This is a genomic window from Neorhizobium sp. SHOUNA12A, from assembly GCF_023006505.1.
In the GTDB taxonomy this organism is placed as follows: domain Bacteria; phylum Pseudomonadota; class Alphaproteobacteria; order Rhizobiales; family Rhizobiaceae; genus Neorhizobium.
Genome location: NZ_JALBGV010000037.1, coordinates 1 through 55,631, shown reverse-complemented (window position 1 = coordinate 55,631; position 55,631 = coordinate 1). Strand labels below are relative to the sequence as shown.

The 55,631-nt window shown below is 61.8% G+C and carries 54 protein-coding genes and 2 pseudogenes (1 of these 56 running past the window's edge); 33 read left to right on the top strand and 23 right to left on the bottom strand.

The features are described from left to right. The 15 genes from nuoH to dnaE form a co-directional block, all read left to right on the top strand. Positions 1-320: the final stretch of an NADH-quinone oxidoreductase subunit NuoH gene (gene nuoH / locus MOV63_RS17670; RefSeq protein WP_247035267.1), read on the top strand. Its footprint begins 724 nt before the window's first position; the window shows 320 of its 1,044 coding nt (coding positions 725-1,044); its start codon lies off the left edge, out of view; it ends in the stop codon at positions 318-320. Positions 321-372: 52 nt separating this feature from the next. Next, the gene (gene nuoI / locus MOV63_RS17665) at positions 373-864 is read left to right on the top strand and encodes an NADH-quinone oxidoreductase subunit NuoI (protein ID WP_037080524.1); all 492 of its coding nucleotides are present in this window, start codon (positions 373-375) and stop codon (positions 862-864) included. 143 nt (positions 865-1,007) lie between these two features. Then, complete coding sequence (locus MOV63_RS17660; protein ID WP_038541992.1) at positions 1,008-1,622, top strand: NADH-quinone oxidoreductase subunit J; 615 nt, start codon at positions 1,008-1,010, stop codon at positions 1,620-1,622. A 23-nt stretch (positions 1,623-1,645) separates the two neighbouring features. Continuing rightward, positions 1,646-1,954 carry an NADH-quinone oxidoreductase subunit NuoK gene (nuoK, locus tag MOV63_RS17655; protein ID WP_007772674.1) on the top strand — a complete coding sequence of 103 codons (309 nt, stop codon included), beginning with the start codon at positions 1,646-1,648 and terminating at the stop codon, positions 1,952-1,954. 7 nt (positions 1,955-1,961) lie between these two features. Further along, complete coding sequence (nuoL, locus tag MOV63_RS17650; protein ID WP_247035265.1) at positions 1,962-3,962, top strand: NADH-quinone oxidoreductase subunit L; 2,001 nt, start codon at positions 1,962-1,964, stop codon at positions 3,960-3,962. After that, on the top strand, positions 3,962-5,473 hold the full coding sequence (locus MOV63_RS17645; protein WP_247035256.1) for an NADH-quinone oxidoreductase subunit M: 1,512 nt from the start codon (positions 3,962-3,964) through the stop codon (positions 5,471-5,473). The genes nuoL and MOV63_RS17645 overlap by 1 nt, the downstream gene beginning before the upstream one ends. A gap of 18 nt (positions 5,474-5,491) precedes the next feature. Then, entirely contained in the window at positions 5,492-6,934 is a 1,443-nt protein-coding gene (gene nuoN, locus MOV63_RS17640) for an NADH-quinone oxidoreductase subunit NuoN (RefSeq protein ID WP_046600129.1), read from the top strand. Between the two features lie 2 nt (positions 6,935-6,936). Next, positions 6,937-7,707: a biotin--[acetyl-CoA-carboxylase] ligase gene (locus tag MOV63_RS17635; RefSeq protein ID WP_247035255.1), complete on the top strand. Its 771-nt coding sequence runs from the start codon at positions 6,937-6,939 to the stop codon at positions 7,705-7,707. Between the two features lie 9 nt (positions 7,708-7,716). Further along, entirely contained in the window at positions 7,717-9,384 is a 1,668-nt protein-coding gene (locus tag MOV63_RS17630) for a ribonuclease J (protein WP_038542004.1), read from the top strand. A gap of 154 nt (positions 9,385-9,538) precedes the next feature. Continuing rightward, positions 9,539-9,943, top strand: a complete 405-nt coding sequence (mce, locus tag MOV63_RS17625) for a methylmalonyl-CoA epimerase (protein ID WP_038542006.1) — start codon at positions 9,539-9,541, stop codon at positions 9,941-9,943. A 102-nt stretch (positions 9,944-10,045) separates the two neighbouring features. Then, positions 10,046-10,315: a DUF1467 family protein gene (locus MOV63_RS17620; RefSeq protein WP_247035254.1), complete on the top strand. Its 270-nt coding sequence runs from the start codon at positions 10,046-10,048 to the stop codon at positions 10,313-10,315. Positions 10,316-10,870: 555 nt separating this feature from the next. Continuing rightward, positions 10,871-12,196: a proline--tRNA ligase gene (gene proS / locus MOV63_RS17615; protein WP_247035253.1), complete on the top strand. Its 1,326-nt coding sequence runs from the start codon at positions 10,871-10,873 to the stop codon at positions 12,194-12,196. A gap of 84 nt (positions 12,197-12,280) precedes the next feature. After that, positions 12,281-13,588, top strand: coding sequence for a lipoprotein-releasing ABC transporter permease subunit (locus MOV63_RS17610; RefSeq protein ID WP_038542012.1), 1,308 nt, complete (start codon positions 12,281-12,283; stop codon positions 13,586-13,588). Between the two features lie 14 nt (positions 13,589-13,602). After that, positions 13,603-14,286 (top strand): ABC transporter ATP-binding protein, encoded by a 684-nt coding sequence (locus tag MOV63_RS17605; protein WP_038542014.1) that lies wholly within the window; start codon positions 13,603-13,605, stop codon positions 14,284-14,286. A 614-nt stretch (positions 14,287-14,900) separates the two neighbouring features. Next, positions 14,901-18,398: a DNA polymerase III subunit alpha gene (gene dnaE / locus MOV63_RS17600; protein WP_038542016.1), complete on the top strand. Its 3,498-nt coding sequence runs from the start codon at positions 14,901-14,903 to the stop codon at positions 18,396-18,398. Positions 18,399-18,404: 6 nt separating this feature from the next. Here the strand turns inward: dnaE and MOV63_RS17595 are convergent, their stop codons facing one another. Then, positions 18,405-19,781 carry a L,D-transpeptidase gene (locus tag MOV63_RS17595; protein WP_247035252.1) on the bottom strand — a complete coding sequence of 459 codons (1,377 nt, stop codon included), beginning with the start codon at positions 19,779-19,781 and terminating at the stop codon, positions 18,405-18,407. 108 nt (positions 19,782-19,889) lie between these two features. Next, positions 19,890-21,182 (bottom strand): DNA polymerase IV, encoded by a 1,293-nt coding sequence (locus MOV63_RS17590; RefSeq protein ID WP_038542019.1) that lies wholly within the window; start codon positions 21,180-21,182, stop codon positions 19,890-19,892. Between the two features lie 77 nt (positions 21,183-21,259). Here MOV63_RS17590 and MOV63_RS17585 point away from each other — a divergent pair, with 77 nt between their 5' ends. Beyond that, entirely contained in the window at positions 21,260-21,841 is a 582-nt protein-coding gene (locus MOV63_RS17585) for a GNAT family N-acetyltransferase (protein WP_038542020.1), read from the top strand. Here the strand turns inward: MOV63_RS17585 and MOV63_RS17580 are convergent. Further along, positions 21,825-22,495, bottom strand: a pseudogene (locus MOV63_RS17580) (hypothetical protein); the annotation flags it as partial. The gene MOV63_RS17585 and the pseudogene MOV63_RS17580 sit on opposite strands and share 17 nt — an antisense overlap. 1 nt (position 22,496) lies before the next feature. Beyond that, positions 22,497-22,805 carry a DUF3572 domain-containing protein gene (locus tag MOV63_RS17575; RefSeq protein ID WP_247035248.1) on the bottom strand — a complete coding sequence of 103 codons (309 nt, stop codon included), beginning with the start codon at positions 22,803-22,805 and terminating at the stop codon, positions 22,497-22,499. Positions 22,806-22,937: 132 nt separating this feature from the next. Between MOV63_RS17575 and MOV63_RS17570 the strand changes: the two genes are divergently transcribed. Then, positions 22,938-23,309, top strand: coding sequence for a response regulator (locus tag MOV63_RS17570; protein ID WP_038542024.1), 372 nt, complete (start codon positions 22,938-22,940; stop codon positions 23,307-23,309). A 16-nt stretch (positions 23,310-23,325) separates the two neighbouring features. Next, positions 23,326-24,696, top strand: coding sequence for a PleD family two-component system response regulator (locus tag MOV63_RS17565; RefSeq protein WP_247035247.1), 1,371 nt, complete (start codon positions 23,326-23,328; stop codon positions 24,694-24,696). A gap of 875 nt (positions 24,697-25,571) precedes the next feature. Here MOV63_RS17565 and rpmG read toward each other — a convergent pair. The 6 genes from rpmG to topA form a co-directional block, all read right to left on the bottom strand. Next, complete coding sequence (gene rpmG / locus MOV63_RS17560) at positions 25,572-25,739, bottom strand: 50S ribosomal protein L33 (RefSeq protein ID WP_003547442.1); 168 nt, start codon at positions 25,737-25,739, stop codon at positions 25,572-25,574. 91 nt (positions 25,740-25,830) lie between these two features. Continuing rightward, complete coding sequence (locus tag MOV63_RS17555) at positions 25,831-27,015, bottom strand: MFS transporter (protein ID WP_038542029.1); 1,185 nt, start codon at positions 27,013-27,015, stop codon at positions 25,831-25,833. A 10-nt stretch (positions 27,016-27,025) separates the two neighbouring features. Then, complete coding sequence (locus MOV63_RS17550; protein WP_247035246.1) at positions 27,026-27,712, bottom strand: NUDIX hydrolase; 687 nt, start codon at positions 27,710-27,712, stop codon at positions 27,026-27,028. Next, positions 27,709-28,161 (bottom strand): DUF983 domain-containing protein, encoded by a 453-nt coding sequence (locus MOV63_RS17545; RefSeq protein ID WP_247035245.1) that lies wholly within the window; start codon positions 28,159-28,161, stop codon positions 27,709-27,711. The genes MOV63_RS17550 and MOV63_RS17545 overlap by 4 nt, the downstream gene beginning before the upstream one ends. A 2-nt stretch (positions 28,162-28,163) precedes the next feature. Further along, positions 28,164-30,518 (bottom strand): ribonuclease R, encoded by a 2,355-nt coding sequence (rnr, locus tag MOV63_RS17540; RefSeq protein ID WP_405029346.1) that lies wholly within the window; start codon positions 30,516-30,518, stop codon positions 28,164-28,166. Next, positions 30,515-33,196 carry a type I DNA topoisomerase gene (gene topA, locus MOV63_RS17535; protein WP_247035244.1) on the bottom strand — a complete coding sequence of 894 codons (2,682 nt, stop codon included), beginning with the start codon at positions 33,194-33,196 and terminating at the stop codon, positions 30,515-30,517. The genes rnr and topA overlap by 4 nt, the downstream gene beginning before the upstream one ends. 246 nt (positions 33,197-33,442) lie before the next feature. Here topA and MOV63_RS17530 point away from each other — a divergent pair, with 246 nt between their 5' ends. Then, positions 33,443-33,649, top strand: coding sequence for a hypothetical protein (locus MOV63_RS17530; RefSeq protein WP_038593145.1), 207 nt, complete (start codon positions 33,443-33,445; stop codon positions 33,647-33,649). Here MOV63_RS17530 and dprA read toward each other — a convergent pair. From dprA to MOV63_RS17510, 4 genes are read right to left on the bottom strand one after another with little or no spacing between them, the layout of a single operon-like run. Next, positions 33,629-34,771, bottom strand: a complete 1,143-nt coding sequence (gene dprA / locus MOV63_RS17525; RefSeq protein WP_038585746.1) for a DNA-processing protein DprA — start codon at positions 34,769-34,771, stop codon at positions 33,629-33,631. The two genes, MOV63_RS17530 and dprA, sit on opposite strands and share 21 nt — an antisense overlap. A 13-nt stretch (positions 34,772-34,784) precedes the next feature. Next, positions 34,785-35,447 carry a glycerol-3-phosphate 1-O-acyltransferase PlsY gene (gene plsY, locus MOV63_RS17520; RefSeq protein WP_046600124.1) on the bottom strand — a complete coding sequence of 221 codons (663 nt, stop codon included), beginning with the start codon at positions 35,445-35,447 and terminating at the stop codon, positions 34,785-34,787. After that, positions 35,416-36,702, bottom strand: coding sequence for a dihydroorotase (locus MOV63_RS17515; protein WP_038585748.1), 1,287 nt, complete (start codon positions 36,700-36,702; stop codon positions 35,416-35,418). Before MOV63_RS17515 ends, plsY begins: the two co-directional genes overlap by 32 nt. Continuing rightward, positions 36,699-37,640: an aspartate carbamoyltransferase catalytic subunit gene (locus tag MOV63_RS17510; protein ID WP_247035242.1), complete on the bottom strand. Its 942-nt coding sequence runs from the start codon at positions 37,638-37,640 to the stop codon at positions 36,699-36,701. The genes MOV63_RS17515 and MOV63_RS17510 overlap by 4 nt, the downstream gene beginning before the upstream one ends. A 202-nt stretch (positions 37,641-37,842) precedes the next feature. Between MOV63_RS17510 and MOV63_RS17505 the strand changes: the two genes are divergently transcribed. Continuing rightward, positions 37,843-39,495, top strand: coding sequence for an acyl-CoA dehydrogenase family protein (locus tag MOV63_RS17505; protein ID WP_046609962.1), 1,653 nt, complete (start codon positions 37,843-37,845; stop codon positions 39,493-39,495). On the opposite strand, the gene MOV63_RS17500 is transcribed toward MOV63_RS17505, so the two are convergent. After that, positions 39,477-40,412, bottom strand: coding sequence for an AEC family transporter (locus MOV63_RS17500; RefSeq protein ID WP_247035240.1), 936 nt, complete (start codon positions 40,410-40,412; stop codon positions 39,477-39,479). The genes MOV63_RS17505 and MOV63_RS17500 overlap by 19 nt on opposite strands. Before the next feature lie 184 nt (positions 40,413-40,596). On the opposite strand from MOV63_RS17500, the gene MOV63_RS17495 reads away from it, so the two are divergent. The 3 genes from MOV63_RS17495 (at position 40,597) to MOV63_RS17485 (ending at position 42,413) form a co-directional block, all read left to right on the top strand. Next, positions 40,597-41,241 (top strand): TetR/AcrR family transcriptional regulator, encoded by a 645-nt coding sequence (locus tag MOV63_RS17495; protein ID WP_038542049.1) that lies wholly within the window; start codon positions 40,597-40,599, stop codon positions 41,239-41,241. 65 nt (positions 41,242-41,306) lie between these two features. Continuing rightward, on the top strand, positions 41,307-41,792 hold the full coding sequence (locus tag MOV63_RS17490) for a group II truncated hemoglobin (RefSeq protein ID WP_247035238.1): 486 nt from the start codon (positions 41,307-41,309) through the stop codon (positions 41,790-41,792). A 294-nt stretch (positions 41,793-42,086) separates the two neighbouring features. Continuing rightward, entirely contained in the window at positions 42,087-42,413 is a 327-nt protein-coding gene (locus MOV63_RS17485) for a DUF6105 family protein (RefSeq protein ID WP_247035235.1), read from the top strand. On the opposite strand, the gene ruvX is transcribed toward MOV63_RS17485, so the two are convergent. After that, on the bottom strand, positions 42,356-42,844 hold the full coding sequence (gene ruvX / locus MOV63_RS17480) for a Holliday junction resolvase RuvX (RefSeq protein ID WP_247035233.1): 489 nt from the start codon (positions 42,842-42,844) through the stop codon (positions 42,356-42,358). The two genes, MOV63_RS17485 and ruvX, sit on opposite strands and share 58 nt — an antisense overlap. Positions 42,845-42,975: 131 nt before the next feature. On the opposite strand from ruvX, the gene MOV63_RS17475 reads away from it, so the two are divergent. The 4 genes from MOV63_RS17475 (at position 42,976) to MOV63_RS17460 (ending at position 45,944) form a co-directional block, all read left to right on the top strand. Further along, positions 42,976-43,677: a metal-dependent hydrolase gene (locus MOV63_RS17475; protein WP_247035225.1), complete on the top strand. Its 702-nt coding sequence runs from the start codon at positions 42,976-42,978 to the stop codon at positions 43,675-43,677. Positions 43,678-43,787: 110 nt separating this feature from the next. After that, entirely contained in the window at positions 43,788-44,075 is a 288-nt protein-coding gene (gatC, locus tag MOV63_RS17470; protein ID WP_247035223.1) for an Asp-tRNA(Asn)/Glu-tRNA(Gln) amidotransferase subunit GatC, read from the top strand. A 57-nt stretch (positions 44,076-44,132) separates the two neighbouring features. Further along, a complete protein-coding gene (gene gatA, locus MOV63_RS17465; protein WP_247035222.1) occupies positions 44,133-45,614 on the top strand; it encodes an Asp-tRNA(Asn)/Glu-tRNA(Gln) amidotransferase subunit GatA in 1,482 nt (493 codons plus the stop codon). Positions 45,615-45,677: 63 nt separating this feature from the next. After that, on the top strand, positions 45,678-45,944 hold the full coding sequence (locus MOV63_RS17460) for a hypothetical protein (protein ID WP_247035220.1): 267 nt from the start codon (positions 45,678-45,680) through the stop codon (positions 45,942-45,944). A 91-nt stretch (positions 45,945-46,035) separates the two neighbouring features. Here the strand turns inward: MOV63_RS17460 and MOV63_RS17455 are convergent, their stop codons facing one another. Beyond that, the gene (locus MOV63_RS17455) at positions 46,036-46,293 is read right to left on the bottom strand and encodes a YjhX family toxin (RefSeq protein WP_007775772.1); all 258 of its coding nucleotides are present in this window, start codon (positions 46,291-46,293) and stop codon (positions 46,036-46,038) included. A 281-nt stretch (positions 46,294-46,574) separates the two neighbouring features. Between MOV63_RS17455 and MOV63_RS17450 the strand changes: the two genes are divergently transcribed. The 6 genes from MOV63_RS17450 to MOV63_RS17425 all read left to right on the top strand — a co-directional run bounded on the left by MOV63_RS17450 (position 46,575) and on the right by MOV63_RS17425 (position 50,743). Next, complete coding sequence (locus tag MOV63_RS17450) at positions 46,575-47,084, top strand: GNAT family N-acetyltransferase (protein WP_038542067.1); 510 nt, start codon at positions 46,575-46,577, stop codon at positions 47,082-47,084. Positions 47,085-47,182: 98 nt separating this feature from the next. Next, entirely contained in the window at positions 47,183-48,748 is a 1,566-nt protein-coding gene (gatB, locus tag MOV63_RS17445; protein WP_247035218.1) for an Asp-tRNA(Asn)/Glu-tRNA(Gln) amidotransferase subunit GatB, read from the top strand. A gap of 5 nt (positions 48,749-48,753) precedes the next feature. Continuing rightward, positions 48,754-49,260, top strand: a complete 507-nt coding sequence (locus MOV63_RS17440; protein WP_038542070.1) for a GNAT family N-acetyltransferase — start codon at positions 48,754-48,756, stop codon at positions 49,258-49,260. Positions 49,261-49,283: 23 nt separating this feature from the next. After that, positions 49,284-49,745 carry a GNAT family N-acetyltransferase gene (locus MOV63_RS17435; RefSeq protein ID WP_247035216.1) on the top strand — a complete coding sequence of 154 codons (462 nt, stop codon included), beginning with the start codon at positions 49,284-49,286 and terminating at the stop codon, positions 49,743-49,745. A gap of 103 nt (positions 49,746-49,848) precedes the next feature. Further along, complete coding sequence (locus MOV63_RS17430) at positions 49,849-50,247, top strand: NADH:ubiquinone oxidoreductase subunit NDUFA12 (RefSeq protein ID WP_247035214.1); 399 nt, start codon at positions 49,849-49,851, stop codon at positions 50,245-50,247. A gap of 76 nt (positions 50,248-50,323) precedes the next feature. After that, on the top strand, positions 50,324-50,743 hold the full coding sequence (locus MOV63_RS17425; protein ID WP_037081092.1) for a DUF2155 domain-containing protein: 420 nt from the start codon (positions 50,324-50,326) through the stop codon (positions 50,741-50,743). Between the two features lie 7 nt (positions 50,744-50,750). Here MOV63_RS17425 and aat read toward each other — a convergent pair whose 3' ends face one another. The 6 genes and pseudogenes from aat to MOV63_RS17395 form a co-directional block, all read right to left on the bottom strand. Then, on the bottom strand, positions 50,751-51,368 hold the full coding sequence (gene aat, locus MOV63_RS17420) for a leucyl/phenylalanyl-tRNA--protein transferase (RefSeq protein WP_247035212.1): 618 nt from the start codon (positions 51,366-51,368) through the stop codon (positions 50,751-50,753). 8 nt (positions 51,369-51,376) lie between these two features. Next, complete coding sequence (gene accC, locus MOV63_RS17415; protein WP_038542079.1) at positions 51,377-52,723, bottom strand: acetyl-CoA carboxylase biotin carboxylase subunit; 1,347 nt, start codon at positions 52,721-52,723, stop codon at positions 51,377-51,379. Positions 52,724-52,731: 8 nt separating this feature from the next. Continuing rightward, positions 52,732-53,190, bottom strand: coding sequence for an acetyl-CoA carboxylase biotin carboxyl carrier protein (gene accB / locus MOV63_RS17410; protein WP_038542081.1), 459 nt, complete (start codon positions 53,188-53,190; stop codon positions 52,732-52,734). Positions 53,191-53,218: 28 nt separating this feature from the next. Then, the gene (gene aroQ, locus MOV63_RS17405; RefSeq protein ID WP_247035207.1) at positions 53,219-53,656 is read right to left on the bottom strand and encodes a type II 3-dehydroquinate dehydratase; all 438 of its coding nucleotides are present in this window, start codon (positions 53,654-53,656) and stop codon (positions 53,219-53,221) included. 134 nt (positions 53,657-53,790) lie between these two features. Next, the gene (locus tag MOV63_RS17400; RefSeq protein ID WP_247035206.1) at positions 53,791-54,567 is read right to left on the bottom strand and encodes a DsbA family protein; all 777 of its coding nucleotides are present in this window, start codon (positions 54,565-54,567) and stop codon (positions 53,791-53,793) included. Positions 54,568-54,861: 294 nt separating this feature from the next. Beyond that, positions 54,862-55,631: pseudogene (locus MOV63_RS17395) on the bottom strand (ribonuclease E/G); the annotation flags it as partial.

Below are 55,631 nucleotides of genomic sequence, written 5' to 3'. Positions count from 1 at the left end.
AGTACGGCTCCTCGCCATACATGATGTTCATGCTCGGCGAATACGCAGCGGTCTGCCTGATGTGCGCGCTGACGACCATCCTGTTCCTCGGGGGCTGGCTGCCGCCGGTCGACATCTGGATCCTCAACTGGGTGCCGGGCATCGTCTGGTTCATGCTGAAGTCGATGCTCGTCTTCTTCATGTTCGCCATGGTGAAGGCCTTCGTACCGCGTTACCGCTACGACCAGCTCATGCGCCTCGGCTGGAAGATCTTCCTGCCGCTATCGCTCGCCATGGTCGTCATTACCGCATTCGTGCTGAAGCTGACGGGATGGGCATGATCATGACCGTGAACATGTCCGTCCAAGCTTTTAGCATCATTGGAGAATAAAGATGGCAAGTCTCGGCCAGGCCGTGAATTCGCTGTTCCTGAAGGAGTTCGTCGGGGCGTTCTTCCTGTCGATGCGCTACTTCTTCAAGCAGAAGGCGACGATCAACTATCCGTTCGAAAAGGGCCCGGTCTCCCCGCGTTTCCGCGGCGAGCATGCGCTGCGCCGTTATCCGAACGGCGAGGAACGCTGCATCGCCTGCAAGCTCTGCGAGGCGATCTGTCCTGCCCAGGCGATCACCATCGAGGCCGGCCCGCGCCGCAACGACGGCACCCGCCGCACGGTGCGTTACGATATCGACATGGTGAAGTGCATCTATTGCGGTTTCTGCCAGGAGGCCTGCCCGGTTGATGCGATCGTCGAGGGTCCGAACTTCGAATTCTCGACCGAGACGCGCGAAGAACTCTATTTCGACAAGGCGCGTCTCCTGGAAAACGGCGATCGCTGGGAGCGCGAAATCGCTCGCAACATGGCAATCGATGCGCCCTACCGCTAAGGCGGGGTGATTTGTCCGGCGCCCCCAATCAGCGGGCGGTGCCGGTGACATCTGGATGAAATACCCGGCGCATATCACAAGGCCGGGTTTCGACGGGTAGGGGCATTCGTCCCGATCCCGGTGAGGGACGAAAAGGCACCACGATGGGTCTGCAGGCAATCTTCTTCTATCTCTTCGCGTTCATCGCGGTGGCGTCGGCGTTCATGGTCATTTCGGCCAAGAACCCGGTGCACTCGGTGCTGTTCCTCATCCTGGTCTTCTTCAACGCCGCCGGTCTCTTCCTGCTGACGGGCGCCGAATTCCTGGCGATGATCCTGCTGGTCGTCTATATCGGCGCGGTCGCGGTTCTCTTCCTCTTCGTCGTCATGATGCTCGACATCGACTTTGCGGAACTGCGCTCCGGCGTGCTGCAATATGCGCCGATCGGCATATTGATCGGCCTTATCGTGGCTGCGGAACTGGTGGTCGTTGTCGGTGGCAGCGTGCTCACCCCGGAAGCGGCGAAATCGATCACCATGCCGATCCCGAACCCGGCGACCCGCACCAACACGGCGGCGCTCGGCGACGTGCTCTATACGAATTACGTCTACTTCTTCCAGATCGCCGGCCTGGTGCTTCTGGTGGCGATGATCGGCGCGATCGTGCTGACCCTGCGACACCGCACCAACATCAAGCGTCAGGACATATCACAGCAGGTGGCCCGCACGCCCGCGACCGCTGTCGAAGTGGTCAAGGTCAAGCCGGGCCAGGGCGTCTGAGGCGGGAACAAGGAACAAGAAAAATGGAAATCGGACTTTCCCATTACCTCACGGTCAGCGCCATCCTCTTCACGCTCGGCGTCTTCGGCATCTTCCTGAACCGCAAGAACGTCATCATCATCCTGATGTCGGTGGAGCTCATCCTGCTCTCGGTCAACCTGAACATGGTGGCCTTCTCCTCCTTCCTGAACGACATCGTCGGCCAGGTCTTCGCATTGTTCATTCTGACCGTGGCGGCCGCCGAAGCGGCCATCGGTCTTGCAATTCTCGTCGTCTTCTACCGCAATCGCGGTTCGATCGCCGTCGAAGACGTCAATATGATGAAGGGCTGATCGGGTCATGATCTACAAGGCAATCGTCTTTCTTCCCCTGATCGGCTTCCTGATCGCCGGCCTGTTCGGCCGTTCGATCGGTGCAAAGGCGTCCGAATACGTCACCAGCGGCCTGATGATCATAGCTGGCGTGCTCTCCTGGATCGTCTTCTTCAACGTCGCGCTCGCCCATGGCGAAGCAGGCGAAGTGATCAAGGTTCCGGTGATGCGCTGGATCCAGTCCGGCGGCATCGACGTCGAATGGGCCTTCCGCGTGGATACGCTGACGGCGGTGATGTTCGTCGTCGTCAACACCGTCTCGACGCTCGTGCATGTCTATTCGATCGGCTACATGCACCACGATCCGCATCGCCCGCGCTTCTTCGCCTATCTGTCGCTGTTCACCTTCGCGATGCTGATGCTGGTTACGGCCGACAACCTCGCCCAGATGTTCTTCGGCTGGGAAGGTGTCGGTCTGGCGTCCTACCTGCTCATCGGCTTCTGGTTCAAGAAGCCGTCGGCATCCGCCGCCGCCATGAAGGCCTTCATCGTCAACCGCGTCGGCGACTTCGGTTTCGTGCTCGGCATTGCCGGTGTCTTCGTGTTGTTCGGCTCGATCAGCTTCGAGACGATCTTTGCGGCTGCTGCCACCTATCTGCCGGCCGCAGGCGCTCCGGAGGCGTCTCAGGTCATCGCCAACATCTTCGGCATGGAGGTGACCAAGAGCGGTGCGATCACCATCGTCTGCCTGCTGCTGTTCATGGGCGCGATGGGCAAGTCGGCGCAGTTCCTGCTGCACACTTGGCTGCCGGACGCCATGGAAGGCCCGACCCCGGTCTCGGCGCTCATCCATGCTGCGACCATGGTCACTGCCGGCGTCTTCCTCGTCGCCCGCATGTCGCCGATCTTCGAATTGTCACCCAATGCTCTGCTGGTCGTCACCGTCATCGGCGCGATCACCGCTTTCTTCGCGGCGACCGTCGGCCTCGTCCAGAACGACATCAAGCGCGTCATCGCCTATTCGACCTGCTCGCAGCTCGGCTACATGTTCGTGGCGCTCGGCCTCGGCGCTTATGGCGCGGCGATCTTCCACCTGTTCACGCATGCCTTCTTCAAGGCGCTGCTGTTCCTTGGTGCCGGCTCGGTCATTCATGCCGTCGATGGCGAACAGGACATGCGCTACATGGGCGGCCTTCGTAAGCACATTCCGGTCACCTTCTGGATGATGACGATCGGCACGTTGGCGCTGACCGGCGTCGGTATCCCCGGAACGATGCTCGGTTTCGCCGGCTTCTTCTCCAAGGACGTGATCATCGAAAGCGCCTATTCGTCGCATTCGCCGGTGGCGGGCTTCGCCTTCACGCTTCTGGTCATCGCCGCGCTGTTCACCAGCTTCTATTCCTGGCGCCTCGCGTTCATGACCTTCTTCGGCAAGCCGCGCGCGTCGGCCGACGTCATGCATCATGTGCATGAATCGCCGATGGTCATGCTGGCGCCGCTCTATATCCTTGCTGCTGGTGCGGTTGTCGCCGGCGTGCTGTTCGAAGGTTATTTCTTCGGCCACGAATATCTGGAATTCTGGAAGGGCGCGCTGTTCACGCTTCCGGAAAACAAGATCCTCGAAGAGTTCCATCACGTGCCGGTCCTGGTCGCCTGGAGCCCGTTCATCGCCATGGCGGTCGGCTTCGTCACCGCCTGGTATTTCTACATCAAGTCGCCGTCGACCCCCCGTCGTCTCGCCGCTTCGCAGAAGGTCCTCTACGAGTTCCTGCTCAACAAGTGGTATTTCGACGAACTCTACGACTTCCTCTTCGTCCGTTCCGCCAAGGCGCTCGGCCGGTTCCTGTGGAAGAAGGGTGACATCGGCGTCATCGATACCTACGGCCCGAACGGCGTTGCCGCCCGCGTGGTCGACGTCACCAACCGGGTGGTCAAGCTGCAGTCCGGTTACCTTTATCACTATGCGTTCGCGATGCTGATCGGCATCGCCGCCCTCGTCACCTGGATGATGCTCGGGAGCTCGATCTAATGACCGACTGGCCAATTCTCTCGACGGTCACCTTCCTGCCGCTGGTCGGCGTACTGTTGCTGCTTCTGACACGGGAAGACGGCCCCTTTGGGCGCCGTAATATCCTCAACGTCTCGCTGTTCACGACGGTCTTCACCTTCATCGTCTCGCTGTTCGTCTGGATCGGTTTCGACAATTCGAATTCCGGCTTTCAGATGGTCGAGAAGCACAACTGGCTCGGCACCGGCATCTCCTATCATCTCGGCGTCGACGGCATCTCCATGCTGTTCGTCATCCTGACGACCTTCCTGATGCCGTTCTGCGTGCTCGCAAGCTGGAATACGATCGAAAAGCGCCTCAAGGAATACATGATCGCCTTCCTGCTTCTGGAAGTGGTCATGACCGGCGTCTTCGTTTCGCTCGACGTCGTGCTCTTCTACGTCTTCTTCGAAGCGACCCTCATTCCGATGTTCGTCATCATCGGCGTCTGGGGCGGCAAGGACCGCGTCTACGCGTCCTACAAGTTCTTTCTCTATACGCTGCTCGGCTCTGTCCTGATGATGCTCGCCATCATGGCGATGTACTGGCAGGCCGGCACCACCGACATTACCGAACTCTTGAAATACGGTTTCCCGGCCGGCATGCAGACCTGGCTCTGGCTTGCCTGTTTTGCGGCCTTCTCGGTCAAGATGCCGATGTGGCCGGTGCATACCTGGCTTCCGGATGCGCACGTCCAGGCGCCGACCGCGGGCTCGGTGATCCTTGCCGGCGTCATGCTGAAGCTCGGCGGTTACGGGATGATCCGTTTTTCGCTCGCCATGTTGCCGATCGCGTCGGAACATTTCGCGCCGCTGGTCTTCTCGCTGTCGGTGATCGCCATCATCTACACCTCGCTGGTGGCGATGATGCAGGACGACATCAAGAAGCTGATCGCCTATTCCTCGGTCGCCCACATGGGCTACGTGACCATGGGTATCTTTGCGGCGAACGTTCAGGGCGTGCAAGGCGCGCTCTTCCAGATGCTGTCGCACGGCGTCGTCTCGGGCGCGCTCTTCCTCTGCGTCGGCGTTGTCTATGACCGGCTCCACACCCGCGAGATCTCCGCTTATGGCGGCCTCGTCAACAACATGCCGAAATATGCCGTCGCCTTCATGATCTTCACGATGGCAAACGTCGGCCTGCCGGGCACGTCCGGCTTCATCGGCGAATTCCTGACGATCATCGGTGTCTTCCGGGTCAACACCTGGGTGGCGCTGTTCGCGGCGACCGGCGTCATTCTCTCGGCCTCCTATGCGCTCTGGCTCTATCGCCGGGTCATCTTCGGGGCACTCGAGAAGGAAAGCCTCAAGGCATTGCTCGACCTTTCCGGCCGCGAGAAGCTGATCCTCTATCCGCTGATCGCCGTCACCATCTTCTACGGCTTCTATCCGGCGCCGATCTTCGATGCGACGGCAGCATCGGTGGACATGCTGGTGAACAATTATTCCGCAGCCCTGGCAGCGGCGAAAGATCTTGCACTCAACGTGCACTGAGACGGGACAAGACTGGACATGACCGCTGAAATTCTCTCCCTAAGCCTGCAGCTCTCGATGCCGGAGATCATCCTGGCCGTGGGCGCGCTCGCTCTTCTGATGATCGGCGTCTTCTCCGGCGACAAGTCCGCGCCGACGGTGACGGGGCTGGCGGTGGCGCTGCTGGCGGTTGCCGGCCTGTGGCTGATCTTCATGCCCGGCGAGGGCGTTGCCTACGGCGGCGCCTTCAAGCTGGATGCCTTCGGCCGCTTCATGAAGGTCTTGGCGCTCATCGGCTCGATCACCGCCATGGTCATGTCCGTCGGCCATGCGAAGTCGGATCAGCTCAACCGCTTCGAGTTCCCGGTGCTTCTGGTTCTGTCGACGCTCGGTATGCTGCTGCTGATCTCGGCGAACGACCTGATCGCCTTCTATCTCGCCCTCGAACTGATGTCGCTGGCGCTCTACGTCATCGCCGCCTTCAACCGGGACAGCCTGCGCTCGACCGAAGCCGGCCTGAAATATTTCGTCCTCGGTGCGCTCTCCTCCGGCATGATGCTTTACGGCATGTCGCTGGTCTACGGTTTCACCGGCAATACCGGCTTCGAAGGCATCGCCAAGGTTCTCTCCGCCGAGACCCGCGGCCTGGGCTTGATCTTCGGCATGGTCTTCGTGCTCGCCGGCGCCTGCTTCAAGATTTCCGCCGTGCCGTTCCACATGTGGACGCCGGATGTCTATGAAGGCGCACCGACCCCGGTCACTGCCTTCTTCGCCGCTGGTCCGAAGGTCGCCGCCATGGCGATCCTCGTCCGCATCGCTTCGGATGCCTTCCTGCCGATCATCGCCGACTGGCGCCAGATCATCGTTTTCGTATCGATCGCTTCGATGCTGCTCGGCTCGTTCGCGGCGATCGGCCAGCGCAACATCAAGCGACTGATGGCCTATTCCTCGATCGGCCACATGGGCTACGCGCTTGTCGGCCTTGCCGCCGGCTCCGAGACGGGTGTCTCGGGCGTCGTCCTTTACATGACCATCTACATGGTCATGACCTTGGGCACCTTCGCCTGCATTATGGCGATGCGCCGCAAGGAAGGCGGCAATGTCGAGAATGTCGACGATCTCGCCGGCCTGTCGTCCACCAAGCCGTTCATGGCGGTGGTGCTGACCGCGCTGATGTTCTCGATGGCCGGCATTCCGCCGCTCGCAGGCTTCTTCGCCAAGTATTTCGTGTTCGTCGCGGCGATCGAAGCCAAGCTTTATGCGCTGGCGGTCATCGGCGTGCTCTCCTCGGTCGTCGGCGCCTATTATTACCTGCGCATCGTCAAGCTGATGTGGTTCGATGAAGCCAAGGGCGAGTTTGCCCGCATCTCCGGCGAACTGCGCCTGGTCTTCGGCCTTTCCGGTCTCTTCGTCACGGCCTATGTGCTGATCGGCGGACCGATCGGCACGGCGGCAAGTGCCGCCGCGAAGTCCTTCTTCTGAGAATGCCGGGAGCAAGGGACCGTTTCTCGCTCGATGCGTTCCGCCACGAGGCGCTCGACGAAGTCGGATCCACCAATAGCGAATGTCTCGCCCGCGCTCGCGCGGGCGATTCCGGTTTGTTGTGGCTGACCGCTACGCGCCAGCTCGCCGGCCGTGGCCGCCGTGGTCGGGCCTGGACATCGGAACCCGGCAATCTCTATGCCTCGCTGCTGCTGATCGATCCTGCGCCGCCGGAGAGCGTGGGCTCTTTGCCGCTCGCGGTCGCCGTCGCGGTCCATGCCGCGGTCAGGTCGGTTCTGCCGCCGGGCGGCGAGCCACTCGACGTCAAATGGCCGAACGATATCCTGATCGGCCGCAAGAAGACCTGTGGTATTCTGCTGGAAGGCGAGGGGTTGCCGGATGGCCGCCGCGCGCTCGTCATCGGCATCGGCATCAACATCCGCCATATGCCCGACAGTGCGGCCTACGCGGTGACACGGCTTGCCGATCACGGCGCCAACATTTCGCCTGAAGAGCTTTTCGCCCATCTCTTCAGGGAGATGGCGCAGGTTCTGGGTGTTTGGGATGAGGGCCGGGGCACGCCCGAAATCAGCCGGCGCTGGCGCGAGGTCGCCTGCGGCATCGGCGAAAAAATCACCGTGAACCTGCCGGATCGCTCGCTTGTTGGCACATTCGCAGGTATCGATGACAAAGGTTTTTTGCTGCTCGATACCGGATTGGGCGCGCTGACGTCGATCGCCGCTGGTGATGTATTTTTTCAAGGAATGGAATAGACAAAGAAAATGGCAAACCAAGAAGAACTGGTGTTTCTGCCGCTTGGCGGCGTCGGCGAGATCGGCATGAACCTCGCCCTCTACGGCTATGGAACGCCGGAGAAGCGCCAGTGGATCATGGTCGATTGCGGCGTGACATTTCCGGGACCGGATCTGCCGGGCGTTGATCTCGTGCTGCCGGATATCCGTTTCCTCGCCAGCCAGCGCAGCCATCTCAAGGCGATGATCATCACTCATGCGCATGAGGATCACTACGGCGCCATGAACGATCTGTGGCCGGGCCTCAATGTGCCCGTCTATGCCTCGCCGTTTACCGCCGGCATGCTGGAGGCGAAACGCAACTACGAAGGTTCGCGCGCCGAAATCCCGGTGACGATCTTCAAGGCCGGCGACCGTATCAATATCGGTCCGTTCGAGATCGAGGCGGTCGGCGTCAACCATTCGATCCCCGAGCCGATGTCGCTGGTCATCCGCACGCCGCTCGGCAATGTCGTCCATACCGGCGACTGGAAGATCGACCATGCACCGTCGCTCGGACCGTTCACCGACGAGGCGCGCTTCCGTAAGATCGGCGACGAAGGCGTGCTGGCGCTGATGTGCGACAGCACCAACTCCATGCGCGAAGGCGTTTCGCCTTCCGAGGAGGAGGTCTCCGAAGGCCTGCGCCAGATCATCGAGGCGGCCGAGGGCAGGGTAGCGATCACCACCTTCTCGTCGAATGTCGGCCGCATCCGCTCGATCGCCCAGGCCGCAGACGCAGCCGGCCGCGAAGTCCTTTTGCTCGGCTCCTCGCTGAAACGCGTCGTCGGCGTCGCCCGCGATATCGGCATCATGGAAGGCCTGAAGCCCTTCATCGCCGAGGACGAATACGGTTATATCCCGCGTGACAAGATCGTGGTGATCCTGACCGGCAGCCAGGGCGAACCGCGCGCGGCCCTTGCCAAGATCGCCCGCGACGAGATGCGCCATGTGGCGCTGACGTCAGGCGATACGGTGGTCTTTTCCTCGCGCACCATTCCCGGCAACGAAAAGGCGATCATCGAAATCAAGAACGGCTTGATCGAGCAAGGTATCAAGATCGTCACCGACAGCGACGCGCTCGTCCACGTCTCCGGCCACCCACGCCGCAGCGAACTGGTGCAGATGTACCAATGGACACGCCCGCAGATCCTCGTGCCCGTCCACGGCGAGGCCGCGCATCTGACGGCCCAGGCCGAGCTCGGCGCATCCGCCGGCATCAAGACCATTCCGCGGGTCCGCAACGGCAATATCCTGCGCCTTGCGCCCGGCCCGGCCGAGGTCATCGGCGATGCACCGCATGGCCGCATCTTCAAGGACGGCAAGCTGATCGGCGATTTCGAGGAAATGGGCATCGGCGACCGCCGAAAGCTCTCTTTCGTCGGCCATGTCTCCGTCAACGTCCTGCTCGACACCCGTTATGACTTCGTAACCGATCCCGATCTCATCGCCTTCGGTCTGCCGGAATTCGACGACGAGGGCGAGGACATGGAGGATACGCTTTATGACGCCGTGCTCGGCGCCGTCGAAAGCATCCCGCGCGCGCGCCGCAAGGATCTCGACATGGTCCGCGAGGCGATCCGCCGCGCCGTCCGCTCCACCGCCAACGAGGCCTGGGGCAAGAAACCGATCGTGACGGTGTTCGTTACGCGTCTTTGAGGGGACGGAGAGGTCGCGGCGACTTTGGAATAGCGACAGGGCCGCGGGTCGATCTTCCCCCTTGAGGGGGAGATGCCCGGCAGGGCAGAGGGGGGTATTGCCGGGGTCGGCAGCCTTTTCCCTTTGCTGCAGCCCACACTCGGGAGGACAAGACATGCTCGGACGCGTCAATCACATCGCCATTGCCGTGCCGGATCTTGGCATCGCGACCACGATGTATCGCGATACGCTCGGCGCCCGCGTCTCGCAGGCCCAGGCCTTGCCGGAGCATGGCGTCACCGTGGTCTTCGTCGAGCTCCCCAACACCAAGGTGGAACTGCTCGAACCGCTCGGCCCCGAGTCGCCGATTGCGGCTTTCCTGGAGAAAAATCCCTCCGGCGGCATGCACCATATCTGCTACGAGGTGGACGATATCGTCGCTGCGCGTGACACGTTGAAGGCGGCCGGCGCGCGGGTGCTCGGAGACGGCAATCCGAAGACCGGAGCCCATGGAAAACCTGTGCTTTTCCTGCATCCGAAGGACTTCAACGGCACCTTGATCGAGCTCGAACAGGTATGATTCCCACAGCTGTGACATCACGCCGGGGTCTCTCGGTTTGAGCTTGCCCGCCTTTCAGCCTATAAGGGCGCCAATTCTTCGAACCGGAATCGAGTCGAAATCATGCCTCTTTTGACGGTCGCGGCCATCTATTTCATCATCTGGTGGACCGTGCTCTTCATCGTCCTTCCGCTTGGTTATCGCACCCAGCAGGAAGACGGTGAGGTGACCATAGGGACTGTGGAAAGCGCTCCCGCCCGGTTTCGCGGCGGCCGCGTCGTGCTGCTGACGACGGTGATCTCGACACTGCTCTATGTGGGCTACTACGTCGCATCCGCCTATTTCGGCGTCGGCATCGGCGACATTCCGGTGATCGTCCCGACCTTCGAATAGGTGGACGAGTAGGCGGCAGAATAAGGCGGGTCGTCGGGAGCCCGTCATTTCCCTGTCATGATTTGCAGGCATAGGAAGCGGCGACGAAGGCATTCGCGCTTTATTCGTTCCGGGTGACGAGAAAGCAAAAAAAAACAAGGCGGTTAAGCCTTGTTTTCAAGTTTCGCGTGATCCTTAACCGTTACCGGGGCTGCGACAAGCGCGCCTAAGATCTGATCCTCCCAAGACTTGACCGCGAAATGACAAGAATTTGAACTCCTTGCCTCTTTTGTGAGCTGAACCTAGCTCAAAGGATGTGCTTTGTCATCCGCTTTTTTGTATTTTTGCTACACTTCGATAAAATTTTTTAGTTGACAAAAATGTCGCGCGCTTGCCACGAAATTTCCGCTTTTGCCGGGTCTGGAAGTGTCGGCGCAGATTCGTGAACAACGTGCGATTCATGCTGGGGCGGGTTCCCTTGGAGCCTCGGAACGGCTATGTACCCTCCCAATATTGTTGAAGAAAACGGCCGATTCCTCGCGTGATGAGGATAGGCCGGCAACCTCGGAAATCGCGATGCGCCTGTCCCGCTATTTTATGCCCATCCTGAAGGAAAACCCCAAGGAAGCGGAAATCGCGTCCCACCGGCTGATGCTGCGTGCCGGCATGATCCGCCAGCAGAGCCAGGGCATCTATTCCTGGCTGCCGCTCGGCAAGCGCGTGCTCGACAAGGTCAATGCCATCATCCGCGAGGAGCAGAATCGCGCCGGCGCCATCGAGGTGCTGATGCCGACGCTGCAATCCGCCGAACTCTGGCAGGAAAGCGGCCGCTACGACGCCTATGGCAAGGAAATGCTGCGCATCAAGGACCGCCAGGAGCGGCCGATGCTCTACGGCCCCACCAACGAGGAAATGATCACGGATATCTTCCGGTCCTACGTCAAATCCTACAAGAACCTGCCGCTCAACCTTTATCACATCCAGCTGAAGTTCCGTGACGAGATCCGTCCGCGCTTCGGCACCATGCGCTCGCGCGAATTCCTGATGAAGGACGCCTATTCCTTCGATCTGACCAAGGAAGACGCCGAGCATTCCTATCGCAAGATGTTCACCGCCTATCTGCGCACCTTCTCGAGACTGGGCCTGCGTGCCATTCCGATGCGCGCCGATACTGGCCCGATTGGCGGCAACCTGTCCCACGAATTCATCATCCTTGCCGATACCGGCGAGTCGGAAGTGTTTTCGCACAAGGATTTCGTCAATTTCGACATCCCCGGCACGGACACCAATTTCGACAATGTCGAGGCCATGCAGGCGGTCTTCGACAAGTGGACGTCGGTTTACGCCGCGACCTCGGAAATGCACGACGAGGAGGCGTTCAATGCCATCCCCGAGACCGATCGTCTTTCCGCCCGCGGCATCGAGGTCGGCCATATCTTCTATTTCGGCACCAAATATTCCGAGCCGATGGGCGCCAAGGTGCAGGGGCCGGACGGCAAGGAACACCCTGTCCACATGGGTTCCTACGGCATCGGCCCGACACGCCTTGTTCCCGCCATCATCGAAGCATCGCATGACGACAACGGAATCATTTGGCCGGCATCGGTCGCGCCGTTCGACGTCGTGGTCATCAACATGAAGCCCGGCGACGAGGCCTGCGACCGAATCTGCGAAACGCTCTATGGCGGTCTCGCAACGGTCGGCAAGGACGTGCTCTACGACGATACGGACGAGCGCGCCGGCACCAAGTTCGCGACCGCCGACCTGATCGGCGTGCCGGTCCAGGTGATTGTCGGACCCCGCTCCGCCGCGTCAGGCGAAGTGGAGGTCAAGGACCGCAAGACCGGTGAGCGCGAAACGCTGACCGTCGAAGCGGCCATGAACAGGCTCGCCGGCCGATAAGCCGGCAGGCGGCCGGAGCAATTCCAGGAAAAGTGTGAAGCGGTTTTCCGTCCGGAATTGCGACCACCAGATTGAGGAAATGGCATGGCGAGTGTCGCGGCGAATGGTGAAGCGGTAAAGGCGGGTGGTTCGCCCGCGGCCGGTCCTTTCTCGGCCTTCGAGCGGATGGTCGCCTGGCGTTACCTGCGCTCGCGCCGCCGCGAGGCCTTCATCTCGGTGATCGCCGGCTTCTCCTTCATCGGCATCATGCTCGGCGTCGCGACGCTGATCATCGTCATGGCTGTCATGAACGGGTTCCGCACCGAGCTCATCTCGCGCATCCTCGGTATCAACGGCCACATGATCGTCCAGCCGATCGACGGACCGCTCACCGACTACGCCGAGCTCACCCAGAAATTCGCGGCCGTGCCGGGCGTCCGCATGGCGCTGCCCCTGGTCGAGGGCCAGACGCTGGCATCGGGCCGCGGTGGTGCGGGTTCCGGGGCGCTGGTGCGCGGCGTTCGCCCGGAAGATCTCGAAAAACTGTCCGAAGTCGCCGGCAACGTCAAATCGGGCAACATGGTCGGCTTTGCTTCGGGGCAGGGCGTACTGGTCGGCTCCAGGCTCGCCGCCCAGCTCGGCCTCTCCGCCGGTGACCAGATCACGCTGATCTCGCCGGAAGGCGACGTGACGCCGATGGGCGTCAATCCGCGCGTCAAATCCTATCCGGTCTCCGGCATTTTCGAGATCGGCATGTCGGAATACGACGCGACGATCATCTATATGCCGCTCGAGGAATCGCAGCTCTATTTCAATGCCGAAGGCCTCGTCCAGTCGATCGAGCTGTTCGTCGACAATCCGGATAATATCGACGACCTGCGCCCGAAGATCGAGGCGGCGGCGGGCCGCCAGATCTTCATCACCGACTGGCGCCAGCGCAACCAGACCTTCTTCTCCGCGCTTCAGGTGGAGCGCAACGTCATGTTCATGATCCTGACCCTGATCGTGCTGGTGGCGGCGCTCAACATCATCTCCGGCCTGATCATGCTGGTGAAGGACAAGGGCAGCGATATCGCCATCCTGCGCACCATGGGCGCGGGTGCGGGGGCGATCATGCGCATCTTCTTCATGACCGGGGCGGCGATCGGCATCGTCGGAACGTTTGCCGGCGTCCTGCTCGGCGTGCTCGTCTGTCTCAACGTCGAATCCATCCGCCAGTTCTTCTCCTGGGTCTCGGGCACTATTCTCTTTGACCCGCAACTTTATTTCCTCAGCCAGCTGCCGGCGGAGATGAGCTTTGGCGAGACCTTCTCGGTGGTCATGATGGCGCTCGTCCTCTCCTTCATCGCGACCATCCTTCCGGCCTGGCGAGCCTCCCGGCTCGATCCTGTCCAGGCCCTCCGATACGAATAGGACCCACATCCTTCATGGCACCCAAAACCGTCTTGCAGCTCTCGGGCGTCGAACGTCACTATGGCCAGGGCGAGACCACGCTTTCGATCCTGAAGGGGGCTGATTTCGACCTGAAGACCGGCGAGATCGTCGCGCTGGTCGCCCCGTCCGGCACGGGCAAGTCGACGCTTCTGCATCTCGCCGGCCTGCTCGAACATCCCGACGCCGGCGAAGTCTTTCTCGCCGGGCATGCCTGCAACGGACTTCCCGATGCGGAGCGGACCGCGATGCGCCGCAACCAGATCGGTTTCGTCTATCAGTTCCACCATCTCCTGCCGGAATTTTCCGCGGTTGAGAACATCATGATGCCGCAGCTGATCGCCGGCCTCTCCAAGGCCGAGGCAAAGGAGCGGGCGGCTCAGCTTCTGGACTACATGCGCATCGGCCACCGCGCCGAGCATCGCCCCTCCGAACTGTCCGGCGGCGAACAGCAGCGCGTGGCGATCGCCCGTGCCGTCGCCAACGCCCCGCGCGTGCTTCTCGCCGACGAACCGACCGGCAATCTCGACCCGAAGACCGCATCCTATGTCTTCGACGCGCTGGAGGCGCTGGTGCGCCAGTCGGGCCTCGCGGCCCTGATCGCCACCCACAACCACGACCTCGCCAGCCGCATGGACCGTCGCGTGACGATCGAGGGCGGCAAAGTCGTCGAGATGTGAAGAGGCGGACATGCGTGCGTCTGGATCCTCGGGTCGGGCCCGAGGATGACGCCGCTGGGTGGTGTGCTCCGCCCATTCCTCCGTCATCCTCGTCCTCGGGTTAAACCCGAGGATGACCCCAGGATACACCCTCCAGGCGCCAGTCTATCCGGGCATGCCTGACACTCCCTCGAGGCAGCTTTCAGCGCCCCGTCCGAAATTGTTCATGCCCGGATGGCCATCCAGTCCCGATGTATGCGCATGCCTGAAAGCCAAACGAAAATCCCGCCGTTAATCTCTCGTTTACCAGGTGAGGGAGGATATCGCGATATGTTTGTTTCCGGTCTGTTCTTTTATTGACTCTCAAACAAAATGAGAACAAAATAAAAACATAAGAGAACACGGGAGACGACGATGACTGACCTGCTTCGTGACATTGCCGCATTCGCTTCCATCGCCACCTTCGTGGCCAGCCTTTCCATGATCATGATGGCCATGTGATCGGAGATCCAGCCGGTCCCTCGGCCGAAAGGCGTTGAGGAGGGAAATCCGAACTAGACTCTCAAAGCCCTGCGCCAGACAATAGCCTGATTCATGAGATTGTTCCCGCTTCATCAAACGGGTAAGGCGCAGGCATGGCAGACACAACGGACGTAAAATCGGGATCGGTAGAGCTGGGAACCAGCCCTCAATTCGTTCACCTGCGCGTCCATTCCGCCTATTCGCTTCTCGAAGGCGCCTTGCCGCTCAAGAAGATCCTCTCGAAGGCGATCGCGGACAATCAGCCTGCGATCGCGATCACCGACACCAACAATCTGTTCGTCGCGCTGGAATTCGCCCAGAAGGCGATCGGCGACGGCCTGCAGCCGATCATCGGCTGCCAGCTGTCGATCGATATGGAAGACCAGTCCGACGAGCGTCGCAACAGCCACCAGCAGCTCGCCAAGCTGCCGGCGATCGTCGTGCTGGCGGCCAATGCCGTCGGTTACGAACGGCTTGTGGACCTGATCAGCCGCGCCTATCTCGGTGACGAGGGGCATCAGTCCATCCATATCAGCCGCTCCTGGCTGGAGGACGGCAGCACCGAAGGCCTGATCGCGCTGACCGGGGCAGGAAGCGGTCCGGTCGACGTGGCTCTGAAGGAAGGCAATGCTACGCTTGCCGAAGCGAGGTTGCTGAAGCTCAAGGAGATCTTCGGCGATCGGCTCTATGTCGAACTGCAGCGCCACGGCGCTTACGATCGGCGCCACGAGCACAAGATCGTCACGCTCGCCTACGACCACGACCTGCCGTTGGTTGCGACCAACGAGGCCTTCTTTCCTACCAAGGCCGATTACGATGCCCATGACGCGCTGATGGCGGTCGCCCACAACGCGATCGTCTCGGACGATACGCGATTCCGCCTGACGCCGGACCATTATCTGAAGAGCCGTGCGGAGATGGCAAAGCTGTTTGCCGACCTGCCGGAGGCGCTCGAAAACACCGTCGAGATCGCGCAGCGCTGCTCCTTCGTGCTGAAGACCCGCAATCCGATCCTGCCGCGCTTCACCGGCGCCACCGACGATCCGGCGGAAGCCGAGCGCGCCGAGGCGGAGGAGCTGCGCCGCCAGTCCGTCGAAGGCCTCGAAGAGCGCATCGCAACGCTCGGCATGACGCGCGGTTATACCGAACAGGATTATCGGGAGCGGCTGGATTTCGAGCTTAGCGTCATCGAGAAGATGAAGTTTCCGGGCTACTTCCTGATCGTTGCCGACTTCATCAAATGGGCGAAGCAGCAGGGCATCCCGGTCGGCCCGGGCCGTGGTTCGGGTGCGGGCTCGCTGGTCGCCTATGCGCTCACCATTACCGACGTCGATCCGCTGCGCTTCTCGCTGCTGTTCGAGCGCTTCCTCAATCCCGACCGCGTCTCGATGCCGGACTTCGACATCGACTTCTGCCAGGATCGCCGCGAAGAGGTGATCCGCTACGTGCAGCAGAAATACGGTCGCGAGCAGGTGGCGCAGATCATCACCTTCGGTTCGCTGCAGGCGCGCGCCGCGTTGCGCGACGTGGGCCGTGTGCTCGAAATGCCCTATGGCCAGGTCGACAAGATCTGCAAGCTGGTGCCAAACAACCCGGCCAACCCGACCCCGCTGTCGAAGGCGATCGAGGAGGATCCGAAATTCCAGGAGGAGGCCGACAAGGAACCGGTCGTCGCGCGTCTCCTCGATATCGCCCAGAAAATCGAAGGCCTCTACCGCCACGCCTCGACCCACGCCGCCGGGATCGTCATCGGCGACCGTCCGCTGTCGAAACTAGTGCCGATGTATCGGGACCCGCGCTCGGACATGCCGGTCACCCAGTTCAACATGAAATGGGTGGAGCAGGCGGGTCTGGTGAAGTTCGACTTCCTCGGCCTGAAGACGCTGACGGTCCTGAAGACCGCGGTCGATTTCTGCCGCAAGCGCGGCATTGAGGTCGATCTCGCCAAGATCCCGCTCGACGACGCCAAGACCTACGAGATGCTCTCGCGCGGCGAGACGGTCGGCGTGTTCCAGGTGGAAAGTGCGGGCATGCGCAAGGCGCTGATCGGCATGCGGCCGGACTGTATCGAGGACATTATCGCGCTCGTGGCGCTTTATCGTCCGGGCCCGATGGAGAACATTCCGACCTATAATGCCCGCAAGCACGGCGAGGAGGAGATCGAGTCGATCCACCCGACGATCGACCATCTGCTGAAGGAGACGCAAGGGGTTATCGTCTATCAGGAACAGGTGATGCAGATCGCCCAGGTGCTGTCGGGCTATTCGCTCGGCGAGGCCGACCTGCTGCGCCGCGCCATGGGCAAGAAGATCAAGGCGGAGATGGACCAGCAGAGCGAACGCTTTGTTGATGGCGCCATCAAGAACGGCGTCTCCAAGCCGCAGGCCAACAACATCTTCGAACTGCTGGCAAAATTCGCCAACTACGGCTTCAACAAGTCACACGCCGCGGCCTACGCCATCGTCTCCTACCAGACGGCCTTCATGAAGGCGCATTATCCGGTGGAGTTCCTCGCCGCCTCGATGACCTACGACATGTCGAACAGCGAGAAACTGAATGATTTCCGGCAGGATGCCGGCCGCCTCGGCATCTCAGTCATTCCGCCGTCGGTGCAGACCTCGTTCCGGCATTTCGAGACCGGCGACAACAGGATCTATTACGCGCTGGCCGCCATCAAGGGCGTCGGCGAGTCGGCGGTCGACCACATCACCGAAGTGCGCGGCGATGTGCCGTTTGCCAGCATCGAGGACTTCTGCCTGCGGATCGACCCGAAACAGGTCAACCGCCGCGTCATGGAAAGCCTGATCTCGGCGGGTGCCTTCGATTGTTTCGGCCGCGATCGAGCCGAGTTGAGCGGCGGCCTCGACCGCATCATCGGTTATGCCCAGCGCGCGCAAGGGGAGAAGGTGAGCGGCCAGCACGACATGTTCGGCTCGTCCTCCGCCTCCGGGCCGGAAACGCTGATTTTCCCGGCGTTCACGCCGTGGATGCCGTCCGAAAAGCTGATGCGCGAATATCAGGTGCTCGGCTTCTATCTCTCGGCCCATCCGCTCGATGCCTATGCCAACGTGCTCGCCAAGATGCGCGTCCAGAATTTCGCGGACTTTTCCGCCGCCGTGAAACAGGGCGCCACCGCCGGCCGGCTTGCCGGAACGGTGACCAGCAAGCAGGAGCGCAAGACCCGTACCGGCAACAAGATGGGCATCGTCACCTTCTCGGACGCGACCGGCCAGTTCGAGGCGGTGCTGTTCTCGGAGGGGCTGGCGCAATATCGAGACCTGCTCGAACCCGGCAAGTCGCTGGTCATCACCGTGCAGGCGGAAGAGCGGCCGGAAGGCATCGGCCTGCGCATCCAGACGGCGCAGTCGCTCGAGGAAAAGTCGGTGCAGATGCAGAAGGCGCTGCGCGTCTTCGTCCGCGACTCAGGCCCGATGCGCGCGGTTGCCCGGCACCTCAATGCCCGGGGCGACGGGCTGGTGTCCTTCGTCATCATCAAGGATGACGGCAAGCGGGAAATCGAGGTGGAGCTGACGGAAAAATACCGCATCTCGCCGGAAATCGCCGCGGCGCTGAGGACGGCGCCGGGCGTTCTCGATGTCGAGCTGGTCTAGGAGACTTTAATAGAGGCCGTAGGCGCGGGGCTTGGCGTCCGTCCGCCGCTGACTGACCGGCTGCGGTCTGGTGATCGACGACTGCATCTGCGCTTCGGCGACCCGCTGCGCCGGCTGGGTGATGGTGATGAAATCGGTGCCGTCGCCGGTGTCCGGGCCGATGCCCTGGTCGTTGATCGTCAGGGACGAACCGTCGCTGATCAGCGTTTCGATCCGGTCGCGAATGTCGGCCGGGATTTCGATGCGGCTGAGGGCCTGTGCGGCAGCACCGGGCGCGTAAGGGTTGTCGGCCACAGTGATCCCGAGCCGCTGCTTCACCGCGGCGCTGAGGCCATTCGGCACGGTGATGCTGTGCCATTCAGCCGTCTCTTCCTTGCGTTCGACCTTGTCGACGCTGAAGAAGTGTGTGCCGAGCGCGATTTCGGGATCCTTGATGCCGACCGGAGCCTCGAACACGGGCTGGAAATTCCGGCGCACCATGATCTGACCCATCGGCGGCCGCGGCTTGCCGGCGGTCTCATAGAGCGAGGCCAGGAATTCCGGCGTCACCAGCGCGCCCTTGGGCGACAGGTTCTTCCAGCGCTTGAAGCCGGCAATCGCGCTGCGGGTCATCGGACCGGCGGAGCCGTCGCCGCCACCGGTGTCGAAACCGAGCTGTTGCAGCAGGATCTGGGCATCCATCAGCGTCTCGCGGTCGCCGCGGCGGGTGATCAGGATGCGAAGCGGTGCGACCTCCTCCGTTGCGGCCGTGGCCGGTTTGGTCGCCTGCGGCGACGCGCCGGTGGTCGGGTGGATGATCGAGGGATTGTTCGGAGCGACGTTCATCGCCACTTCGACAGGCTTGGCGCTGCTGCCGATCGACGAGGTCCTGAGCTCGACGTCGGAAAGCAGCGGCCCGGTCGGCAGCGGCTTGCGCGGCAGGAACAGGTTGGCGTTCTCGATCAGCTGCGGCACCACCGGCGCGTCGGTGATGATCACATGCGCACCGCGCTCGGTGATCTGGTAGAGCGATCTGGCGAAGGCGCCCGGCATGCGCACGCAACCATGCGAGGCGGGATAGTTCGGGACGCTGTTTGATTCGTGAAGCGCGACGCCCGACCAGGTCAGGCGCTGCATCCACGGCATGGGCGCATTCGAATAGAGATTGGATTCGTGATATTTCTGCTTTTCGAGGATCGAAAAGATGCCGCTCGGCGTCGAATGGCCTTCCTTGCCGGTCGACACTTTCGAGGTGGCGACCACCGTTTCGCCGTCATAGACGACCAGCGACTGCTTGTCCTTGGAAACGATGATCTGCAGCGTGCGGGCACCTTCCGCAAAAGCTGCATGCGACAGCATGGTCGCAGACAAAAGACCTAACCCGAACACCAGGCGACGCAACATGACCGACCCCATACGCAATACAAGACCGGCACATTAGCGCATGAGGTTTAAGGAAGGTTATCCGCGCCGCGAGTAGTTTTAACGTTATGGTTAATAACGGATCACATTTCATTGATCCCGGCGGCGGCTTCCGAAAGTATATCCGGTCTCGACCGCGGCCTTGCCGAACTTGTCGCGCAGCTTGTCCATCGCCGCTTCCGCAGCCGCGCGGCGGCCGGCCTGGCGGTCGACGAGGTCGGGGGGATCGGCAAGCGTCGGGTTGCCGAGATCGGTGACGCCGATGCCGAGCAGGCGGAATTTGGTGCCGTCGGTCTCCTTTTCCATCAGCGACAGGCCGGTCCTGAAAATACGGTCGGCGAGCTGGGTCGGGTCCTCAAGCCGCTTGTTGCGGGTGCGGCTCTTGAAATCGGCGGTCTTCATCTTGAGGACGACGGTCTGCCCGGCAATGCCGTGTTTCTTCAGCCGCATCGAAACCTTTTCGGAAAGCCGGCGCAGGATCGGCACGAGGTCGTCATAACCCGCGATGTCGTCAAAAAAAGTGGTCTCGGCCGAAACGCTCTTTGCCGCGTCGTTGACATGCACCTCGCGGTCGTCGATGCCGCGCGAGAGGCGATAGAGCCGTTGGCCCATCGTGCCGTAGCGGCGCATCAGGTCGGCTTCCTGCATGGTCTGGAGTTGGCCGATGGTGCGGATCCCGTCTGCCTCCAGTGTCGCGTTGAAAGCCTTGCCGACGCCCCAGATGGTGGTGACGGGGCGGGCCGCCAGGAATTCCAGCGCCTCTTGCCGGCCGATCACCGAAAAGCCGCGCGGCTTCTGAAGATCCGAGGCGACCTTTGCGAGGAATTTGCAGTAGGAGAGGCCGACCGAAATGCTGATGCCGATCTCGTCCTGCACCCGCTTGGCGAATTTCGCAAGGATGCGGGCCGGCGGGGCGTGATGCAGCCGTTCGGTGCCGGCGAGTTCGAGAAAGGCCTCGTCGATCGACAGCGGCTGAACCAGCGGCGTCAGATCGTGCATCATCGCGCGCACCTGCCGGCCGATGGTGACATATTTTTCCATATTGGGCGGGATCACGACGGCGTCCGGGCAGAGTTCCAGCGCCTTGAACATCGGCATCGCCGAGCGCACGCCGTTGATGCGGGCGATATAGCAGGCCGTCGAGACGACGCCGCGTTTGCCGCCGCCGATGATCACCGGCTTGTCGGCGAGTTCCGGGTTGTCGCGCTTTTCGATCGTCGCATAGAAGGCATCGCAATCGATATGCGCCAGCGTCAATGCGTAGAGTTCGTTGTGATAGACGAGACGCGGGCTGCCGCAGGCGCGGCAACGGCGCACCTCCGCCTTCTGCTCCGCAAGGCAGTCGCGACAGAAGCCGGGTGTCTTGTCAGGCGTAGGCGTCATGGCAGAGAACAAAGGTTGAACACCGCGACGTTAAGGCCTAAGCTCGTGAGTCACAAGGGAGAGCATAGAGGTTTGGCGTGGATATCGATCTTCGTTTCGAGCCCGTGACGGCAGAGCGCTGGGGGGATTTCGAAATGCTCTTCGGCCCGCAGGGTGCCTTCTACCACTGTTGGTGCGTCGCTCTGCGCCTGCCGCATGCGGTGCGCACCAAGATGCAGCCGCAGGAGCGGAAGGATCATATCCACGACCGTATAAATGCTGGTCCGCCGCCCGGCATTCTGGCTTACGCGGAGGGTGAACCGGTGGCCTGGGTGCAGGTCGGACCGCGCCATGATGTGCCGCAGTTCAATTCGCCGCGCACCGTTTCGCGCCCGCTGGAGGAGGCGGATGCAACCGATCCCTCCGTCTGGGCGGTCAGCTGTTTTTTCCTGACGCCGAAGCTCAGGGGCAAAGGACTGAGCCACCGCCTGCTGTCTGGCGCCGTCGACTATGCACGGCATATGGGAGCGCGGTTTGTCGAGGCCTGTCCGATCGATCATGTGAAGCAGTCGAAATCGGTGACGCTGTGCATAGGCTCGACGGCGATCTTCGACGCCGCCGGCTTCGAAGTGGTGGAGCGCCGCAAGGACGGACGACCGCTGATGCGGCTGGAACTTTAGATGTCAGGCGGCTTTGGACTGGATATGGGTATAGATCAGTTCGGCAGCATGACCCCAGTCCGTCGCCCGGATGATGCCGTCGTCCGGCTTCGGCGCCAGAAGGTGGAGCGGAGAGTCGGGCATCATATGGAGGACGAAGCATTCTGCGACGTGATCCCGCACCGAGTGCAGGTTATGCGCCATGTCATCGATGAAGACGCAGGGCAGGGGGCGTCCGTCGTGCAGACGCTGCATGATCGGTCCCTTGGGTTCCTCGCTGGCGATCAGCGGGAAGGTGAGGCCGATCCGGTCGAGAAGCCGGCGGCGGTGCTCCTGGTAGCGCGGCGGCATCGCGGTGAGGAACACGACGTCGGCATCCTTCGACAGCGCGTCGAGCGTCTGGACGACGAAGTCGAAGGGGATCTGCCAGTTTTCCTGGGCTTCGAAAAAGGCCTCGATCAACCGACGCACGTCCGGATGTTCGAGCGCGAGCTGCGTCTCTATGGAAACGATATTGCCGGTGAGCCGGAACGAGCGCGGCAGCAGTTCATGGCCTTCGCCGCGCAGAAAGTCCTGGAAGGGAGCCACGAAGTGCAGCACCACGTCGTCGATGTCGCAGACGACGAGCGGCCGGTCGCCGAGGCGCACATGGGAAAGGTCGAGGATCTCGCTCATCTCAATAGTCGCCGGAATCGAGCCCGGGTCCGGAATAGTGGTGCGAGGCGGCCGCCACGGTTTCAGGCTTCGTATCCGTCGCCTCGCAGAAGGCCAGCAGAGTCGGCTCATGCCCCATCAGGAAATCGATCATGCCGGCGAGAAAGCCCGGATCGTTCACCGCATTTCGCAGCTGATTGGGCTGGACGCCGGAAAGGGCGAGGAAACGGCCGAGCATATCGGGCTCGTTGGCGAGCCATCCGAGAATGGCGGCCGCGGTCTCTTCCGCCTGGGGTCTGCTGTTTCGAGTATTACCGGGGTCGCGCCGCATTGTCTGCCGAGTTACCTCTTTTTCAACTATATGGCTTTACCGTGCCTGATAGGCGCTCTGTGGAATCGGCCGTTCCGGGAGCTTATATACTGAAGGCACTCATGCAAGCCGGGATTTAAGGAACGGATCGCTATGCCCAAACGGGTCATGATCGTCGAGGACAACGAGCTGAACATGAAGCTCTTCCGCGACCTGATCGAAGCATCGGGATACGATACCATCCAGACCCGCAACGGTATGGAAGCGCTTGATCTGGCACGAAAATATCGCCCAGACCTGATTTTGATGGACATCCAGCTGCCCGAGGTTTCTGGCCTCGAAGTCACCAAATGGCTGAAGGAAGACGACGAGCTGCATGTCATTCCGGTGATCGCGGTGACCGCCTTTGCGATGAAGGGCGATGAGGAGCGCATTCGCCAGGGTGGATGCGAGGCCTATGTCTCGAAACCCATTTCAGTGCCGAAATTTATCGAGACAATAAAGACATATCTCGGCGACGCATGAAAACGGGACGGACCTCATGACGGCGCGGATACTTGTAGTCGACGATATTCCGGCGAATGTGAAGCTGCTCGAAGCCAGGCTTCTGGCCGAATATTTCGATGTCCTGACCGCCGACGACGGTTACAAGGCGCTGGCGATCTGCGACAGCACCCATGTGGACCTGATCCTGCTCGACATCATGATGCCTGGTATCGACGGTTTCGAGGTCTGCGAACGGCTGAAGGCCAATCCGCGCACCGCCCATATTCCCGTCGTCATGGTCACGGCGCTTGACCAACCGTCCGACCGCGTGCGTGGCCTCAAAGCCGGTGCCGACGATTTCCTGACCAAACCGGTCAACGACCTGCAGCTCATTTCACGGGTAAAGAGCCTGGTGCGGTTGAAGACGCTCAGCGACGAGCTGCGCATCCGCGCCGACACCGCCAGCAATATCGGGCTGGAAGACATGCTGAAGGGCGCTGACGGTCGCGACGAGATGGCCCAGGTCCTTCTCGTCGATGGCCGCGCAAGCTCGCAGGAGCGCATCATCAAGGCGCTGAAGCCGGTCGCCGGCGTCATTGCCATGTCCGATCCGCAGGCTGCCCTTTTCGAAGCGGCGGAGAACCCGGTCGATCTGGTGATCGTCAACGCCAATTTCGACGAATACGATCCGCTGAGACTATGCTCGCAGCTTCGCTCGCTGGAGCGCACCCGGTTCCTGCCGCTGCTCCTGGTGACAGAAATGGGTGCTGACGACCTGATCGTCCGGGCGCTCGACCTCGGCGTCAACGACTATATCGTTCGGCCGATCGACCCGAATGAGCTCATGGCCCGCGTGCTCACCCAGATCAAGCGCAAGCGCTACAACGACCGCCTGCGCATGAGTATGCGCCAGACCATCGAGCTTGCCGTCACCGACGGCCTGACCGGGCTCAACAACCGGCGTTATCTCGATAATCACCTCAAGGTACTGTTCAATCGCGCTGCCGCGCGCTCACGGCCGCTGTCCGTCTGCATCACCGATATCGATCGCTTCAAGTCGGTCAACGACGCCTACGGCCACGATGCGGGCGACGAGGTGCTGAAGGAATTCGCGGCCCGCGTCCGCTCGACGGTAAGGGGAGCCGATCTTGCCTGCCGTTACGGCGGCGAGGAATTCGTGGTTGTCATGCCCGATACCGATTCGATGTCGGCCGCAGTGATTGCCGAACGGCTTCGCAGCATCATCGAAAGTCAGCCGTTTCATTTGAAGACGGCAGGCATCATGCTCAACATCACGGCATCGCTCGGGATTGCATGCAATGCGCATGGGGCCGAGACACCGGAGCAGCTCATGAAACAGGCCGACCGCGCGCTCTACGAAGCGAAGAATGGCGGGCGCAATCGCGTGGTTGCCGCTGCCGCTTAGAGAATCAGAAAACCCTAAATTGCATGTTGGCCGCCTACAAGGCGGGCGTGCTGTGGAAAAGCCGAAGGTGTCCCCAGTTATTTCAAGCGAGAACCTGATTTTTTACAGGTACGAATTGATGGACCAATTTCATGAACAGTGATCGGTTAATTCTGCTGCTGCAGTGCATTCAAGAAATTCCGAATGTATCCATGGGGCGCTCCAGGCCCGCCAATCGAGAATAGCTGTGCGAATTGGCTTCTCCGAAATTGCATGGCTGAGGAGATAACCAGTGTTCCTCAAGGATGTTCTTGAATTCAGGTCAAGGTTCCAAGAGTTTGATTGCCTTAAGCATATAAAGCCTCGGGGATGATCTTTAATTTTTTACAAGAAAAACAGGCAAAATATGAATAGCGGACGCGAATTTTAACCAACAACAGTGGCAGAACCGGTATCAGATTAAGAATCTGTTGATTTTCTTTTGGTTTTGCGCAATTTTGACGCTTAACGAAGATAACGTTCCCGAAAGGGACGCCGATACCCCATGATGCTCAGGTCCGCCGCATCTCCTGGGTCGTGGGGTCGGTCGACCGGCAGGCATACCAAAGCGGTTCCTCGTGCCGTGATTGCAGGCTGGTCGACCCCCATTTGAAAGCGCCGCTTCCAGCCTCTGGAGCGGCGCTTTTCCATTTCTACGCAGCCTGTCCCGCTCTGGATCATACCGCTCCCGCATCGGCCCGAAAACCGGTGCCGATTGTCGGAGAGCATGATGCGGCAATTTAAGGATCTGGAGCGCCTTGGTGGGGCCGAATGAACGGACGGCGCTAGAGTGATGCCCAAAAGAAAAGGCGCCAAGCCTCTCGGCTGGCGCCCTTCGAGAACCCTCGGATCAAGGTTTACTTGATCTTGGTTTCCTTGAACTCGACGTGCTTCTTGGCGACCGGATCATACTTGGTCTTGGTCATCTTGTCGGTCATCGTGCGGCTGTTCTTCGTGGTGACGTAGAAGAAACCGGTGTCAGCCGTCGACAGCAGCTTGATCTTGATGGTCGTAGCTTTCGCCATGGTGTTCTGCCTCTAAGAAAAAATGAAGCCGCGGACGCGGGTTGGGTCCACGGCGAAATCTGGCGCGAAATTACAAATCGCGCTCGAAAAGTCAACTCCGTTTTGACCGGAAAAGCATTCGGCAGATGGAAACCAGCACATAGAAGCCGAAGAATCCCGCCAAGGCCCAGGCAAAACCGTCATTGCCAGCGATATCGATGGCAGCGCCGATACCCTGCGGACCGGCAACCGTACCGACCGCATAACAGAAGATGAAGGCCGCGTTTGCGGCAGCAAGGTCGGCACCGCTGAGCCGCGACCCGAGATGCGCTAGGCCCACCGTATAGAGGCCGGAGACGCAACCGCCCCAGAAGAACAGGACCACGGCCATCATGATCCAGTTCTGGATCAGGAAGGGCAGGGCAAGCGATCCCGCGACGCCGAGCACCGCCATGGCGGTGAGGAGTGGCCGGCGGTCCCTCAGCTTGTCGGAATAGAGGCCGAGCGGGATCTGGAAGGCCATGTTGCCGATGCCCATCACCGTCAGCAGCAGCGCGGCCTGCGCTTCGGTCAGCGCCGAACGGATCGCATAGATCGGGAACAGCGACAGCCCGCCCGCCGACACCGCACCGAAGGCGAATACCGCCGCCGTCGCTGTCGGAACGAGGAAGATGTAGTGGAAGAAGTGTCGGTCCGGCTTGGTATCCAGCACGGGACTTTCATGGCGGGCGATGAAGATCGGGATGATCGCCAGCATGATGATCGCCGCACCGACCAGGAAAGGCAGGACGCCGTCGCTGCCGAGCGCGGAGAAGAGCAGGGGACCGATCGCGAAGCCGATGGCGAGCACGGTGGCGTAAATGCCGAGAACGAGCCCACGGCGCCTTGGCGGGGCCGCCTCGTTGATCCAGAATTCCGACAGGATGAAAAGCGTCGTCGTTGCGCCGTGGAAGGTGAAGCGCAGCGGGAACCACATCCAGAAGGCATCCGCGTAATAGAAGCCGATGGCGCTGATGGCAGCAATGAGCACCGCGAACATCATGGTGCGCGCCACGCCGCAGTCATGGGCGATTTTGGTGGTGATCGGCGCGGCGACCATCGAGGCGACGCCGGCCATGGCGGCGTTGAGGCCGATCAGGGTGGAGGAGATTCCGCGCTTTTCAAGAATGATGCTGAGGAGCGGCAGGCCGAGGCCGATGGCAATGCCCACGGCACTGATGGCGGATATGGCGGCGATCAGCGACGGCCAGTGAATCTTCTCGACATGGCCGTTGGCGTCTGTCGTCGGCTGAGCCATTCAATGTTCCTTACAGTCGGCTGCGGACGAATCGTCCATGACGCATGAAGTAGAAGGACACCGGGCCTCCAAACGGTAAAGACGGATCGAATGCCATCAGGTTTTTCACGTCCTCCAGAACCGCCTGCGTGATGCGCGGGAGTTTCAGACCCGAAAGCTCGGCAATGTCAAGCCAGCGCACGTCCTGAAGTTCGTTTGAGTCGCCAAGAAGCGCCATGTCGAAGCGGGTTTCGTCGGTAAAGGCGAGAAAGAAGCGCGTATCGTAGCGCCGGACATTGCCGGGCGGCGTGATGGCGCGGGCGACATAACGCAGGCGGGAGAGGTCGGCAGCGCTGTCGCCCGCAAGCCCGGTCTCCTCCTGAAGTTCTCTGAGGGCCGCGAGCGCCAGGGCCCGGGCGCGGGCCGAGGTCATGCGGGCGGTGGTGCCGGCAACCAGCTTTTCGACAACCAGCGGATCGAGATCGGCGCTGAAGGGAAGGGCATGGTCGCGGGCATCGCGCCTGCCGCCGGGAAACACGTAGACGTCAGGCATGAACACATGGCCGCTGCCGCGCCGGCCCATGAGAACCCGCAGGGTGCCGGCGGAACGATCGATCAGGATCAGCGACGCGGCGTCCTTGGGTGTCACGCCGGCCACGCGTGCTTGCTTCGGCGCGTCCATTGCGAACGGAGCCTGTTCCTCGGTAGACGATATCATGCAATCGGTCCGCCCCGGCCGGGATCGACCGCCTCGTCGTCCGTTCCCCCGAAGCCGTGCATCTTCAGCGACCATTGGAAACCGATGACACCACCCTTGATCGGCTGGATGGTCACAAGTGCCGTGAGGATCGCCAGCGGCACCCAGATGGCGAGCTGGACCCAGGGGGAAGCCCTGAAAGTCATGTCGGTCAGCAGGTACCCGGTCATCAGCACGTGACCGACGACGACAATGACGAGATAGGCCGGCAGGTCGTCGGCGCGGTGATGATGGATTTCCTCGCCGCAGACGGCGCAGGTATCGACCGGTTTCAGGAACGCCCGGAACAGGCGACCGGTGCCGCAGGCAGGACAGGTTGAGAGCAAGCCCCGCTTGATGGAGCGGCCGAGCGGCCTTTCGACCTCCTGAGCTCCACCATATCGGACCGTCTGTTCGCCCTGTTCCTGCATTCCTATCTCCTTCGGCCGCTCCGCGGAGGCCGCGTGCCGGGTTGGGTCCGGCCGCGCCGCCCCGATTTATGGAAGGAGCGGGTCGCGGTCGGCAATTTCTTGCCCTCGCTCAGCATCTCGAACTGCAGCGCGCCGGCAAGCGGGATCGCCTGCTTCAGCCGCACGTCAACCGTATCGCCGATCTGGTAGCCGAGACCGGTCTTCTCTCCGGACAGCGCCTGATGCGCCTCGTCGTAGATGAAGTAGTCGTTGCCGAGCGTGGATATAGGTATGAATCCGTCCGCGCCATAGGTCGGAAGCGAGACAAATAGTCCCGCCTTGGTGACGCCGGAGACGCGGCCGACGAATTCCTCGCCAATGCGTTCGCTCAGATGGTGGGCGATCAGGCGGTTGATCGTGTCGCGCTCAGCGGCCATGGCGCGGCGCTCGAAGGTGGAGATCTCGGCGGCGATATCGTCGAGCTGTGCCTCTTCCTCCGGCTTGATGCCGCCTTCGCCGAGCCCCAGCGACCCGACCAGCGCGCGATGCACGATGAGGTCGGCATAACGGCGGATCGGCGAGGTGAAATGCGCGTATTTCATCAGGTTGAGGCCGAAATGGCCGATATTATCGGGACTGTAGATCGCCTGGCTCTGGGAGCGCAGCACCATCTCGTTGACCATCACCTGGTGCGCGGTGCCCTCGGCCTTGGCGAGAATGCCGTTGAACGAGTTGGCCCGCATCTGGCCGCCCTTGGCCATCGGAATGCCCAATGTCGCGAGAAACTCGCGCAGCGTCTCCTGCTTGGCAAGCGAGGGCGTGTCGTGGATGCGGTAGATCAGCGCCTGCCGCTTCTTCTCCAGCGTCTCGGCGGCGGCGACATTCGCCTGGATCATCATCTCTTCGATGAGCTTGTGCGCGTCGAGCCGGTCCGGCACGAAGACCCGGTCGACCGTGCCGTCGGGCTTCAGCAGGATCTTGCGCTCCGGCATGTCGAGTTCAAGCGGCTGGCGGCGGTCGCGGCCGCGCTTCATCACCCCATAGGCATGCCACAGCGGCTTCAGGATCGGTTCGAGCAGCGGTCCGCTCTTGTCGTCCGGCTTTCCGTCGATCGCCGCCTGGGCCTGTTGATAGGAAAGCTTGGCGGCGCTCTTCATCATGATCCGGTGGAACGTGTGGCCGGCCTTGCGGCCTTCTTTCGAAAACACCATGCGCACGGCAAGTGCGGGCCGGTCTTCGCCTTCACGCAGCGAGCAGAGATCGTTCGAGATGCGCTCCGGCAGCATCGGTACGACGCGGTCCGGGAAATAGACCGAATTGCCGCGCTTCAAAGCCTCGCGGTCGAGCGGAGAGCCGGTGCGGATATACCAGGAGACGTCGGCGATCGCGACGGTGACGATGACGCCGTCCGGATTGTCGGGCGAGGGGTCCAGCTCGGCATAGACCGCGTCGTCATGGTCCTTCGCGTCGGCCGGGTCGATGGTGATCAGTGGCAGCGAACGCCAGTCCTCGCGCTGGGCCATGGTGGCGGGCTTGGCCGCTTCTGCCTCGTCCATCACCTGTTTCGGGAAGATATGCGGGATGCCGTGCGAATAGACGGCGATCATCGAGATCGCCTTTTCCGAACCGATCGTACCGACGATCGACAGAACCCGGGCGCGGGGAAGACCGAAGCGGCCGGAACGGACGACCTCGCTCTCGACCAGGTCGCCGTCCTTGGCCTCGCCGATATCGGCGGGCTCGATCACCATTTCCTCGCCGCGCCGGTCGATCGGCAGCAGGCGCAATTCTCCATCGGCAAGCTTGTGGACGATGCCGAGCGAGGCCCCGCGGCGCTTGTCGATGATCTTGATAACGCGGGCGGTATAGGCGGGCCCGGTCCGGTCCTTGTTCGGGAAGATTTTTGCGAGCACCCGGTCGTTGAGCCCGGCAGCCGCCACTCTGCCCTTGCCGCGGCTGTCGGACGATTGACGGATGAGCACTGCAGGCGCCGCACCCAGGTCCTCCGGCCATTCGGCCGGGCGGCCGATCAGCTCGCCGTCCTTGTCGCGGGTGGTGATGTCGAGAACGGTGACCGGCGGCAGCGCGTCGGGACGGGTGAGCGACTTGCGGCTCTTCTTGAGAAGGCCTTCTTCCTCCAGCGTCCGAAGCAGGTCCTTCAGCTCGACGCGGGTGTCGCCCTTCAGCCCGAAGGCCTTGGCGATTTCCCGCTTCGACCCCTTGTCCGGGTTTTCGGCGATGAACTCGAGCAGGACATCGCGCGGCGGCACCGCACCGTGGATGATCACCGGCTTTTCCGTTGTGGAAGCGGTGTGGCCGCGGATGGCTTTGTCGGGGCGTTTTCCCTGGTGTTTCGATCTGTCGCGCGGTTCTCTCACGTGCCCGTCTTCTTCGCCTTCGGTGCAGCTGCAGTCTTTTTCGCCGGAGCTTTAGCCTTTGCGGCCGTCTTGGCTTTCGGCGCCGCCTTCTTGGTCGCGGTGGTTGCCTTGGCGGCGGCCTTCTTCGGCTTTGCTTTGGCCGACGGTGCCTTGCCGCCCTTTTCGATGATGAAGGCCATGGCCTGCTCCATCGTTACCGATTGCGGGTCCAGCCCTTTCGGCAACGTCGCGTTGACCTTGCCCCAATTGACGTAGGGGCCGTATTTGCCGTCACGCACGGTGATCGTGCCGCCGTCCGGATGGTCGCCGAGTTCCTTCAGTGCCGCAGGCGTGCCACGGCCGCGGCCACCGCCAGCCGCCACCTTGCTCTGCTTTTCGGCAAGCACGGTCACGGCGCGGTTGAGGCCGATCGAGAACACGTCCTCGATGCTCTCCAGGTTGGCATAGCTGCCGTCATGCAGCAGGAACGGTCCGTAGCGGCCAAGCCCTGCCGAAATCATCTTGGCTGATTCCGGATGTTTGCCGACGTCGCGCGGCAGGTTGATCAGGGCGAGCGCCTTTTCGTGGTCGATGTCCTCGGGCTTCCAGCCCTTGGGCAGCGACGAACGCTTGGCTTCCTTGCCTTCGCCGCGCTGGATATAGGGTCCGAACCGGCCCGAGCGCAGCGTCAATTCCTCGCCCGTATGCGGATCGGCGCCGAGCGCCTTCGGTTCGCTGAGGGCATTCGCTTCCGCATCCGCGCCGCCTTCCGAGGAAAGCTGGCGGGTGTAGTTACAGTCCGGATAGTTCGAGCAGCCAACGAAGGCGCCGTATTTGCCGAGCTTCAGCGACAGGTTGCCGGTGCCGCAGACCTGGCAGATGCGCGGATCGCTGCCGTCCTCCCGCTTCGGGAAGACCAGCGGCGCCAGCGTCTCGTTCAGCGCATCGAGCACGTTGGTGACGCGCAATTCCTTGGTGTCTTCGATCTGGGCGAAGAAATCCTGCCAGAATTCGCGGAGAACCTGCTTCCAGTCCAGTTCGCCGGCAGAGATCTTGTCGAGCTTTTCCTCAAGATCGGCGGTGAAGTCGTATTCCACGTATTTCGTGAAGAAGCTTTCGAGGAAGGCCGTCACCAGCCGGCCCTTCGAATGCGGGATCAGCTTGCGCTTGTCCATGGTCACATATTCGCGGTCACTCAGCGTCTTCAGCGTCGCGGCATAGGTGGAGGGGCGGCCGATGCCGAGCTCTTCCATCTTCTTGATCAGCGAGGCTTCCGAATAACGCGGCGGCGGCTCGGTGAAGTGCTGGCTGGCGTTAACCTTGTTCTTGTCGAGCTTTTCGCGCGCATTGATCTCGGGCAGGCGGCCATCTTCATCGTCGTCCTCGCCCTTTTCGGCGTCCTCGCGGCTGTCCACATAGGCGCCGAGGAAGCCGTCGAACCGGATGACCGAGCCGACGGCGCGCAGGCCCGCCTTCTCGCCCTTGTTGTCGGCGAGGATCTCGACCGTGGTGCGCTCGATTTCGGCGGATGCCATCTGGCTGGCGATGCCGCGCTTCCAGACCAGCTCATAAAGACGGGCCTGATCGGCATCGAGGTAGCGGCGCACCTGGTCCGGCGTGCGGTTGAAATCGGTCGGGCGGATCGCTTCGTGGGCTTCCTGGGCGTTTTTCGCCTTGGTGGAATAGAAGCGCGGCTTTTCCGGCAGGTAACGCTGTCCGAACTGGTCGACGATGGCGCTGCGGGCCGCATCGATCGCTTCCGGCGCCATCTGCACGCCGTCGGTACGCATATAGGTAATGAGACCGACCGTCTCGCCGCCGATATCGACGCCTTCATAGAGCTTCTGTGCCACCTGCATGGTGCGCGAGGCGTTGAAGCCGATATTGGAGGAGGCGGCCTGCTGCAGCGTCGAGGTGGTGAAGGGCGGGCCGGGATTGCGCTTGACGGGCTTGGCTTCGACCGTATCGACCACATAGGCGGCGCCATCGAGCAGCGCCTTCAGGCGGTTGGCGTCCTCGCCGTTCTTGATCGAGCGGCCCTGCAGCCGCTTGCCGTCGGCAGACACGAGGCGCGCCTCGAACTCGTCGCCGCGCGGCGTGCGCAGCAGAGCCGACAGGTTCCAGTATTCTTCAGAGATGAAACGCTCGATCTCCGATTCGCGGTCGCAGACGAGCCGCAGCGCAACCGACTGCACGCGGCCGGCCGAACGGGCGCCCGGCAGTTTGCGCCACAGGACCGGCGAAAGGTTGAAGCCGACCAGATAGTCGAGCGCGCGGCGAGCGAGATAGGCGTCGACCAGCGGCACGTCGATATCGCGCGGATTGGCCATCGCATCGAGCACGGCCTTCTTGGTGATGGCGTTGAAGACGACGCGCTTGACCGGCTTGTCGCCGATCACCTTCTTCTTCCTGAGAAGATCGAGCACGTGCCAGGAAATGGCTTCACCCTCGCGATCCGGGTCGGTTGCGAGGAACAAGGCGTCCGAGCCTTTTACGGCGTCGGAAATGTCCTTCATCCGCTTCTGGGACGCGGGATCGACCTCCCACAGCATTTCGAAGTCCTGATCGGGGAGCACGGAACCGTCCTTGGCCGGAAGATCGCGCACGTGGCCGAAAGAGGCGAGAACCTTGTAGCCGGAGCCGAGATACTTGTTGATTGTCTTGGCTTTGGCAGGAGATTCTACGACGACAACATTCATTTTGCTTCTCTGCAATAGAGGCTTGCCCCGGCACCGTTACGGTCCAGGCGGAAATCTGACCTCCCGACATGGAGGGCGTTTGCCTCGCGGTCAAGGGGCGTGTGCCAAATTATAGGGTACAACGAGATGCAACCTGGGGAAGATATACAATTGGTTGCAATCTTAAATAAATGCGATATGGTCCGCAGCATACCTCAAGGTGAATTTATTTGGACTGACGGTCGGCTTTTTTTGAGAGGACAGAATATGGTTTCTCGGGGTGAGGCGAATGGCCGGCGTGACGACGATACCAGGGAAAATATCGCCTATATAAGGCAGATGCTGGGGGAACTCCGGCAGGTCGCCTTGGGAGAGGGCGCGGACATGCTCTGCTACCTCATCGAAATGGCCTATGTGGAGGCGGGAGACGTCCAGGCGGGCAGGCGCCCCCGTTCAGTCTTCCATCGCGAGTGAGACCATTCCGCCGGCGTGGCGATGCAGCCGGGCGGCGAGATCGAGTTCCAGCAGCACGAGATAGACGGACGAGGCGGGCAGGCCGGTGTGGCGGATGATATCGTCGACATCGACTGGTGTCGGCCCGAGCGCCGAGACGATGACCGCCCGGTCGTCGTCATTGGGCGGCAGCATCTCGCCGCCCTCCTTCGGTTCTTCGACCATCGGCTGGTTGAAGAGATCGAGTTGTGACAGCGGCGCAAGCGCCTCGATCACATCGGCCGATCCTGTGGTGACGATCGCGCCCTGTTTCAGGAGCCCGTTGGTGCCGTGGCAGCGCGGATCGAGCGGCGAACCGGGCACGGCAAAGACCAGACGTCCGAAATCAGTCGCAATTCTTGCGGTGATCAGCGAGCCCGAGCGCTCCGCCGCCTCGATCACCACCACCCCCAGCGAAATGCCGGATATCAGCCGGTTTCGGCGAGGGAAATCCCGCGCACGGGGTTCCCAGCCGAATGGCATTTCGCTGACCGCAAGGCCGGCGCCCTCGGTGATTTCCTCGAGCAAAGGGATGTTTTCCGGCGGATAGGGCTGGTCGAGCCCGCCGGCGAGCACTGCGATTGTTCCGGTTTCCAGGCTGGCGCGATGGGCGGCGGTATCGATGCCGCGGGCAAGGCCTGACGTCACCGTATAACCGGCGCGGCCGCAATCCCTTGCGATCATCGCCGCGAACTTGGCGCCCGATATAGAGGCATTGCGCGATCCGACGACGCCGACGGACGGGCGCGTTGCGGCTGAAAGGTCGCCCTTCATGGCCAGAAGCGGTGGGGCGCCTTCGATCTGACGAAGCGCCGGCGGATAGTCGGGTTCGCCGATGCCGACGAAGCGAGCGCCAAAGCGATGCGCCGCCTCAAGCTCGCGTTCGGCCTCCTGCACGCCGGCAATCCGAATCGCCCTGGTCGCTCCGCCGCGGGCGGAAAGTTCCGGCAGCATGGCAAGCGCGTTTTCCGCCGAGCCGCAATGATTGATGAGGTCTCTGAATGTGGCGGGGCCGACATTGTCGGAGCGGATCAGCCTCAGCCAGGCGATCCTCTGCCTCTCCGTCAGCGCAATTCCTGTTCGTTTCGCGCTGCCGTCCGGCATTGTTTCCCCCGGTCTATCCCTTTTGGCCGATCCTGCTTTCTGTGCCGGCGATCAACCGCTTGATGTTGGCTTCATGCTTCCACCAGGAAATCACCGTCATGACGGCCATGACCAGCGCGATCTTCGGCTCGTTTAAGAACCACAGCACAACCGGAATGACAAGGGTTGCAACCAGAGCGGCGAGCGACGAATATTTGCTGATCCTGGCGACGCCGAGCCAGATCGCCGCAAACACCAGCACCATCCACGGCGCGACGCCAAGCAGCGTGCCGATATAGGTGGCGACGCCCTTGCCGCCCTTGAAGCCGAGCCAGACCGGGAAGAGATGGCCCATAAAGGCTGCAAAACCGGCAAGCAGCCCGGCTTCTTTCCCGAACAGATACCAGGCGACCAGCGCGGCGACGGTCGCCTTCAGTGCGTCGAGCAGCAGGGTGGCGGCCGCGAGCTTCTTGTTGCCGGTGCGCAGCACGTTGGTGGCGCCGATATTGCCCGATCCGATCGAGCGGATATCGCCGAGGCCCGCCGCACGGGTGAGGATCAGGCCGAAGGGAATGGAACCGAGCAGATAGCCGAACACCAGTGCGGCCAGCGCGATCGGCAGGGTGATCTGCCAGTTGAAGAGTTCACTCACGCCCGTGCTCCCCTTAAAGCGTATAGACGCACTTGCCGGCCACATAGGTGGCGACGGCGCGGCCCGAGAAACGCGCGTCCTCGAACGGCGTATTCTTCGACCGCGACAAGATCATATCCTTTGAAACGATCCAAGGCTCGTCGAGGTCGATCAGCGTGATATCGGCCTTGGCGCCGGGCTTCAGCGTGCCGGCATCGAGCCCAAAGATCTGCGCCGGCCGGGTCGACATCGCATCGATCAGACGCATCAGCGGCACGCGACCGTCATGGTGCAGGCGCAGCGCTGCGGCGAGCAGCGTCTCCAGCCCGATCGCGCCGTCCTCGGCATCGGCAAACGGCAGGCGCTTGGTATCGACGTCCTGCGGATCATGCGAAGAGACGATGATATCGATCGTGCCGTCGGCAAGAGCGTCGGCCATCGCGACGCGATCGTCCTCGGAGCGCAGCGGCGGCGACAGCTTGAAGAAGGTGCGGTACTCGCCGATGTCGTTCTCGTTAAGCGCCAGATGGTTGATCGAGACGCCGCAGGTGGCGTTGGCGCCGCGGGTGCGGGCGACGCGCATCGCTTCGGCCGATTCCGCCACGGAAATCTTCGCCGCATGATATTTCGCCCGCGTCAGGCCGGCGATCCTCAAGTCCCGTTCGAGCGGGATGATCTCCGCTTCCTTCGGCACGCCGGACAGGCCGAGCCAGCTGGCGAACAGACCTTCGTTCATCACACCGTTGCCGAGGTATTTTTCGCGCAGTTCCAGCGAGACGACCGCATCAAATTCGCGCGCATAGGTCATTATGCGGCGCAGGAGCAGCGTATCGGAAAGCCCATGCCGGCCGTTGGTGAAGGCGACGGCGCCCGACTGCTGCAGCAGGCCGATCTCGGTCATCTCCTTGCCGGCAAGCCCCTTGGTGAGGGCGGCGGCGGGATGGACGTTGACGACCGCCTTGTCGCGGGCCGTCTTCTGCACGAATTCGACGAGCGCGATATCGTCGATCACAGGGTCGGTGTCAGGCATCATGATGAAGGAGGTGATGCCGCCGGCTGCCGCAGCCCGGCTTGCCGATTCGATCGTTTCGGTATGCTCGGCGCCCGGTTCGCCGACATAGACGCGGGCATCGACCAGGCCAGGTGTCGCGACGAGGCCCTGGCAGTCCCGGATCGTCGCACCTTCTGGTGCGCCCTGGTTCTGGGCATCCTTGCCCGATGCAAGGATGCGGCCGTCAGCGCCGATGATGATCGTGCCGGTCTCGTCGAGATTGCGCGACGGGTCGATGATGCGGAGGTTCTTGAGGACGGTCGGGGTCATGCGCGTTCTCCCTGGTTCTGGGAGATGAGCAGGGCCTCCATCACGGCCATGCGCACCGCGACCCCCATTTCCACCTGTTGCTCGATGACGCTTTGCGGACCATCGGCCACCTCGGAGGCGATCTCGACGCCGCGGTTCATCGGGCCGGGATGCATGACGAGCGCATCTGGCCTGGCGGCCTTCAGCTTTTCGGCGTCGAGCCCGTAGAAGCGGAAATATTCGCGCACCGACGGCACGAAGGCGCCGGCCATGCGCTCGCGCTGCAGGCGCAGCATCATCACCACGTCGGCATCCTTGAGACCCTCTTCCATGGAGTGGAAGACCTCGACGCCCATGTCCCTGATGCCGGAGGGCAGCAGCGTCGAAGGCGCCACCACGCGAACCCGCGCGCCCATGGCGTTGAGCAGGAGGATATTGGAGCGAGCGACCCGCGAATGCAGAACATCGCCGCAGATGGCGACGATGATGCGCGACAGCTTGCCCTTGGCGCGGCGGATGGTCAGCGCGTCGAGCAGCGCCTGGGTCGGATGCTCGTGCTGGCCGTCGCCGGCATTGATGACAGAGCAGGCGACCTTTTGCGCCAGAAGTGCGGCGGCACCGGCCGAAGAATGACGCAGCACCAGCACGTCCGGGCGCATGGCGTTGAGCGTCATCGCCGTATCGATCAGCGTCTCGCCCTTTTTCACCGAGGAATTGCCGACCGACATGTTCATCACATCGGCGCCGAGACGTTTGCCGGCGAGCTCGAAGGACGATTGTGTACGGGTGGAAGCTTCGAAGAACAGATTGATCTGGGTGAGTCCGCGCAGCGTGGAGGTCTTTTTCTCCCGCTGCCTGGAAATCTTCACGGCCTCGTCGGCCTTGTCGAGAAGAAAGGTGATGTCTTGTTCGGTAAGGCCCTTGATGCCAATCAGATGGCGATGAGGGAAGAAGACCATGGACACGTCTCCGCTTGCGTTCGGCGGTCTATAATGACTGCCGACAAGCGCTGCAAGCGGGCGAGGGACTTATCTCACTGCTTGTTTGTCCATTGTCGCTCGCAGCGGTTTCTCGACGCGGGTGCGGCCTTTTGTTGAGAACGCCAGAAATCCTGAACGGGCGCCGTTCCCAGGCCCGGTAACTTCCGCTAGAACCCGTTTCATGAACCAGATGTCGCGCGCCGAAGAAAAATTTGCCGAACTGAACCAGCCAAAACCCTGGTCCGGCATCAATGCCTACCGATCCGATCCGCTGGTCGTCGACCTGACGAGCACGCTGAACCGCACCATCCGCGAGGAATACGACCAGCTCGGCCGTTACGTCACCTCGCCGGAGGCGCAGGAACTGGCGCGCATGGCGAACGAGAACCCTCCGAAGCTGAAGACCCACGGTCCGCGCGGCGAGCGGCTCGACGTCGTCGAGTTCCACCCGGCGTGGCACGCGCTGATGCGCCGTTCGATGCAGACCGGCCTGCATTCCTCCGTCTGGGAAAACATTCCGGAAGCCAAGGGCCACGAGCATAAGGCGCGGGCGACGCGTTTCTATCTGTCGGCGCAGCTCGAATGCGGCCATTTGTGCCCGCTGACCATGACCAGCGCCTCGATCGCCGCGCTGATGGCCTCGCCTCGCGTCCAGAAGGAATGGGCGCCAAAAATCCTGTCGCGCAAATACGATTCGACGAATCGCCCTGCCTTGCAGAAGAGCGCGGTCACCCTTGGCATGGGCATGACCGAGAAGCAGGGCGGCACGGACGTGCGCGCCAACCGCTCGACCGCCGAACGCGTCGGCGAGGGCATCTACCGGCTCTCCGGTCACAAGTGGTTCATGTCGGCGCCGATGAGCGACGGTTTCGTCATGCTGGCAAAGACCGGCGACGGGATCGGCTGCTTCCTCGTGCCGCGGCTGCTGGAGGATGGGTCGGCGAACGGCCTGCAGTTCCAGCGCCTGAAGGACAAGGTCGGCAACCGCTCTAACGCCTCTTCCGAAGTCGAGTTCACCGATGCCTTCGGTTATCTGCTGGGCGAGCCGGGCGGCGGCATCCGCACCATTCTCGACATGGTGACCCTGACGCGGCTTGACTGCGCGCTGGCATCTGCCGGTATCATGCGCGCCTCGCTCGCCGAAGCGGTCCACCACACCCGTGGCCGCAGTGTGTTCGGCAAGAAGCTGGTAGACCAGCCGCTGATGACGCGGGTGCTCGCCGACATGGCGCTTGATGTGGCTGCCGCGACAGCGCTCGCTTTCAGGCTCGCCGATTCCTTCGATCGCGCCGCCAGCAATCCGGCCGACGCGGCTTTTGCCCGGGTCATGACGCCGGTCATCAAATACTGGAACTGCAAGATTGCGCCGTCGCTGATCTACGAAGCGATGGAATGCATCGGCGGCAACGGCTATATCGAGGAACGGCCGATCGCCCGGCACTATCGCGAGGCTCCGGTCAACGCGATCTGGGAAGGTTCCGGCAACGTGATGGCGCTCGACGTGCTCCGGGTCCTGTCGCGGGGGCGGGACCTGTTCAACACGGTGCTTGCCGGTTTCGAACGGGATCTTGGTCCTGCGGGCAAAAAGACGGTCGAAGTGCTGCGCGCCGCCATGGCGCTCTGCGAAACCGACGAGGGCGCTGCCCGGCTTCTGGTAGAACAGCTGGCACTTGCGGCTGCGGCAGCCGAACTGGTGCGGCTCGGCGCCGGCAAAATCGCCGATGCTTTCCTGGAAACGCGGCTCGCCGGCGGCTGGCGCTCGACTTACGGCATGCTCGATGCCCGGTTCGACGCCCGCTATATCGTCGACCTGCTTTATCCAGCCGCGACGTAGGCGACGACCGTCATCACAACCGGAATGGTGAGGAACGAGGCGACGACCTGCAGGGTTGCCGCCGCAGCATACATGTCCGCATCGCCATTCAGCTGCTTTGCAAGCAGATAACCGTTCATTGCGGTCGGCACCGCGGCACTCAGTGCCAGGAGGACGAGCCCGTTGCCCTGGACTCCACACAATGCGCCGACACCGACGGCAACGATCGGGAACGCGATCAGCTTCAGAACGACGGCGAGGAGGGTGATTGGCCGCGGTCTCAGCGCGTCCATGATCCTGAGACCGGCGCCGACCGTGATCAGGCCGAGGCTCAGCGACGCCTGCGACAGGAGATCGACCGTCACCATCACCGGCTCATAGATCGGGATACCGATGAGATTGACGATGATGCCGAACGCCGTCGAGAGGATCAGCGGATTGGTACAGATCCTGTAGAGAATTGCCCTGTAGTTCCGGTCGTGGCCGGAGAACCACAGCAGCACCGTCACGTTGATGAAATTGAGCGGGATGATGATCGCCGCCATCACCAGGCCAACCATGGTCAGGCCCTGCTGGCCGTAGGTCTTTGCGGCGATCGCCAGCGCCATGAACGCATTCCAGCGCGTCGCGGTCTGGAAGAGCGACGTATAGGCCGGTCCGCCGACGCGCAGGTTCCGCAGTAGCGGCCATGCCAGCAGCAAGCCGCCCGACATCACCAGAACAGAAACGATCGCCGCGAAACTGACCGTCAGGTTTTCGGTATTCGAAAAATCCGCCTTGGCCATGGTCGAGAACAACAGGGCCGGAAAAAGCACCCAGTAACTGCACTGTTCGAGCCCGTCCCAAAAGTCGGGATTGATGATCGGCGCGCGTTTTAATCCCATGCCGAGGAGAACCAGCAGGAAAATCGGCAGAACGCTTTGGAAGACGATGAGCATGGAGGAGGGCACGTCGGTGGGAGACTACGATCTCGTTAGTCCTCGCATGCCGATAGTGCAATGCAAGGGCGCGCGAATTCAAGTCCGGCGCGCGCAATCCTGTGCATGGCCACCAAGACCGCTTGCGGCGGTTGATCGCCGGGACTATCGCGGTGGGTCAAGACGAAACCGAAACAGGCGGAAAATGCTCCAGATCCCTGAAGTCACAGCGCAAGAAGGTTCGGTCGCGAAAGTGCGCAGCCGCGCCGGCACCGAGCGGGCGATCTTCCTGGCCGCCCGCGCGCTGCTCGCCGAACAGGGGTTCCAGGGTTTCGGCATCAACGCCGTGGCGCGCCGCGCCGGCTGCGACAAACAACTCATCTATCGATATTATGGCGGTCTCGACGGGCTGATCGAGGCGATCGGCGCCGATCTCGGCACCTGGGTCAAGGATCGCATCCCGGAAGATACCGGCGGCATGTTCCTGCTGACCTATGGCGACCTGATGGAGAAGCTCTCCATCTATTTCATGGAGGCGCTGCGCGACGATCCGCTGGTCTGCAAGATCGTCGCCTGGGAGGTCTCGCAGGACACGCCGCAGGTCCGCCGGCTGTCGGAGGCTCGAACCAAGGCGCTCGGCAAATGGCTTGAGAAGATGCGCGGCTCGCTGACGCCGCCGAAGGGCGTCGATGCCGCGACCACCAATGCGCTGCTGTTTGCGGCGATCCAGCACCTGGTGATATCGGCTGCAGTCAGCGGCCAGTTCGCCGGTCTGGCGCTGAAGACCGAGAAGGACTGGGACAAGGTCGGCAACGCGCTCCGCCGCCTGGTTCGCGCGATCTATGGCTGATCGGCGGCCAAGTCTTGAAGCCATGACGTCCGCCTCATATCTCTTCGGAAGACGAGGGAACGACCATGACCGTACCGACGCTATATGAATGGATCGGCGGCTTCGATGCGCTGCTGCGGCTAACGACGGAGTTCTATCGTCGCGTCCCGGCGGATGACCTGCTCGGGCCGGTCTTTGCCGGCATGGACAAGAACCATCCCGAGCATGTTGCAATGTTCATTGCCGAGGTCATCGGCGGACCGAAACTCTATTCGGAACAACGCGGCGGTCATCCGGCGATGGTACGCCATCATCTTGAAAGACATCTGACCGAGCCGATGCGCCGGCGATGGATCAATATTCTGCTCGACACCTATACGGATCTCGGGCTTCCGGCAGATCCGGAGTTCACGTCCGCTCTGGTCGGCTATCTCGAATGGGGAACGCGGCTTGCCGTTGCCAATTCGCAGCCTGGAGCCAAGGTTTACGAGCATGCGCCGATGCCCGAATGGGGGTGGGGCGAAACCGGTGGTCCGTATATCCCGAAGAAGCCGAAATCGCCGGCAGCCTGACCTGCTCTATCCACAGGCACGCTTGCGAAATTAACCATTTCCCCCGGTTTCCGTTGCGGCAAATCCCTGCGGGCTTAAGTTCCACGTTAACGCACTGTTAACTACAACGTTTGCCGAGTATCCGCGTATGGGAACCACAATCAGGGACAAGGTATTGCTGCTTGTCATGACGACGATCTTCGCGGCGCTGGCACTTGATATTGCCGTTCCCGCACTGGTCCTGAGCCTTATGGCTCTATCGAGATGGCTCGTGTCTCTGGATGTTTATCCCGTCGAGCTAAGGGGGAGAACCGCATGAAGTGGTTCCTGATTTTGTGGGCCGGCCCGGTCCTGCTGCTGTCCAGCTGGTACGGGCTTTCCTACTACGACATGAGCTTTGGCTTCTTCATGCTAACCCGCCAGACCCATGACCTGGTCTTCCAGATCTACGGCAATATCCTCGGCATTCCGCCGGAAACCATTCCGCCTTTGGTGGCGCGTGCCATGGTTTTCGACAGCCTAGTCGTGTTCGCCATCGTCACCTTCCGCAAGCGCCGCGAGATCGCCGCCTGGTGGCAGAAGCGTCAGCTTGCGAAATCGGTCTCCCTGCCAAGCGAAGAGAGCCTGTCGAGCGCTCCCTGAAGAATGAAGCTCGCCGCGGCGGAATCGATCCGCTCGGCACGTTTGGCCCGCGACACGTCCATTTCCAGAAGCGCCCGTTCGGCGGCGACCGTTGAGAGACGCTCGTCCCAGAAGACGAAGGGCAGGGCGGTCTTTTCCGCCATCGAGCGCACGAAGGCGCGGGTCGCCTGCACCCTCGGACCGGCCGAGCCGTCCATGTTGGTCGGCAAGCCGATGACGAAGCCCGCCACTTTCTCCTTCTCGGCAAAAGCGAGCAGAACTTCCGCATCCTTGGTGAACTTCACCCGTTTGATGACCGGCCGCGGGGTGGCAAAGCGCCGGCCAAGATCCGACATGGCGAGCCCGATCGTCTTGGTGCCGAGGTCGAGCCCGGCGATCGCCTGTGCGGGCTGCAGGGCTTCGGCCAGTTCCTCGATCGTCATCACTGTCATGCGTTCTTCATCCTCGGGATCCAAACAGGGTCTCAAAAGCGGGTTTTGTCCCACCCTCTGTCCCACTTCCCTTTAGCCTCATATCGGCTATGTGTCGTTATTATCCACACTATATTGAAGGAGAGTTTTCCATGAAGATCACCTGGCTCGGCCATGCCGCCTTCCGCATCGAGACCGCCAAGGCCAAGATCCTGGTCGACCCGTTCCTGACCTATAACCCCGCCTTTGCCGGCCAGGACATCAAGGCTGCCGCCGAAGGGCTGACCCATATCCTGCTGACCCACGGCCATGGCGACCATGTCGGCGATACGGTTCAGATCGCCAAGGAAACCGGTGCCGTCGTTCTCGCCAACTATGACCTCGGCGTCTGGCTGGCCAAGAAGGGCGTCGAGAAGCTCGAAATGGGCAATACCGGCGGCACGGTCGGTTTCGAAGGGTTCACCGCCACCTTCACCAATGCGCTGCACTCGTCTGCCTCGCTGACCGAAGACGGCGTTTCGCACTGCCTCGGCAACGCAAACGGCCTGATGCTACATTTCGACGACGAGCCCTCCGTCCTCCACATGGGCGATACCGACATCTTCTCGGACATGGCCCTGATCAATGAACTGCACCAGCCGGATATCGGCATCGTGCCGATCGGCGACCGCTTCACCATGGGCGGCGCGGTGGCGGCGCTCTCCTGCCAGCGTTTCTTCGATTTCAAGCATGCGCTGCCCTGCCATTATGGCCTGCCGGGCGTCGATCAGACGCCGGAAAAGTTCGTCAAGGGCATGGAAGGTTCGCGCACCCGGGTCGAGACGCCGGCTCCGGGCGGCAGCCTGACCTTCTGAACAGCATCCTTTCAGGCTGCCCGCCCTTCGCAAATTGAGGTGCGCTCCCTGTTGCGAAGGGCAGACATGGCCATTATAGCGAAGGGGAAATTTCCCATCGGAGTTATGCCATGTCCGTCGATCTCGCCACCGTCAAGCGCGTCGCGCGCCTTGCCCGCATTGCGGTCACCGAGGAAGATGCCAATCGCATGGTCGGCGAGCTGAACGGCATCATCAATTTCGTCGAGCAGCTTTCCGAAGTCGATGTCACGGGTGTCGAGCCGATGACATCGGTGACCCCGATGAACATGCGCAAGCGCCCCGACAATGTCACCGATGGCGACAAGGCCGACGATATCGTCGCCAATGCGCCTTCCACCGACCACAATTTTTTCCTGGTGCCGAAGGTCGTCGAGTGAGCGCTGGATAGCGCTCCGCCGAACCTCCTCCTCGTATTCGAACCGTTTGAAGAGCCCATGACCGAACTCACCAGCCTCACCATTGCCGAAGCCCGCGAAAAGCTCAAAGCCAGGGAATTCACCTCGGTCGAGCTGACCGAGGCCTATCTTTCCGCGATCGACGCCGCCAACTCGGTGTTCAACGCCTATGTGGCGGTGACGCCGGAAAAGGCGCTCGGCATGGCGAAGGCTTCCGACGCCCGCCGCGCCGCGGGCCAGGTCGGCGCGCTCGAAGGCATTCCGCTCGGCATCAAGGACCTGTTCGCCACCCGCGACGTCCACACCCAGGCCTGCAGCCATATCCTCGACGGTTTCCTGCCGAAATACGAATCGACCGTCACCCAGAACCTCTGGGACGACGGCGCGGTCATGCTCGGCAAGCTCAACATGGACGAGTTCGCGATGGGCTCCTCCAACGAGACCTCGCATTACGGTGCGGTCGTCAATCCGTGGAAAGCGAAGGGCTCGAACCAGCAGCTGGTTCCGGGCGGCTCTTCCGGCGGCTCGGCCGCTGCGGTGTCCGCATTCCTCTGCGCAGGTGCGACCGCCACCGATACCGGCGGCTCGATCCGCCAGCCGGCCGCCTTCACCGGCACCGTCGGCATCAAGCCGACCTATGGACGCTGCTCGCGCTGGGGCACCGTTGCCTTCGCATCCTCGCTCGACCAGGCCGGCCCGATCGCCCGCGACGTGCGCGACGCAGCGATCATGCTGCGGTCGATGGCGTCGGTCGATGCCAAGGACACCACCTCGGTCGACCTGCCGGTTCCGGATTACGAAGCCTCGCTCGGCCAGTCGCTCAAGGGCATGAAGATCGGCATTCCGAAAGAATACCGCGTCGAAGGCATGCCGGAAGAGATCGAAAAACTTTGGGCTCAAGGCATTGCCTGGCTGAAGGATGCCGGTGCCGAGATCGTCGACATCACCCTGCCGCACACCAAATACGCGCTGCCGGCCTATTACATCGTCGCTCCTGCCGAAGCCTCGTCGAACCTCGCCCGTTACGACGGCGTTCGTTACGGCCTGCGCGTCGACGGCAAGGACATCGTCGACATGTACGAAAAGACCCGCGCCGCCGGCTTCGGCACCGAGGTCAAGCGCCGCATCATGATCGGCACCTACGTTCTGTCGGCCGGTTATTACGACGCCTATTATCTGCAGGCGCAAAAAGTCCGCACGCTGATCAAGCGCGACTTCGAGATCGTCTTCGACGCCGGCGTGGATGCAATCCTGACGCCCGCCACCCCGTCGTCGGCCTTCGGCATCGCCGACGAGGACCTCGCGTCCGATCCGGTCAAGATGTACCTCAACGACATTTTTACGGTAACGGTCAACATGGCCGGCCTGCCGGGCATCGCCGTTCCCGCCGGCCTCGACGCCAAGGGCCTGCCGCTCGGCCTGCAGCTGATCGGCAAGCCGTTCGAGGAAGAAACTCTGTTCCGCACCGCTCATGTCATCGAACAGGCCGCCGGCCGGTTCACGCCGACGAAGTGGTGGTAAGCGGACTGATCATCCTAAAGATGACGGCCGCCGATCATCGGGCGGGCGCCGGGGAGGTGGTTCATGGCTAAGACAGATCTGGCAGGATTAATCGAGGCTTTTGATCGCCTCGCGGCCAATGGTTTCACCATGGGTGTGGACTGGCAGGCGGTGCACGAAATCTGCCAGGCGCATGAGGGCGAACAGCCGTTCGACTGGGGCCACGCGCTCTGCCACCACATCGAAGGCGACGACTCGAACGCCAACTACTGGTACCGCCGCGCCGGCAAGCGACGCACGGGCTCGGTCGGCGACGAATGGGCGGCGATGCGCGCCGAGCTTTCCGCTTAGGCCTGAGGTGGGTTCAGTCTTCTTGGGGCGGATAGAGCTTGCGCTGGATGGAAAGCCGGTCTCCATCGAGAAGACCGGCCTTCGTTTTTTATTACCGATTATCCTGCTCGGCCCTCACCAGCACCAGTCCCCTTTCGGTGATGCGGTAAGGCTTGCCGCCTTGCGATTTGATCGCCTTCTTCTGCTTGAGCTTTCGAAACGTGACGAGGTCGAGGCCTGAAAAGGCCCAGCCTTCGCGGGTGACAAGTTGCAGCTTTTCGATCTTCCTGTTGTCGTCGCGGGTGATCTCGATCCTGCCGCCCTGGGCGAGCAGGTGGAGGATGCGCTGTTCGGCGCGGGAAATATCCATTGTCTTGATGTCCGGAGAAGCGCTCGTGAACGAGCGCACAAAAACGTTGCCGGCGTCGCGTGACGTCGGGGTTCTCGTTTTTGTCTGGGCCGGCGCGGCTTTAAGAGCGAGGCCGGCCCCTTACCGGGTCTCTACGGAAGAGAACATCAAAACTCCATCGATACGAAATCCGCACTAGGCGGGTTTTCCGCGGGCGTCAAGCACCTGACGGAAACGCCCTATATGTTGCACTGGTCAAAGCGCAGACTCAGTGGTCTACTGAGTCTGCAACAGGGGAAGTTATGGCCCATATTCGCAATGCGCGTGAGGACGAGGTGGATATCCTGGCGGAAATCGGCTTCCGCTCCTGGGAAAAGGCCATGATGTCGATCGGCGAGATGACCGACATGCGCTCCGGCGCCCGCACCGCCTTCCAGAATTTCACGCGCTCCTCCTGGCTGACCATCACCGTCATCGAGCAGGGCGGCAATGTCGCTGGCTGGGCGGCGCGTGAAAAACTCGATGAACTGATCTCCGATTTCTGGATCGATCCGTCCTTCAAGGGGCAGGGGCTCGGCCGCGCACTGCTCGTCGAGATCGAGGCCGAGATCGTCCACCAGGGTTTTGAAGTCGCCCGCGTCGAGACCCATGCCCGCAATACCGAAGCGATCGGCTTTTTCGAAAAGCAGGGTTATTCCATCAACTGGCTCTCCACCAGCTATTCCCCGAAGATCGATCGCGACGTGCAATCGGTCGGCCTGTCCAAGCGCCTCGTCCTCGAGGCGCCGGATACTTACGGGCCGAGCTTCTAGATCGGGCCGCCAGCTTCAAAACGTCGGTTAAGCTTGCACGTCCGCGCCATTTGCTCTACCTCCAGAAAACGCAATCGAGACCATTTCACGAGCATCAGATGACCCTTGTCGACGTCCGCACGCCCGATCCGAAACGCTTCATTCCCGGCGCCACAGGCGATTGGGAAGTCATCATCGGCATGGAGGTGCACGCTCAGGTCCTTTCCAATTCGAAGCTTTTCTCCGGCGCCTCGACCGAGTTCGGCAAGCCGGCCAATTCCAACGTCTCGCTCGTCGATGCGGCCATGCCCGGCATGCTGCCGGTCATCAACGAGGAATGCATCAAGCAGGCGGTGCGCACCGGGCTTGGCCTGAAGGCTGCGATCAACAAGCGTTCGTTGTTCGACCGCAAGAACTATTTCTACCCGGACCTGCCGCAGGGCTATCAGATTTCCCAGTTCAAGGATCCGATCGTCGGCGAAGGCAAGATCGTCATCTCGCTCGGCCCGGACCGCCAGGGTCAGTTCGAGGATATCGAGATCGGCATTGAGCGCCTGCATCTCGAACAGGACGCCGGCAAATCGATGCACGACCAGCATCCGACCATGTCCTATGTGGACCTGAACCGCTCCGGCGTGGCTCTGATGGAGATCGTCTCCAAGCCCGATATGCGCTCTTCCGACGAAGCGAAGGCCTACATGACCAAGCTTCGCTCGATCGTGCGCTACCTCGGCACCTGCGACGGCAACATGGACGAAGGCTCGATGCGCGCAGACGTCAACGTCTCGGTGCGCAAGCCCGGCGGTGAATTCGGCACCCGTTGCGAGATCAAGAACGTCAACTCAATCCGCTTCATCGGCCAGGCGATCGAATACGAAGCCCGCCGCCAGATCGGCATTCTCGAAGACGGCGGCTCGATCGACCAGGAGACCCGCCTTTTCGACCCGAACAAGGGCGAGACGCGCTCGATGCGCTCCAAGGAAGACGCGCACGACTATCGTTATTTCCCGGACCCGGACCTGCTGCCGCTCGAGTTCGACGATGCCTTCATTGCCGAACTGGAACGGCACCTGCCGGAACTGCCGGACGACAAGAAGGCCCGTTTCGTGCGTGAGCTCGGCCTGTCGATCTACGACGCCTCGGTTCTGGTGTCCGAAAAGGCTATCGCAGACTATTATGAGAGGGTTCTCCACCCAACTGTTAAAGACGTATTTCCCGGCCAAATGGTGTTGAAGAGAGCACCGGTAGCGGTCGAAAGAGATGGGAAGTTTGCTGCTAACTGGGTAATCAACGACCTGCTCGGCGCGCTCAACAAGGCCGGCAAGTCGATTGAGGAAACGCCAGTCGTTCCCGCGCAACTGGGGGGCATCCTCGATCTGATCGCCGATGGCACGATCTCCGGCAAGATCGCCAAGGACCTGTTTGAAATCGTCTGGACCGAAGGCGGTGACCCCGCCGAACTCGTCGAGAGCCGCGGCATGAAGCAGGTCACCGATACCGGCGCGATCGAGGCCGCCGTCGACGAGATCATCGCTGCCAATCCGGACCAGGTCGCCAAGGTCAAGGCCAAACCCACGCTCGCCGGCTGGTTCGTCGGCCAGGTGATGAAGTCGACCGGCGGCAAGGCCAATCCGCAGGCCGTCCAGGCACTGGTCAAGGCGAAGCTCGGGATCGAAGAGGAGTAGGCCCGATGGTCTACTTCGTCCGCACCGCCGGTGAAGCTGACGTCGAGCAGATCCGCGCCCTGCTGGCGGCGACTTTTCACGACACCTACGATCCGTTCTACGGGGCCGACAAGGTCAGGAGAATGGTCGACGGCTGGCATTCTCCAGGCGCCGTCAAGGCGCGCATCCAGAAGCGCGGCGGCGAATTCCTGGTCGCCGACAACGGCAAGGATATCGGCGGCATCGGTTATGCCGCCATGTATCCGAAAATGGTGAAGACGGCGATGCTGCACCAGCTCTACGTCAAGCCGTCCTGCCAGAACGAGGGCATCGGCCGCGACATCTTCGCCGAACTCGAAACCTGTTTTCCGGATGCCGAGATCATGCGGGTCGAGGTGGCGCTGCCGAACGTGCGCGCGATGTCCTTCTACGAGAGGCTCGGGTTTTCCGAGGTCGACAGGATGGAGGAGTGGGGTGCCCCCAATTCCGGCCTGCCGGCGATCATCATGGAGAAGCGGCTGGAGTTGCGCTGACCCACCCGAGGAGGACTTTTTGCATGGCCGACATCGTCATCCGCAGAGCGCGGCAAGCAGATCTTCCCGAGCTCATCGACCTGTTTGCCGCAGATGACGTCGGAGGCCATGGCGACACGACGGACGAGGCCGCCTTCGACGACTACCTGCGCGCCTTCAACGTCATCGATGCCTCGCAGAACGAACAGCTTTTCGTTGCCGAACTGGAAGGCGAAGTGGTCGGCACGTTCCAGATCCTCTTCAATCGCACGCTGACGGGTCGGGGATCGCTGTCGATGATCATCGAGGCGGTGCAGACGCGCGGCGACATGCGCGGCAAGGGCATCGGCGGTCAGATGATCCATCATGCGATCGAGGAAGCCAGGCGCCGCGGTTGCCGCCAGGTCGCACTCACCTCCAACATGGCCCGCACCGACGCGCATCGCTTCTATGAGCGGCTCGGCTTCGCCAGAAGCCATTTCGGCTTCAAGATGAAGCTCAAATGACCGTGCGCGACATTTGGAATCACTGGACATCGAAGTCGTCAAGCGGCATAAGCGGATCAACCACTTTGATCGTCATCCTGTTTGCCAAGCCGACGGAACATCCATGAAAAACCTCCTGCTGCAGATCTTCACCTGGTGGAACGGACAGACCATGGGCACCCGGTTCTTCACCTGGCGCTTCGGCAAGAAGGTCGGCGAAGACGAGCTCGGCAACATCTATTACGAAGGCCCGATGACTTCCTGGGGCAAGCCGAAGCGTTGGGTGATCTATAAGAATTACGCAGAAGCTTCCGCAATCGGGCCGGGCTGGCATGGCTGGATGCATTATCGCACCGACGTTGCTCCGTCGCAGGAAGATTACAAGGCTCGGGAATGGGAAAAGGCGCACAAGCTGAATGCCACCGGCACGCCGCTTGCCTATCACCCGCAGGGCTCGCTTGCCGCCACCGGCGAACGCCCCTGCGTCACAGGCGATTACGATGCCTGGACGCCCGGCAACTGACACCTGTTTTGGCCACAATCGCACTCTAGGTCTCGACGCCGACGGGATCGCCGGGACGGGAAGCATAATGGGATTGATGACGGTTTTTCCACGCAAGCCAATGGTCGGCGCATTGATCGCGCTTGCATCCGTGCTTGCGGCGGATGGTGTGTCTGCAGCGCGGCTGAATAATCCGGTCGCGGTCTTTGCCGGCATCGACAAGATCACCGGCCGCATCACTACATTCGACGTCTATGTCAACGAGACCGTTCAATACGGCGCGCTGCAGGTGACGCCAAAGGTTTGTTATTCTCGCGACGAGACGGAAGCCCAGAAAATCGATGGTTTCGTGGAAGTCGACGAGATCACCCTTGACCGCAAGATTCGCCGGATCTTCACCGGCTGGATGTTCGCCGACAGCCCCGGCCTCAACGCCGTCGAGCATCCGATCTACGACGTCTGGCTGACCGGCTGCAAACAGAAGTCCGACGTGCCGCCGCCGAAGGCGACCAACTGATTCCCCGTCAGAATTTCAGATGCGGTGAATCGACCGCAGTTCTCAAGAGCTTGAGATAGTCGTCCTTGGGGATGTCGATCGCGCCGAACGTCTTTAGATGTTCGGTGGTGAACTGCGTGTCGAGCAGGGTGAAGCCGTTTTGCCGGAGCCGCTCGACAAGGTGCACGAGGCAGATCTTGGAGGCGTTCGTGCGCCTCGAAAACATGCTCTCGCCGAAGAAGGCGGAGCCGAGCGAAACGCCATAAAGGCCGCCGACCAGTTCATCGCCCTCGAAGGCCTCGACGCTATGCGCGTGGCCCATGCGGTGCAGTTCGATATAAAGCTTGCGGATGGTGGAGTTGATCCAGGTACTCGGCCGGTCGCCGGCGGGCTCGGCGCAGAAGGCGATCACCCGCTCGAATGCCGTGTCGAAGCGGATGTCGAGCGGCGTCTTGCGGGCCGCCTTGGCCAGGCTTTTCGAAACGTGGAAGCCGTCGAGCGGCAGGATGCCGCGCATTTCCGGTTCGACCCAGAAGATTTCCGGGTCGTCGGCGGATTCGGCCATCGGAAAGAGGCCGATGGAATAGGCGCGCAGCAGGATTTCCGGGGTTATCGCCGGGTAATATCTGCCACGCCGCCCTGCCATCGATCTCCCTAATGCGTCTTGTCGCCGGCGAGGTAGTTTTCCAGCCAGTGAATGTCATAATCGCCATTGGCGATATCCGGATTGTCGACGAGGTCCTGAAACAGCGGCAGCGTCGTCTTGATGCCGTCCACGACGAATTCGTCCAGCACGCGGCGCAGACGCATCATGCATTCGACGCGGGTGCGTCCATGCACGATCAGCTTGCCGATCAAGCTGTCGTAGTAGGGCGGGATCTTGTAGCCCGCATAGGCGCCGGAATCGACACGCACGCCAAGCCCGCCGGGCGCATGGAAATGCGTGATCGTGCCGGGCGACGGCACGAAGGTGCGCGGATCCTCGGCATTGATGCGGCATTCGATGGCATGGCCGAAGAATACGATATCTTCCTGGCGGACGGACAGGCCGCCGCCAGAGGCGACACGGATCTGTTCGTGCACGAGGTCGATGCCGGTGATCGCTTCGGTGACCGGATGCTCGACCTGAAGACGGGTGTTCATTTCGATGAAATAGAACTCGCCATTTTCGTAGAGGAACTCGATCGTGCCGGCGCCGCGGTATTTCAGCTTGCGCATCGCGTCGGCGCAGACTTCGCCGATCTTCATGCGCTGCTCGACGTTGAGGGCAGGGGAATTAGCTTCTTCCCAGACCTTCTGGTGGCGGCGCTGCAGCGAGCAGTCGCGTTCACCGAGATGGATGGCGTTGCCTTCGCCGTCACCGACAACCTGGATTTCGATGTGGCGCGGCTTCTCGAGATATTTTTCCATGTAGACGGCATCGTTGCCGAAAGCGGCGAGCGCTTCGGAACGGGCAGTCGACACGGCCTCGTCGAGATCGGCCTCTGTCTTGGCGACCTTCATGCCGCGTCCGCCGCCGCCGGCGGTTGCCTTGATCAGCACAGGGAAGCCGATCTGGCGGGCGATTTCCATCGCATTCTCGGGCTTCACTTCGCCGTCGGAACCGGGAACGACGGGGATGCCGAGTTCCTGCGCGGTCTGCTTGGCGGTGATCTTGTCGCCCATGATACGGATATGGTCGGCGGTCGGGCCGATGAAGGTGATGCCGTGCGCGTCGAGGATATCCGCGAACTTGGCGTTTTCCGACAGGAAGCCGTAGCCCGGATGCACCGCGTCGGCGCCGGTGATTTCGCAGGCGGCGACGATCTGGTGAATGTTCAGATAGCTGTCGCGCGACGGCGGCGGGCCGATGCACACACTTTCGTCGGCAAGCCGCACATGCATGGCGTCGGCGTCGGCGGTGGAATGGACCGCGACGGTCGCGATGCCGAGTTCCTTGCAGGCGCGAAGCACGCGAAGCGCGATTTCACCGCGGTTGGCTATGAGGATCTTGGATATCATGGATGCGCCTACTCGATGACGACGAGCGGCTGGCCATACTCGACGGGCTGAGCGTCGTTGACCAGGATTTCCGTGACCTTGCCGGAGCGCGGCGCCGGGATCTGGTTCATCGTCTTCATGGCTTCGATGATCAGCAGCGTCTGGCCTTCCTTGACGGTGGCGCCAACTTCAACGAAGGCGCGCGAACCCGGGGCCGGGGAGAGGTAGATGGTGCCGACCATCGGCGCGGTCACGGCGTTCTTGTTGTCCTGCACGGCGGGCGCTGCAGCAACGGGAGCGGCTGCAGCAGCCGGGGCGTAGCCAGGCGCTGCGATCGGGGCCTGGACATACTGCATCGTGCCGGCGCGGGATACGCGGATACGCAGATCGTCCTGTTCGACTTCGATCTCGGTGAGGTCGGTCTCGTTGAGGATGTTCGCGAGGTCGCGGATCAGTCCCTTGTCGATACCGTTCTTCTTGTCAGACATGGCAAACCCTATTGTTCTGTTTATCTTGTCAAGCGGTAATGGATTTTAAGGCGTGCAGCGCCAGAATGTAGCTCGCGGTGCCAAAACCGCAGATCACGCCCTTTACCGCCGGTGCGATCATCGAATGATGGCGGAATTCCTCCCGCGCGTGGACATTCGAGATATGGAGTTCGATCACCGGCACGGAGATCGCCTTGATGGCGTCGTGCAATGCGATCGAGGTATGGGTATAGGCGCCCGCATTGATGGCGACGCCGACGGCCTTTTCGTTGGCCTCGTGCATCCAGTCGATCAGCACGCCCTCGTGATTGCTTTGGCGGAAATCGACGTCGAAGCCAAGTTCCTTGCCGGCTGCAATACAGTCGTTCTCGACATCCTTCAGCGTGGCAGCGCCGTAAATGCCCGGCTCGCGCTTGCCCAGCATATTAAGATTGGGGCCGTTGAGGACGAAGACCGTCTTGCTCATCACTGATCTATTGGTTCCCTGCAGAAATTCAGGGGCCACCTATAGACCGGCGAAGCGGCAAGGGAAAGCCCCCGCCGCGCCGAAAGCCCGTGAGTCCACTGCGATGGAACATCTATTGGTTGGCACCTGCCCTGTCAGCAGGTCGCCTTGCCGCAGGCGCGCACATTGGCGACCTTCTGCTCGATCGTATCGAGGCCGACGGCGCCGAAGACGGCTTCGTCGGCGACCACATAGGTCGGCGTGCCGGTGATACCGATCGCGTTGGCGATCCGATAGGCGTCGCGCACCAGATCGTCGTTCGGCTCATCGGCCATGGACTTGCGGATCGCCGCTTCCTTGACGCCAAGCGCACTCGCGACCGCAATGGCCGTCGCTTCCGAGGCGTGCGGCTTGCCGCCAAGCAGTTCGCGATGGAATTTTGCATATTTCTCAGGCGCCAGCAGACGCACGGCGTTGGCCACCCGATGGGCTGCAAGCGAGTCCGGCCCGAGGATCGGGAATTCCTTCAGGATGAAACGGACGTTCTTGTCCTTGGAAAGGATGTCGTCCATGTCGGAGAGCGCCCGCTTGCAGTAGCCGCAATTGTAATCGAAAAACTCGACGATGGTCACGTCGCCCTTCGGATTGCCGAGCGTGATGTCGGTCGGCGAGGAGAAAATCTCCTGCTTGTTGTCCGCGATCGCCTTGGTCGATTGTTCGACGCGCTGGGTCTGCTGCTTGGCTTCCAATGCGTTTTGAACCTCGACCAGCACTTCCGGGTTCTCGATCAGATATTGGCGGATGAACTCGCCCATCTCCTTCTTCTGCTGGTCGTCCAGGGCGACAGCCGGGGCGGCCACGGAAAATGCGAAGGCCAGCATCGAGCCGGCGGCCAATGTCTTGAAAGCGGGCGTCTTGAACAGGCGAGTCATCCATATCCTCTTGGATCGGGCACACGAATCCCGCGCACCATTGTTGTCGTTTGTGCCCAAAGTAAGCCAGTCGGGCTTTCCAAAAAACCTCAAAATCATGTCCAGGCCGTTTTCACCGGTTCACAACTGCGTATGACGCCTGGCGGGATGACAAAATGGAGTCGGATTCCAACACGTTGGCTGCCTTTCCGGAATCGTTTCGGCAGGCAGTTGATCCGGTTTCTGAGGTTCAAGGCAGAGCAAAAACAAAAACGGCCGCGTTTTGCGCGGCCGTTTCATCTGTTCTCGTCAGGCTCAGAAGAAGCCGCGGCGCTGCCACCAGCCGGCCTTCTTGGGCTTCGACGGATCGGCTTCGGTCTCGGGCGCTGCCGCTGGATCGGAGCTCTTCACCACCGCCTCAGCGGAGGAGGAGATGTTCGAGGCGCGATTGGCACGAGCCGGTTTCGCGTCGCCGGCATCGACCTGCTCAGCCGCCGGCGCTTCTTCGATGGGAGCTTCGGCAGCCGGAGCAATTTCGGCAGCCCGCGGCTCTTCGCCGAGTGCAGCTTCGACCTGCTCGACGACGGTTTCCACCGGAGCCGGAGCTGCGGCAGCCACAGGGACCTCTTCGGCAGCCGGGGCATCGGCGACGGTCGTTGCCTTGCCACGACGCGAACGGCGGGGCTTGGCTTCTGCCTTGCCGACAGGTGCAGCTTCCGCCTCGGCGGGTGCCGCGACTGCCTCGACGGCGATCTCTTCAGCTGTCTCGGCTGCGGCTGCTGCCGGCACTACCTCGACGTCTTCGCTGGATGCATCTTCGTCGACCGCTTCGCCGTCATCCGAAGCGTTCAGTTCCTGTCCGTCCTCGCCGTTGCGATTGCGGCGACCACCGCGCTTGCCGCGGCGGCGGCGCTTTCGGCGATTTTCTTCCGAGTCCGAATCGGCGGCTACCGTTGCGTCGGATGCTTCGCCGGCTTCGGAAACATCGTCCTCGCCTTCGTCGCCGTCCTCGTCGCCATCAGCCATGTCGTCGCTGCCGCCCTGCGCGGTCTGGGCATCTGCGCCCTTTTCGCCGCCACGGTTGC

What these genes read in the sequence shown, in the direction of transcription:
- MOV63_RS17545 (WP_247035245.1), bottom strand. Translation starts at nt 28,161, where the DNA reads ATGCAGGAACAGGGCGAACAGACGGTCCGATATGGTGGAGCTCAGGAG.
- MOV63_RS17400 (WP_247035206.1), bottom strand. Translation starts at nt 54,567, where the DNA reads ATGACTCGCCTGTTCAAGACGCCCGCTTTCAAGACATTGGCCGCCGGC.
- MOV63_RS17475 (WP_247035225.1), top strand. Translation starts at nt 42,976, where the DNA reads ATGAAGATCACCTGGCTCGGCCATGCCGCCTTCCGCATCGAGACCGCC.
- MOV63_RS17555 (WP_038542029.1), bottom strand. Translation starts at nt 27,015, where the DNA reads ATGGCTCAGCCGACGACAGACGCCAACGGCCATGTCGAGAAGATTCAC.
- MOV63_RS17645 (WP_247035256.1), top strand. Translation starts at nt 3,962, where the DNA reads ATGACCGACTGGCCAATTCTCTCGACGGTCACCTTCCTGCCGCTGGTC.
- plsY (WP_046600124.1), bottom strand. Translation starts at nt 35,447, where the DNA reads ATGTGGCCGGCAAGTGCGTCTATACGCTTTAAGGGGAGCACGGGCGTG.
- MOV63_RS17510 (WP_247035242.1), bottom strand. Translation starts at nt 37,640, where the DNA reads ATGGTCTTCTTCCCTCATCGCCATCTGATTGGCATCAAGGGCCTTACC.
- MOV63_RS17430 (WP_247035214.1), top strand. Translation starts at nt 49,849, where the DNA reads ATGAAAAACCTCCTGCTGCAGATCTTCACCTGGTGGAACGGACAGACC.
- MOV63_RS17530 (WP_038593145.1), top strand. Translation starts at nt 33,443, where the DNA reads ATGGTTTCTCGGGGTGAGGCGAATGGCCGGCGTGACGACGATACCAGG.
- MOV63_RS17485 (WP_247035235.1), top strand. Translation starts at nt 42,087, where the DNA reads ATGAAGTGGTTCCTGATTTTGTGGGCCGGCCCGGTCCTGCTGCTGTCC.
- MOV63_RS17565 (WP_247035247.1), top strand. Translation starts at nt 23,326, where the DNA reads ATGACGGCGCGGATACTTGTAGTCGACGATATTCCGGCGAATGTGAAG.
- MOV63_RS17435 (WP_247035216.1), top strand. Translation starts at nt 49,284, where the DNA reads ATGGCCGACATCGTCATCCGCAGAGCGCGGCAAGCAGATCTTCCCGAG.
- nuoN (WP_046600129.1), top strand. Translation starts at nt 5,492, where the DNA reads ATGACCGCTGAAATTCTCTCCCTAAGCCTGCAGCTCTCGATGCCGGAG.
- nuoK (WP_007772674.1), top strand. Translation starts at nt 1,646, where the DNA reads ATGGAAATCGGACTTTCCCATTACCTCACGGTCAGCGCCATCCTCTTC.
- topA (WP_247035244.1), bottom strand. Translation starts at nt 33,196, where the DNA reads ATGAATGTTGTCGTCGTAGAATCTCCTGCCAAAGCCAAGACAATCAAC.
- MOV63_RS17425 (WP_037081092.1), top strand. Translation starts at nt 50,324, where the DNA reads ATGACGGTTTTTCCACGCAAGCCAATGGTCGGCGCATTGATCGCGCTT.
- nuoL (WP_247035265.1), top strand. Translation starts at nt 1,962, where the DNA reads ATGATCTACAAGGCAATCGTCTTTCTTCCCCTGATCGGCTTCCTGATC.
- MOV63_RS17440 (WP_038542070.1), top strand. Translation starts at nt 48,754, where the DNA reads ATGGTCTACTTCGTCCGCACCGCCGGTGAAGCTGACGTCGAGCAGATC.
- proS (WP_247035253.1), top strand. Translation starts at nt 10,871, where the DNA reads ATGCGCCTGTCCCGCTATTTTATGCCCATCCTGAAGGAAAACCCCAAG.
- aat (WP_247035212.1), bottom strand. Translation starts at nt 51,368, where the DNA reads ATGGCAGGGCGGCGTGGCAGATATTACCCGGCGATAACCCCGGAAATC.
- nuoI (WP_037080524.1), top strand. Translation starts at nt 373, where the DNA reads ATGGCAAGTCTCGGCCAGGCCGTGAATTCGCTGTTCCTGAAGGAGTTC.
- MOV63_RS17455 (WP_007775772.1), bottom strand. Translation starts at nt 46,293, where the DNA reads ATGGATATTTCCCGCGCCGAACAGCGCATCCTCCACCTGCTCGCCCAG.
- gatC (WP_247035223.1), top strand. Translation starts at nt 43,788, where the DNA reads ATGTCCGTCGATCTCGCCACCGTCAAGCGCGTCGCGCGCCTTGCCCGC.
- MOV63_RS17635 (WP_247035255.1), top strand. Translation starts at nt 6,937, where the DNA reads ATGCCGGGAGCAAGGGACCGTTTCTCGCTCGATGCGTTCCGCCACGAG.
- MOV63_RS17595 (WP_247035252.1), bottom strand. Translation starts at nt 19,781, where the DNA reads ATGTTGCGTCGCCTGGTGTTCGGGTTAGGTCTTTTGTCTGCGACCATG.
- MOV63_RS17620 (WP_247035254.1), top strand. Translation starts at nt 10,046, where the DNA reads ATGCCTCTTTTGACGGTCGCGGCCATCTATTTCATCATCTGGTGGACC.
- MOV63_RS17630 (WP_038542004.1), top strand. Translation starts at nt 7,717, where the DNA reads ATGGCAAACCAAGAAGAACTGGTGTTTCTGCCGCTTGGCGGCGTCGGC.
- rpmG (WP_003547442.1), bottom strand. Translation starts at nt 25,739, where the DNA reads ATGGCGAAAGCTACGACCATCAAGATCAAGCTGCTGTCGACGGCTGAC.
- MOV63_RS17505 (WP_046609962.1), top strand. Translation starts at nt 37,843, where the DNA reads ATGAACCAGATGTCGCGCGCCGAAGAAAAATTTGCCGAACTGAACCAG.
- mce (WP_038542006.1), top strand. Translation starts at nt 9,539, where the DNA reads ATGCTCGGACGCGTCAATCACATCGCCATTGCCGTGCCGGATCTTGGC.
- MOV63_RS17575 (WP_247035248.1), bottom strand. Translation starts at nt 22,805, where the DNA reads ATGCGGCGCGACCCCGGTAATACTCGAAACAGCAGACCCCAGGCGGAA.
- MOV63_RS17460 (WP_247035220.1), top strand. Translation starts at nt 45,678, where the DNA reads ATGGCTAAGACAGATCTGGCAGGATTAATCGAGGCTTTTGATCGCCTC.
- MOV63_RS17550 (WP_247035246.1), bottom strand. Translation starts at nt 27,712, where the DNA reads ATGATATCGTCTACCGAGGAACAGGCTCCGTTCGCAATGGACGCGCCG.
- gatB (WP_247035218.1), top strand. Translation starts at nt 47,183, where the DNA reads ATGACCCTTGTCGACGTCCGCACGCCCGATCCGAAACGCTTCATTCCC.
- MOV63_RS17605 (WP_038542014.1), top strand. Translation starts at nt 13,603, where the DNA reads ATGGCACCCAAAACCGTCTTGCAGCTCTCGGGCGTCGAACGTCACTAT.
- MOV63_RS17590 (WP_038542019.1), bottom strand. Translation starts at nt 21,182, where the DNA reads ATGACGCCTACGCCTGACAAGACACCCGGCTTCTGTCGCGACTGCCTT.
- accC (WP_038542079.1), bottom strand. Translation starts at nt 52,723, where the DNA reads ATGATATCCAAGATCCTCATAGCCAACCGCGGTGAAATCGCGCTTCGC.
- MOV63_RS17495 (WP_038542049.1), top strand. Translation starts at nt 40,597, where the DNA reads ATGCTCCAGATCCCTGAAGTCACAGCGCAAGAAGGTTCGGTCGCGAAA.
- MOV63_RS17570 (WP_038542024.1), top strand. Translation starts at nt 22,938, where the DNA reads ATGCCCAAACGGGTCATGATCGTCGAGGACAACGAGCTGAACATGAAG.
- MOV63_RS17610 (WP_038542012.1), top strand. Translation starts at nt 12,281, where the DNA reads ATGGCGAGTGTCGCGGCGAATGGTGAAGCGGTAAAGGCGGGTGGTTCG.
- MOV63_RS17500 (WP_247035240.1), bottom strand. Translation starts at nt 40,412, where the DNA reads ATGCTCATCGTCTTCCAAAGCGTTCTGCCGATTTTCCTGCTGGTTCTC.
- MOV63_RS17490 (WP_247035238.1), top strand. Translation starts at nt 41,307, where the DNA reads ATGACCGTACCGACGCTATATGAATGGATCGGCGGCTTCGATGCGCTG.
- MOV63_RS17450 (WP_038542067.1), top strand. Translation starts at nt 46,575, where the DNA reads ATGGCCCATATTCGCAATGCGCGTGAGGACGAGGTGGATATCCTGGCG.
- ruvX (WP_247035233.1), bottom strand. Translation starts at nt 42,844, where the DNA reads ATGACAGTGATGACGATCGAGGAACTGGCCGAAGCCCTGCAGCCCGCA.
- accB (WP_038542081.1), bottom strand. Translation starts at nt 53,190, where the DNA reads ATGTCTGACAAGAAGAACGGTATCGACAAGGGACTGATCCGCGACCTC.
- dnaE (WP_038542016.1), top strand. Translation starts at nt 14,901, where the DNA reads ATGGCAGACACAACGGACGTAAAATCGGGATCGGTAGAGCTGGGAACC.
- dprA (WP_038585746.1), bottom strand. Translation starts at nt 34,771, where the DNA reads ATGCCGGACGGCAGCGCGAAACGAACAGGAATTGCGCTGACGGAGAGG.
- MOV63_RS17660 (WP_038541992.1), top strand. Translation starts at nt 1,008, where the DNA reads ATGGGTCTGCAGGCAATCTTCTTCTATCTCTTCGCGTTCATCGCGGTG.
- aroQ (WP_247035207.1), bottom strand. Translation starts at nt 53,656, where the DNA reads ATGAGCAAGACGGTCTTCGTCCTCAACGGCCCCAATCTTAATATGCTG.
- MOV63_RS17515 (WP_038585748.1), bottom strand. Translation starts at nt 36,702, where the DNA reads ATGACCCCGACCGTCCTCAAGAACCTCCGCATCATCGACCCGTCGCGC.
- gatA (WP_247035222.1), top strand. Translation starts at nt 44,133, where the DNA reads ATGACCGAACTCACCAGCCTCACCATTGCCGAAGCCCGCGAAAAGCTC.